The 57,671-nt window shown below is 45.5% G+C and carries 57 protein-coding genes (2 of these 57 only partly in view); 8 read left to right on the top strand and 49 right to left on the bottom strand.

Translation table 11 applies throughout. The features are described from left to right. From BK127_RS04035 to BK127_RS03900, 28 genes are all read right to left on the bottom strand, one after another. A protein-coding gene (locus tag BK127_RS04035) for a response regulator (RefSeq protein WP_076228710.1) crosses the window boundary here: on the bottom strand, nucleotides 1-1,237 show its 5' portion. The gene continues 326 nt to the left of window position 1, outside the view; the window shows 1,237 of its 1,563 coding nt (coding positions 1-1,237); it begins with the start codon at nucleotides 1,235-1,237; its stop codon lies off the left edge, out of view. 27 nt (nucleotides 1,238-1,264) lie between these two features. Continuing rightward, entirely contained in the window at nucleotides 1,265-3,004 is a 1,740-nt protein-coding gene (locus tag BK127_RS04030) for a sensor histidine kinase (protein WP_076228709.1), read from the bottom strand. Nucleotides 3,005-3,026: 22 nt separating this feature from the next. After that, complete coding sequence (locus tag BK127_RS04025) at nucleotides 3,027-3,860, bottom strand: carbohydrate ABC transporter permease (protein WP_076228708.1); 834 nt, start codon at nucleotides 3,858-3,860, stop codon at nucleotides 3,027-3,029. Next, nucleotides 3,850-4,743 carry a carbohydrate ABC transporter permease gene (locus tag BK127_RS04020; RefSeq protein WP_076228707.1) on the bottom strand — a complete coding sequence of 298 codons (894 nt, stop codon included), beginning with the start codon at nucleotides 4,741-4,743 and terminating at the stop codon, nucleotides 3,850-3,852. The genes BK127_RS04025 and BK127_RS04020 overlap by 11 nt, the downstream gene beginning before the upstream one ends. A 37-nt stretch (nucleotides 4,744-4,780) precedes the next feature. Next, nucleotides 4,781-6,100 (bottom strand): ABC transporter substrate-binding protein, encoded by a 1,320-nt coding sequence (locus tag BK127_RS04015; protein ID WP_076228706.1) that lies wholly within the window; start codon nucleotides 6,098-6,100, stop codon nucleotides 4,781-4,783. A gap of 190 nt (nucleotides 6,101-6,290) precedes the next feature. Further along, nucleotides 6,291-7,274: a Gfo/Idh/MocA family protein gene (locus BK127_RS04010; protein WP_076228705.1), complete on the bottom strand. Its 984-nt coding sequence runs from the start codon at nucleotides 7,272-7,274 to the stop codon at nucleotides 6,291-6,293. 223 nt (nucleotides 7,275-7,497) lie between these two features. After that, nucleotides 7,498-9,483, bottom strand: a complete 1,986-nt coding sequence (locus tag BK127_RS04005) for a non-ribosomal peptide synthetase (protein WP_076228704.1) — start codon at nucleotides 9,481-9,483, stop codon at nucleotides 7,498-7,500. Further along, nucleotides 9,480-10,376 carry a hypothetical protein gene (locus BK127_RS04000; RefSeq protein ID WP_076228703.1) on the bottom strand — a complete coding sequence of 299 codons (897 nt, stop codon included), beginning with the start codon at nucleotides 10,374-10,376 and terminating at the stop codon, nucleotides 9,480-9,482. The genes BK127_RS04005 and BK127_RS04000 overlap by 4 nt, the downstream gene beginning before the upstream one ends. Further along, entirely contained in the window at nucleotides 10,373-10,648 is a 276-nt protein-coding gene (locus BK127_RS03995; protein WP_083689040.1) for an acyl carrier protein, read from the bottom strand. Before BK127_RS03995 ends, BK127_RS04000 begins: the two co-directional genes overlap by 4 nt. Before the next feature lie 54 nt (nucleotides 10,649-10,702). Then, the gene (locus BK127_RS03990; RefSeq protein WP_076228702.1) at nucleotides 10,703-11,701 is read right to left on the bottom strand and encodes a phosphotransferase enzyme family protein; all 999 of its coding nucleotides are present in this window, start codon (nucleotides 11,699-11,701) and stop codon (nucleotides 10,703-10,705) included. Nucleotide 11,702: 1 nt separating this feature from the next. Further along, on the bottom strand, nucleotides 11,703-12,737 hold the full coding sequence (locus BK127_RS03985) for a hypothetical protein (RefSeq protein WP_076228701.1): 1,035 nt from the start codon (nucleotides 12,735-12,737) through the stop codon (nucleotides 11,703-11,705). A 12-nt stretch (nucleotides 12,738-12,749) separates the two neighbouring features. Further along, on the bottom strand, nucleotides 12,750-13,742 hold the full coding sequence (locus tag BK127_RS03980; RefSeq protein ID WP_179097377.1) for a hypothetical protein: 993 nt from the start codon (nucleotides 13,740-13,742) through the stop codon (nucleotides 12,750-12,752). A 47-nt stretch (nucleotides 13,743-13,789) separates the two neighbouring features. Further along, on the bottom strand, nucleotides 13,790-14,863 hold the full coding sequence (locus BK127_RS03975) for an LLM class flavin-dependent oxidoreductase (protein ID WP_076228699.1): 1,074 nt from the start codon (nucleotides 14,861-14,863) through the stop codon (nucleotides 13,790-13,792). Continuing rightward, a complete protein-coding gene (locus BK127_RS03970; protein ID WP_256711173.1) occupies nucleotides 14,860-15,084 on the bottom strand; it encodes a phosphopantetheine-binding protein in 225 nt (74 codons plus the stop codon). The genes BK127_RS03975 and BK127_RS03970 overlap by 4 nt, the downstream gene beginning before the upstream one ends. Nucleotides 15,085-15,141: 57 nt before the next feature. Further along, nucleotides 15,142-16,407 carry a UDP-glucose dehydrogenase family protein gene (locus BK127_RS03965; RefSeq protein ID WP_076228697.1) on the bottom strand — a complete coding sequence of 422 codons (1,266 nt, stop codon included), beginning with the start codon at nucleotides 16,405-16,407 and terminating at the stop codon, nucleotides 15,142-15,144. Beyond that, nucleotides 16,404-17,498 carry an NAD-dependent epimerase/dehydratase family protein gene (locus tag BK127_RS03960; protein WP_076228696.1) on the bottom strand — a complete coding sequence of 365 codons (1,095 nt, stop codon included), beginning with the start codon at nucleotides 17,496-17,498 and terminating at the stop codon, nucleotides 16,404-16,406. Before BK127_RS03960 ends, BK127_RS03965 begins: the two co-directional genes overlap by 4 nt. Then, the gene (gene rfbF / locus BK127_RS03955; protein ID WP_076228695.1) at nucleotides 17,498-18,307 is read right to left on the bottom strand and encodes a glucose-1-phosphate cytidylyltransferase; all 810 of its coding nucleotides are present in this window, start codon (nucleotides 18,305-18,307) and stop codon (nucleotides 17,498-17,500) included. The genes BK127_RS03960 and rfbF overlap by 1 nt, the downstream gene beginning before the upstream one ends. A 40-nt stretch (nucleotides 18,308-18,347) precedes the next feature. Further along, a complete protein-coding gene (locus BK127_RS03950) occupies nucleotides 18,348-19,148 on the bottom strand; it encodes an ABC transporter permease (protein WP_076228694.1) in 801 nt (266 codons plus the stop codon). Nucleotides 19,149-19,157: 9 nt separating this feature from the next. Next, complete coding sequence (locus BK127_RS03945; protein ID WP_179097375.1) at nucleotides 19,158-19,961, bottom strand: ABC transporter permease; 804 nt, start codon at nucleotides 19,959-19,961, stop codon at nucleotides 19,158-19,160. Continuing rightward, the gene (locus tag BK127_RS03940) at nucleotides 19,942-20,949 is read right to left on the bottom strand and encodes an ABC transporter ATP-binding protein (protein WP_076228692.1); all 1,008 of its coding nucleotides are present in this window, start codon (nucleotides 20,947-20,949) and stop codon (nucleotides 19,942-19,944) included. The genes BK127_RS03945 and BK127_RS03940 overlap by 20 nt, the downstream gene beginning before the upstream one ends. A 79-nt stretch (nucleotides 20,950-21,028) precedes the next feature. Beyond that, on the bottom strand, nucleotides 21,029-22,222 hold the full coding sequence (locus BK127_RS03935; protein ID WP_076228691.1) for a radical SAM/SPASM domain-containing protein: 1,194 nt from the start codon (nucleotides 22,220-22,222) through the stop codon (nucleotides 21,029-21,031). A gap of 23 nt (nucleotides 22,223-22,245) precedes the next feature. After that, nucleotides 22,246-23,352: a radical SAM protein gene (locus BK127_RS03930; protein WP_076228690.1), complete on the bottom strand. Its 1,107-nt coding sequence runs from the start codon at nucleotides 23,350-23,352 to the stop codon at nucleotides 22,246-22,248. Continuing rightward, nucleotides 23,342-24,502 carry a glycosyltransferase gene (locus BK127_RS03925; RefSeq protein ID WP_076228689.1) on the bottom strand — a complete coding sequence of 387 codons (1,161 nt, stop codon included), beginning with the start codon at nucleotides 24,500-24,502 and terminating at the stop codon, nucleotides 23,342-23,344. Before BK127_RS03925 ends, BK127_RS03930 begins: the two co-directional genes overlap by 11 nt. Before the next feature lie 11 nt (nucleotides 24,503-24,513). Continuing rightward, nucleotides 24,514-25,854 carry a hypothetical protein gene (locus tag BK127_RS03920; protein ID WP_076228688.1) on the bottom strand — a complete coding sequence of 447 codons (1,341 nt, stop codon included), beginning with the start codon at nucleotides 25,852-25,854 and terminating at the stop codon, nucleotides 24,514-24,516. Further along, entirely contained in the window at nucleotides 25,851-26,093 is a 243-nt protein-coding gene (locus tag BK127_RS03915) for an acyl carrier protein (protein WP_076228687.1), read from the bottom strand. The genes BK127_RS03920 and BK127_RS03915 overlap by 4 nt, the downstream gene beginning before the upstream one ends. Before the next feature lie 12 nt (nucleotides 26,094-26,105). Next, nucleotides 26,106-26,975, bottom strand: a complete 870-nt coding sequence (locus tag BK127_RS03910; RefSeq protein WP_076228686.1) for a class I SAM-dependent methyltransferase — start codon at nucleotides 26,973-26,975, stop codon at nucleotides 26,106-26,108. 342 nt (nucleotides 26,976-27,317) lie between these two features. Continuing rightward, nucleotides 27,318-29,042, bottom strand: coding sequence for a SulP family inorganic anion transporter (locus BK127_RS03905; RefSeq protein WP_076228685.1), 1,725 nt, complete (start codon nucleotides 29,040-29,042; stop codon nucleotides 27,318-27,320). 111 nt (nucleotides 29,043-29,153) lie between these two features. Then, nucleotides 29,154-29,486 (bottom strand): ArsR/SmtB family transcription factor, encoded by a 333-nt coding sequence (locus BK127_RS03900; protein WP_076228684.1) that lies wholly within the window; start codon nucleotides 29,484-29,486, stop codon nucleotides 29,154-29,156. A gap of 216 nt (nucleotides 29,487-29,702) precedes the next feature. Here BK127_RS03900 and BK127_RS03895 point away from each other — a divergent pair, with 216 nt between their 5' ends. Continuing rightward, nucleotides 29,703-30,269 carry a hypothetical protein gene (locus BK127_RS03895; protein ID WP_076228683.1) on the top strand — a complete coding sequence of 189 codons (567 nt, stop codon included), beginning with the start codon at nucleotides 29,703-29,705 and terminating at the stop codon, nucleotides 30,267-30,269. A 61-nt stretch (nucleotides 30,270-30,330) separates the two neighbouring features. Here BK127_RS03895 and BK127_RS03890 read toward each other — a convergent pair whose 3' ends face one another. The 12 genes from BK127_RS03890 to BK127_RS03835 form a co-directional block, all read right to left on the bottom strand. Then, nucleotides 30,331-31,242 carry a hypothetical protein gene (locus BK127_RS03890; RefSeq protein WP_083689036.1) on the bottom strand — a complete coding sequence of 304 codons (912 nt, stop codon included), beginning with the start codon at nucleotides 31,240-31,242 and terminating at the stop codon, nucleotides 30,331-30,333. An 80-nt stretch (nucleotides 31,243-31,322) separates the two neighbouring features. Continuing rightward, complete coding sequence (locus tag BK127_RS03885) at nucleotides 31,323-32,303, bottom strand: hypothetical protein (RefSeq protein WP_256711164.1); 981 nt, start codon at nucleotides 32,301-32,303, stop codon at nucleotides 31,323-31,325. Between the two features lie 15 nt (nucleotides 32,304-32,318). Then, the gene (locus tag BK127_RS03880; RefSeq protein WP_256711163.1) at nucleotides 32,319-33,173 is read right to left on the bottom strand and encodes a cell division protein FtsX; all 855 of its coding nucleotides are present in this window, start codon (nucleotides 33,171-33,173) and stop codon (nucleotides 32,319-32,321) included. A 1-nt stretch (nucleotide 33,174) separates the two neighbouring features. Continuing rightward, entirely contained in the window at nucleotides 33,175-33,831 is a 657-nt protein-coding gene (locus tag BK127_RS03875) for a cell division ATP-binding protein FtsE (RefSeq protein WP_076228681.1), read from the bottom strand. Further along, nucleotides 33,831-34,436 (bottom strand): hypothetical protein, encoded by a 606-nt coding sequence (locus BK127_RS03870; RefSeq protein ID WP_076228680.1) that lies wholly within the window; start codon nucleotides 34,434-34,436, stop codon nucleotides 33,831-33,833. The genes BK127_RS03875 and BK127_RS03870 overlap by 1 nt, the downstream gene beginning before the upstream one ends. Next, the gene (locus tag BK127_RS03865) at nucleotides 34,436-35,071 is read right to left on the bottom strand and encodes a phosphate starvation-inducible protein PhoH (RefSeq protein ID WP_076228679.1); all 636 of its coding nucleotides are present in this window, start codon (nucleotides 35,069-35,071) and stop codon (nucleotides 34,436-34,438) included. The genes BK127_RS03870 and BK127_RS03865 overlap by 1 nt, the downstream gene beginning before the upstream one ends. A gap of 36 nt (nucleotides 35,072-35,107) precedes the next feature. Next, nucleotides 35,108-36,022: an ABC transporter ATP-binding protein gene (locus tag BK127_RS03860; protein WP_083689035.1), complete on the bottom strand. Its 915-nt coding sequence runs from the start codon at nucleotides 36,020-36,022 to the stop codon at nucleotides 35,108-35,110. Nucleotides 36,023-36,040: 18 nt separating this feature from the next. Continuing rightward, complete coding sequence (locus tag BK127_RS03855) at nucleotides 36,041-37,771, bottom strand: dipeptide/oligopeptide/nickel ABC transporter permease/ATP-binding protein (protein WP_076228678.1); 1,731 nt, start codon at nucleotides 37,769-37,771, stop codon at nucleotides 36,041-36,043. Beyond that, the gene (locus tag BK127_RS03850; protein WP_076228677.1) at nucleotides 37,768-38,799 is read right to left on the bottom strand and encodes an ABC transporter permease; all 1,032 of its coding nucleotides are present in this window, start codon (nucleotides 38,797-38,799) and stop codon (nucleotides 37,768-37,770) included. The genes BK127_RS03855 and BK127_RS03850 overlap by 4 nt, the downstream gene beginning before the upstream one ends. Nucleotides 38,800-38,815: 16 nt before the next feature. Beyond that, nucleotides 38,816-40,483, bottom strand: a complete 1,668-nt coding sequence (locus BK127_RS03845) for an ABC transporter substrate-binding protein (protein WP_256711162.1) — start codon at nucleotides 40,481-40,483, stop codon at nucleotides 38,816-38,818. A gap of 23 nt (nucleotides 40,484-40,506) precedes the next feature. Beyond that, nucleotides 40,507-41,031 carry a hypothetical protein gene (locus BK127_RS03840; RefSeq protein ID WP_076228675.1) on the bottom strand — a complete coding sequence of 175 codons (525 nt, stop codon included), beginning with the start codon at nucleotides 41,029-41,031 and terminating at the stop codon, nucleotides 40,507-40,509. Nucleotides 41,032-41,242: 211 nt separating this feature from the next. Further along, on the bottom strand, nucleotides 41,243-42,133 hold the full coding sequence (locus BK127_RS03835; RefSeq protein WP_256711172.1) for a LysR family transcriptional regulator: 891 nt from the start codon (nucleotides 42,131-42,133) through the stop codon (nucleotides 41,243-41,245). Between the two features lie 183 nt (nucleotides 42,134-42,316). On the opposite strand from BK127_RS03835, the gene BK127_RS03830 reads away from it, so the two are divergent. The 4 genes from BK127_RS03830 to BK127_RS03815 all read left to right on the top strand — a co-directional run bounded on the left by BK127_RS03830 (nucleotide 42,317) and on the right by BK127_RS03815 (nucleotide 44,037). Continuing rightward, the gene (locus BK127_RS03830; protein WP_076228673.1) at nucleotides 42,317-42,652 is read left to right on the top strand and encodes a hypothetical protein; all 336 of its coding nucleotides are present in this window, start codon (nucleotides 42,317-42,319) and stop codon (nucleotides 42,650-42,652) included. Beyond that, nucleotides 42,639-43,106: a type II toxin-antitoxin system VapC family toxin gene (locus tag BK127_RS03825; protein WP_076228672.1), complete on the top strand. Its 468-nt coding sequence runs from the start codon at nucleotides 42,639-42,641 to the stop codon at nucleotides 43,104-43,106. The genes BK127_RS03830 and BK127_RS03825 overlap by 14 nt, the downstream gene beginning before the upstream one ends. Nucleotides 43,107-43,279: 173 nt before the next feature. Continuing rightward, nucleotides 43,280-43,741: a hypothetical protein gene (locus BK127_RS03820; RefSeq protein WP_076228671.1), complete on the top strand. Its 462-nt coding sequence runs from the start codon at nucleotides 43,280-43,282 to the stop codon at nucleotides 43,739-43,741. Next, entirely contained in the window at nucleotides 43,738-44,037 is a 300-nt protein-coding gene (locus tag BK127_RS03815) for a DUF2653 family protein (RefSeq protein WP_076228670.1), read from the top strand. Before BK127_RS03820 ends, BK127_RS03815 begins: the two co-directional genes overlap by 4 nt. 79 nt (nucleotides 44,038-44,116) lie before the next feature. On the opposite strand, the gene BK127_RS03810 is transcribed toward BK127_RS03815, so the two are convergent. From BK127_RS03810 to BK127_RS03785, 5 genes are all read right to left on the bottom strand, one after another. Continuing rightward, nucleotides 44,117-44,680 carry an NAD(P)/FAD-dependent oxidoreductase gene (locus BK127_RS03810; RefSeq protein WP_076228669.1) on the bottom strand — a complete coding sequence of 188 codons (564 nt, stop codon included), beginning with the start codon at nucleotides 44,678-44,680 and terminating at the stop codon, nucleotides 44,117-44,119. Between the two features lie 114 nt (nucleotides 44,681-44,794). Beyond that, nucleotides 44,795-46,429 (bottom strand): ABC transporter substrate-binding protein, encoded by a 1,635-nt coding sequence (locus tag BK127_RS03805; RefSeq protein ID WP_076228668.1) that lies wholly within the window; start codon nucleotides 46,427-46,429, stop codon nucleotides 44,795-44,797. 22 nt (nucleotides 46,430-46,451) lie between these two features. Continuing rightward, complete coding sequence (locus BK127_RS03800; RefSeq protein ID WP_076228667.1) at nucleotides 46,452-47,354, bottom strand: carbohydrate ABC transporter permease; 903 nt, start codon at nucleotides 47,352-47,354, stop codon at nucleotides 46,452-46,454. Nucleotides 47,355-47,369: 15 nt separating this feature from the next. Then, a complete protein-coding gene (locus BK127_RS03795) occupies nucleotides 47,370-48,254 on the bottom strand; it encodes an ABC transporter permease (RefSeq protein ID WP_076228666.1) in 885 nt (294 codons plus the stop codon). Nucleotides 48,255-49,068: 814 nt separating this feature from the next. After that, nucleotides 49,069-51,303, bottom strand: a complete 2,235-nt coding sequence (locus tag BK127_RS03785; RefSeq protein WP_076228664.1) for a helix-turn-helix domain-containing protein — start codon at nucleotides 51,301-51,303, stop codon at nucleotides 49,069-49,071. A gap of 172 nt (nucleotides 51,304-51,475) precedes the next feature. Here BK127_RS03785 and BK127_RS03780 point away from each other — a divergent pair, with 172 nt between their 5' ends. Continuing rightward, a complete protein-coding gene (locus BK127_RS03780; RefSeq protein WP_076228663.1) occupies nucleotides 51,476-52,381 on the top strand; it encodes a DMT family transporter in 906 nt (301 codons plus the stop codon). A gap of 102 nt (nucleotides 52,382-52,483) precedes the next feature. After that, nucleotides 52,484-52,972 (top strand): hypothetical protein, encoded by a 489-nt coding sequence (locus tag BK127_RS03775; protein WP_083689032.1) that lies wholly within the window; start codon nucleotides 52,484-52,486, stop codon nucleotides 52,970-52,972. 185 nt (nucleotides 52,973-53,157) lie between these two features. Here BK127_RS03775 and BK127_RS03770 read toward each other — a convergent pair whose 3' ends face one another. From BK127_RS03770 to BK127_RS03760, 3 genes are all read right to left on the bottom strand, one after another. Then, nucleotides 53,158-54,348 carry an MFS transporter gene (locus BK127_RS03770; protein ID WP_076228662.1) on the bottom strand — a complete coding sequence of 397 codons (1,191 nt, stop codon included), beginning with the start codon at nucleotides 54,346-54,348 and terminating at the stop codon, nucleotides 53,158-53,160. A gap of 20 nt (nucleotides 54,349-54,368) precedes the next feature. Further along, the gene (locus BK127_RS03765) at nucleotides 54,369-55,535 is read right to left on the bottom strand and encodes an iron-containing alcohol dehydrogenase (RefSeq protein WP_076228661.1); all 1,167 of its coding nucleotides are present in this window, start codon (nucleotides 55,533-55,535) and stop codon (nucleotides 54,369-54,371) included. Between the two features lie 149 nt (nucleotides 55,536-55,684). Beyond that, nucleotides 55,685-56,500, bottom strand: coding sequence for a metal-dependent hydrolase (locus BK127_RS03760; RefSeq protein WP_256711161.1), 816 nt, complete (start codon nucleotides 56,498-56,500; stop codon nucleotides 55,685-55,687). A gap of 185 nt (nucleotides 56,501-56,685) precedes the next feature. Here BK127_RS03760 and BK127_RS03755 point away from each other — a divergent pair, with 185 nt between their 5' ends. Beyond that, nucleotides 56,686-56,940, top strand: coding sequence for a spore coat protein CotJB (locus BK127_RS03755; RefSeq protein WP_076228660.1), 255 nt, complete (start codon nucleotides 56,686-56,688; stop codon nucleotides 56,938-56,940). A gap of 300 nt (nucleotides 56,941-57,240) precedes the next feature. Here the strand turns inward: BK127_RS03755 and BK127_RS03750 are convergent, their stop codons facing one another. Beyond that, nucleotides 57,241-57,671: the end of a hypothetical protein gene (locus BK127_RS03750; protein ID WP_076228659.1), read on the bottom strand. Its footprint extends 1,870 nt past the window's final position; 431 of the gene's 2,301 nt are visible here — the last part of the coding sequence; the start codon falls outside the window, past its right edge; it ends in the stop codon at nucleotides 57,241-57,243.

Here is a 57,671-nt window from a genome sequence, read left to right as displayed (position 1 = left end):
CGCCTTTCATATTCGGGAGTGGTTGACCATTTTGTACTTGCTCATAAGCAATCCGATACAGATGGAGCACATAGCTGCGAAAACCTTCAATCGATTCGATCTGCTCCAATGAATGATCACGATTCCACTCTGCATGGTTAGGCTGGATAGAAACACATGGCATTCGTTTCAGCTCCTGCTCGGCAATCCAAGCATATTGTCTGCATATCCCTCGAACTTCCCCCAACAGCCGGTTCCGTTCTTGCAAGAACACGTCGAATTCCCTGTCGATGCAGCTTTGTAAAGAGGCGAAGGAAGGCTCATGGAATCCTCTTGAGAGTTCATCCTCTGGCGGTGTATAGGTTCTACTCCGTACTTCTTTCCGGTCAGGAACCTCGTAATAATAATACATAGCCCGTGGTCCACCGTATAACCTCAATTGAATAGCTTCCAACGCCTGCTCATATAATCTGGGGAGATGCGCTACTTCTTCTTCGTTGCTGATGCCTATCGTCATGCTGATATGGCAATGCTCCAGCAGCACCGCTTGAACCTGCTTCCACCATTTCTCCAGCTCAAAAACGCGGTTGTCCGAGTTCATAATCAGCATATAGTCCCTGGGAGAAAGCCTATGTATCATCCCTGGTATTTTGTGAGCTTCTCTGTTCAACAATTGTTGAATGCGTTCTTGATGATGAGTAAGAACATCTCCAAGCACCGCATCCCCTTGCAAGTAACAAATCCGAAGCGGAATCCCAGGCTTCCACTTGATACTGTGAGTAAGCATCTCTAACATATTCGGTGTCTCTGTGAATGTGTTGTTTACAATATCACGAACAAGTCGATCACTCCAATATTCTTGGAACCAGTTGGCCTGACTTTTTTCTTTTTCAATCGTTTCGATAGCCTTCTTGACCAGATTGAGCAGTCGTTTTATATTGACAGGTTTCAACTCATAATCGATGACCCCATATTGAAGGGCTTCCTTGACATATTCAAATTCGGAATAACCACTCAAAATAATAAACTTGCAGGAAGACGATAAGTCTCTCACAGACTTAATCAATGCCAGACCGTCCATCCTCGGCATCCTAATATCCGTGATAATGATTTCAGGATTGTACTGCTTGAAGAGCTGCAGCGCGGTGACCCCATTATCCGCAATGTACACCTCATCCAATCCTAATGATTCCCAATTCATACCTTCCTGCAAACCCGTTCGAATTTGAATTTCATCATCGACAATGAGCATTTTCATAAAGCTTGTATCACCTCGATTATATGACTATACGTCTTCGTGTCTTAAAATTGCCGGAAGTACAATTACTACCTTCGTCCCTGTGCCAAGCTCACTGCTAAAAAGAATCCCAAATTCAGGTCCATACTTCAACTGAAGACGATTGTGTATATTTTTAAGCGCATAACCTGAATGTGACTCCTCACCGTCAAGCAGCCTGCGGATACGGTTCTCATCTGCCCCGATTCCATTATCCTCTACACAAATTCGGGTAAAAGCCGCCTCCTGTACAATCGAAATATGGATGAAGCCTTGCTCAATCCTATCCGCAAAGCCATGCTTGATTGAGTTCTCAACCAATGGCTGTAAAATAAAATGCGGGCACTCGTACTGAAGCAAATGCTCCTCCACTTGTACCTCGAACTCATAAATGTGATTGAACCGGAAATTGAGAATGATCATATAATTGCGCACATGCTCTACCTCTTGCTCAATCGTGGTGATTTGATGCTCCTGGGTTAACGAATATCTGAACATGTTGGAGAGCACCTCCAACTGATCGGCAACCGAATCCACCTGATGCCTGATAGCCACCCAACGAATGGATTCAAGCGTGTTATACAAAAAATGGGGATTAATTTGCATACTCAGCATTTGCAGCCGGGCTTCCTTTTCCTTTAATTGACTGTGATACACCTTATTGATCAGATCTTTAAGCTCCAAGCCCATGGCTCTAAAATGAAACACCAGCTGCCCGATTTCATCCTTTTGTTGAACATCGAGCTTAATTTCCAGATTGCCGCGCTTAACCTTATCCATTTCGCGCTTCAGCAGCTTTATGGGACGAATAATGCGGTTGTTTTGGATAACAGAGAAAATAATCCCAAATAGCAAACAGATCGACAATGCGACAACAATCAATATCCCGAGAAACTTCTGCGGTTCATTAATTTGCGAGTCTGGAACCACTTTGATCACATGCCAACCTGGATTTGGCAGCTTATAATAAAATACAGAAACCTTTTCCCCATTGATCGCGGAGCGAAAATTCCCCTCAATGCCAGACATAACCTGCTGAACATAGTGCAGCTGTCCGATATGGTTTCCGATCTCACCTTTGTTCTTGGAAGAGACGATTTGCCCATGGCTATCGATAATAACCATTCCGTCATTTTGCCAAGCATCATTCTCAGTGTAAGCCTGCTCCAGCGCTTGTTCGGGGATGGTTAATATTTCAACAGAAATAACAACAAATGAATTAAGATCATTAACGGCTCTAAACAAAGAGACGACATATTCATTTTCACTCGGATTTTGATAGGAATGCAGCTTATAAGTGCCGGTCCATACCGGAACTCCTTTTTGATGGATCGCTTGCTGGAGCAGCTCCTGGTTAACCTCATTCTCATAGTAACCGAACCGGTAAATCGGCTTCGTATTGTTTATAAGGAGAAAAGAGTGCAGGTAAGGCTGCACTCTAATTTCCTGCTGCAAAAAATAATTGAGTCCATTCGTACGCACTACGAATTCATACGGATAAGATTGCTCGTTCAAGTTCGATAGCTGCTGGACATCTTCATTGCCCAACAACTTATCAGATAAATATTCTGTATTGGAGACGATTTGATTCAAGCGAAACTCGGTTTGCTTAAAGGATTGAAAGACGGCCTCTCTCGACTTGGAACCGATAATATCGGACGAAATCGCGAGGATTAAGAAGGACGCTGCCATTAACGGAAGGATAACAAGCACAAACAAATATACAAAAAATTTGGTTTGGATAGACATGGTTTATATTCTCCAATTGGTATCACCCTTTTACTGCACCGCTCGTTAATCCTCTTACAAAATACTTTTGTGAACATAAAAATATGACAACGAGCGGAACCATGACAATACATATGGCCGCGGAAAGCGGTCCCCAATCTGTGCCCATCTGCGTTTGAAAAGCAATAATGCCAAGTGGTATGGTTCGAAATACCGAAGCTGACATGGAAACGGTTGTCCAGAGCAGCTCTCCCCATAACCCAAAATTCAAAATGGCCACCGTCAATAGTGTCGGAATCATGATGGGTACGATCACTTTTACAAAAACCAGCATATCGTTCGCCCCGTCAACCTTGGCTGCTTCCAGAAGCTCGTTCGGAATGGATTGAAAGAAATTACGCAATATAAACGTTGCCGTGGGCACTCCCCATCCAATAAACGGAAAAATAAGCGTATAAGCTTCATTTAACAGCCTAAGCTTACTCATCATGATATAGAACGGCATAATGATCGATTCGGATGGAAACATCGTTGGAATGAGAATGAACAGCATCAGGAGCTCCGCCTTGGGAATACGTAATCTCGCCAAAGCATATCCTGCCAATGAAGCAAATAACACGATGCCGATAATAGAAATCGATACGACATAGGTACTGTTTAATAAATAGCGCCCGATTCCGCCGTCAATGAGTGCCTTCGAATAATTAAACCACTCGATACGTTCCGGCAGTGCCCATATGTTCTGTAAAAACTGCTGTGTGGATTTAAAAGATGTCATCAATACAAAGAGCAGCGGGAATAACGTAAGCAGTGTTAATAGTAGAACGGTAACTCTGGGTATCCAGACGATGGCTGTGGTTTCTCTATTAATATTCATACGTCTCTCCCCCTAGTAACCGTCTCGCTATAAGTACAGTCAACAGCAATATTCCTGTAAACAAGGCTCCCATCGATGCTGCATAACCGAATTCATTGTAATTGAATGCGGTATCGACCATATACAAGGATACTGTCTTCGACATTGTCCCCGGACCGCCGTTCGTTAAAATTCTCACCGAGTCGTAAGTTCGGAAGGCTGTGATCAAGGACAGCACCACGCACAATTGGATAATCGGCTTAAGTAATGGCAGCACAATGAGTATGAATTGACGCATGTACCCGATACCATCCATCCTGCTTGCTTCAAATATGGACTTCGGTATAAGCTGCATGGCCGTGAAACAGAGCATCATCGTAATGCCCATATTCTTATACACATCTACAAGTACAATACTTGGCAGGACGGTTTCCGGTTCACCCAACCATACCCGCGTCAAATGCTCCAAGCCAATCGCTTCCAGTGCTTGATTCAATACACCTTCAGGACTATAAATAAAAGTAAACAAAATCGCAATAATCGTTGTCGGAACCATCGAGGGAGTGAACAGAGCAAATCGGTAAAACGCTCCCTCTTTATTCCCCAACGGGTAGATCAGGGCTGCCAGCATAATGCCGATAACGACAGAAAACAAGGTGATAAAAATGCCCAGGAACGTTGTATTATAAAAGCTAATAAGAGCAGTACGGTCAGCAAAAATATGAATGTAATTATCGAATCCAATCCAGTTTCTCGTTAGAAACCCATCCCACTCCTGGAAAGACAAAATCAAGTTCCATATGAAAGGAACATAGGAAACAAACAGGATCAGGAACAAGACAGGAGCCAAAAATACAAATCCAAGGACTGTACTGCCGAGTAAATTACCTTTACGGTTGTTCATCCATGTTTCTCTCCATTATCTAAACTTAGCTATGTTGTCACTTCTTTTTAAGTGCTTCCTGACGTAAGGCTTCCAGATCGCTAATAATTTCTTTGAAATCGGAGCCCTTCAGGAAAAGTTTAGGTAAAAGCTGGTTCCTGAAATATTCATCGATCTTGCTGTCCACATAGGTGAATCCCGGCGGATTGGTAATCGCATGCTTATACAAAGCACCAATCTGAGTAACTATCGGATTCGTATACTTAACATTCACGTTGGAAACCAGGAAGCCAGCATCCGCATGAATTTGCATATATTCCTGGCTGGTCAGTTTTTTGATAATTTCGACTGCTGCTTCTTTGTTGGCTGCGTTCGCCGGAATCATAAATCCGTCCGCACTGCCTGTGTAAGCCAGCTTGTTGCCCATGGTCGGAACCGGTAAAGCAACGACTTTAAATTTCGAATTCGTTGTTACCGTTGCCGCAAGTGAGGAGGCTTCGCCAATCATAGCTACTTTACCTTGGTAGAAAGCGGATTGCTCCTCGTCACGCTTAATCGTCAAAGCGCCCTTACCCGGGTACCAGTAATCGTTATCATTTAATTTTTTCAGGTTTTCAAGCATCTTGGTAAACATAGGGTCTGCGATTGGAATTTGCAGCTTTGATAATTCATCCAGCTTGTTCTGTGCTTCCCCAATGCTTTGTAAACCTTCCCGCGGTAAAATGATGGCTTGATCGTTAGCTGCACCGAACGGATATACGCCGGTCTTCTCCTTGATTTGCTTCAAGGTATCCAGGAATTGCTCCCAGTTCCAGTTGTCCGGAATTTTAACTCCAGCTTTATCTAGAAGATCCTGGTTGGCGTAGATGAGTGGGAATACACCACTGATCGGAACACCATAAGTTTGCGAACCATACTTGCCAGTGTCCAGCATGGAGGTAAATTGCTTTCTCCATTCGCCCCCGTTCGCATCCAAATACGGTGTTAAATCGGTTACCATCTTGGAGTCAATCATCGTCTTCAAATTGTTGGGCCAATACGCATAAATATCTGCCGGCTGTCCGGAAGCGATACCTGTCTTCACGACTTTTTCCAGGTTACCCCAATCCACCGGAATCGTTTGAATATCGTATTTGCCTTTGAAATCTGCTTTCAGCTTTTCAAGCATGGGGACAAAAGACGGAAATTCTTTAATGTCACCGTAAAGCACTACTTTTTTGGGAGCTCCACTCGTGGAGCCTTCGGGCGGCTTGGCCGCATCCGGTTTCTTTGCGGTGTCCGATGTACCCGTAGCGGAATTACCTGAATCTTTCGCACATCCAACTAATGCGGTCATGGACATGAGAAACACTGAAAAGACTAACAACCCTTTTTTCAAATCGAATACCCCCAGCTTATTGATATCGCCATTACCGATTCTTTATTATTGTAAGGGTTTTCTTTTTGAAGCAGTAGGTGACAAAACTTCGATAAGTTCGATAATTCTACGAATGGAGATTGGCATGAAAAGAGCCCTTAGCAATTACACCAGGGGCTTCTCCATAATAACCGATAACGACTCCAATCATTTATTCAGACGGATATTTCATTCCCCATCCACCGCGAAGCGCATCCATTGTTCTCATAATGCCTAACGATTCATCCAGCGGCATAATGTCGCTTTCAATTTTTCCTTCTCGAAGACAACGCATCGCTTCGGCTGCTTCATACATGTAACCTATCGGTGCAGCGCAATCCTCAAAGCGCTCTACCTGTTTTCCGTACACGGACAATTCCGCTGTTTTGGCATTCCAGAATGACGGCACTCGAATTTCGCCTTCCGTTCCGGAAATAATGGTTTCGTGCTTTGTTTTTATACGAAGTGCCGCCATCAGATTGGCCGTTTGTCTTCCCTCATAGCCAAATAAAGCTGAAAATTCTTCATCCACGCCAGTTGTCCCGATATGAGCCAGACTTTGAATGGTAGAAGGCTGCGTGCCATATATCATCGAGATAAAAGATACACAATAAATGCCGACATCCAATAAAGTCCCTCCAGCGAGCTTCGGGTTAAACAGTCTACTTTCCGGTATCCATTCAGCACGATTACCGAATCTTACATCAACCATACGTACGTCCCCGATTGCTCCGCTCGCCAGCCATTCCCTCACTTTATGAATCGTCGGTAAAAACCGCGTCCACATAGCCTCCATAAGGAATACCTGCTTCTCGCGGGCAACTTGGATCAGCTCCTCCAATTCGGCAGCATTCACTGTGAACGACTTCTCGCAAATTACGGCTTTACCACCCAATAGGCAAGCTAACACGTTCTCTCTGTGCTCAGAGTGCGGAGTTGCCACATAGATGATGTCCACATTCGGATCCTGAATAAGTGCTTCATAGCTGCCATAAGCATTCGGGATGCTGTGCTTCGCCGCGAACTCAGCTGCTCGTTCCTCGGAACGTGAACCCACAGCGACAATCTGCGCTTCGGGAAGATGCGCCAAATCTTTGGCAAATGCATTTGCGATACGGCCTGGACCAAGAATCCCCCATTTGATCTTTTGATTCATGGATAAACACCTCGTTTTATAAAATTAGTCATACTTCAACCTATTCTGTAAGCGGTCATGGTAGTCAATTATTTGAGTAGTTAGCTTAAAGATTAAATTAATTATAGTCCATATTAATTTTAAGCACAATATATCAATTTAATAAGCTGTTCAAATAAATACGATGAATGGACAAACCTAAATAAAGGATAACCACAAGGCTATCCTCCAAACGTACAAACTATCACTTTCCTATCATTTCAACTAATGCCTGCTTGTTGATCTTGCCACTCAGATTTACAGGGAATTGAGCAATCTCTATGAATTTGCTGGGAAGAATGCCTGGGAAAATGTACTGCATTAAATGTTCTCTGAGCTGTGTGGTGGTGACAGGCTCCGTTGTCGTATAGTAGGCGAATAATTTTCTGTTACTGCCACTATTACCTATACCCAGCACACAGGCATCATGAATAGAGGAATGCGTCATCAGGTGCTTGCGAATGGTTTCGGGGTGCACCAGAATACCGTTGATTTTAAGCTGATCATCGATTCTGCCGCCATAATCGACTCTTCCATCCTCCAGCCATCTTCCCATGTCTCCTGTTCGGTACAGAAGTTGACCGGATTCATACGGATTCACGATGAACCTCTCTTGAGTCAGCTTCTCGCGGTTCAGGTACCCTACAGCCAATCCGTCTCCTGTTATGCAAATTTCTCCCCATACGCCAACCGGGCAAAGCTGCAGCCCCCGATTCAACACATAGATCCTCGTATTGGCAATCGGCCTGCCCAAAGTCACTCTATCTTCCTCAACATCCGAGGCCAGAGCGTCCACTGTTGCCTCTGTCGGCCCGTAATGATTGTATAGCTTATAACCCCTTTGAATGATGCGGTCCTTAAGCTCCCGTTCCAAAATATCTCCACCTGTAATGACGACTCGAACGCTTTCCAGTTGATCATCGTCTGCAATCAGTGGCAGCAAGGTAGGCACGAGCGGTAAGATGTGCACCTGGTGCTTATCGATAAAATTGCGAAAAGCTGCCTTATGGAGCAGCAATTCGCTTCTTATAAGAATCACGGTTCCACCGTTAAGTAAAGGTCCGAATATCGATTCCACCGAAGCGTCAAAGGTCAGGTTGGCGGACTGAAGCGTTCGAGTATTACTCGCGATGTGGTATTTCGTACCTAACCAGCAGCAGAAGTTAACGACTCCCTGATGCCCTACCATGACTCCTTTGGGGGTGCCTGTCGTTCCTGAGGTGTAGATTACATAAGCCAGATCAGTGGCGAAGCCTTTCGCTAAAAGGTTGGGTTCATTACTATTTTCAATTTCATAAGACAACGGATCGTAAGGATTAAGCAGCTCGACACCGATAGAATTGGACAAGGATTGCGTCACAGCGATGCAGGCTCCACTATCTGCCAATATCATACGGGTAAGTGCTTCTGGTGACCGAACGTCAATAGGCAAATACGCTGCACCCGATTTCAATATCGCCAGCAGCCCAATGATCATCTCCAACGTACGATCTGCTGTAATGGCCACAATGCTGCCCCGTCCTGCCCCCCTACTTCGGAGCTTAATTGCCAATTGTGTCGATTTCCGATCCAGCTCCGCATAGCTGATGCTCTCTTTGTTGCATACCACCGCAATCTGTTCAGGATAAGCAGCCGCCTGCATCCCAAAACGACTGTGAATCGTTTGATCCTTCTCATAATCAGTTCGAGTTTGATTAAAAGCATAGAGCAGCTGTAAACGCTCTTCGGGCCCAACCATTTCTATATCCTTAATGGGTGTCTCTTCATCACGAAGCAGGGCTTCATAAACCTTTATCAAATGCCCCTTAAAACGATCAGCTGATATTTCGCTATGCAAATGCCAGTTCTGCTGCCTATCGATGTCCATGATGATCTCAAGCTCACTCTTCCAGGGAACCTCCAATTCTGAAACCGAGAAAGCTTCGGTGTTCCGTGCGAAAGTAATAGATACACCACTTGCTGCTTCATAGGGAGCTAGAAGTTCACGCAGCTTTTCTTTCCACTCCATGAACGTATCCTCTATACAAACCGGTATGTCTATACTTATGATAGTCTCTCCTGCAAACCCTGTGTTTTTACAGGTCCATACAGGCATGTCATGTGTTGTGTTGATGAACAGCTGAAGCTGATCGGGATCATGATATTTCATCAGCACAATACCCCAAGCCATATGTAAATAAGAGAATATCATCGCAATCCCCCTCCTTGTTGATAGACAGAGGTAAGCTTTCCCTTAAATTGAATCACTGCATCCGCTAAGACTTGATCTCCCTCGGCATGCTTAACGAGCCGCTCCTCCAGTCGACCCCAGACCTTGTCTACGGGAAGCAGCAAACCTTTCAATGCGAGATTGACTGTTGCTCGCCAGCCATCCATATAACTTGACACTGCCTGACGGATAGCAACCATCTCATCGTTAGGGCCGGGTGGAAGTGGGGTCACATCAAATATGCGGATCAAACCACTTAACCGATGCTGCATATGTCGGGTTCCTTTGAGAATTTCGCACTTGCGGATCGGAGGCAAATCCGAAGCGATCAGTTGGTTGGCGAAGGAACCGAGGTGAAAAGTATCCGACTGCAGCATCCGGCCCGTATACATCAGTGCCTGCTCCTCCGAAATCTCGCTGCACCTCGGCTCAAGAGCTTGATAAGGCAGTTTCATCACTTCATGCGCCTGTCGCAAAGCTTTGCCAGCCATCGCACCCTGGAAGGCGGGATGATCATCGTAAATTCGGTACTCACCATTGGGCAGCAGCTGCTGCACCCATATGTAATGTCCGGCATGCTCTTGACCGTAAAAAACCTTGGCATGTGGCAAATAAAATAAATCACAGGGAAGAAGTACCTGAAGGCCGCTCCGCAGCACGTCGTCGATCCAACCGCTATTGTACTGCCGTCGAATCCCATACAGCTCAAACAGCTGCCGCTCCGTCGCCAATACACGCGTCAAGTCAAAATCCACATCTACTTCCGACCATTCAGGCACAAAAGCCCATCGATCAATCATCGCTGCATAAGCATGCACCTGCGGATATAAAGCCAGCAGCTTATCGATATAGCAATCCACCCATTGCTGCTTCATGGCTCCAAAGAATCCACGTCTAGTTTGGCGCAGATCCGATCAACCATATTCCGCACAGTGGCAAAATTTTCGAATAATAGCTCTTCATCATCAAAAACAATCTCAAATCTCGTTTCAAATTCAATGACAAGGTTCATGGAATTAAATGAATCCATCCCGAGACTGGCCAGATCCTTATCCAAAGTCAGAGCTTCATCCGTTTGCAACACCTCCTGCACCTTGCTGCAGACGAAATCCATAACCGAGTCCTTGTTTACAATCGTTTGGCTCATTCTATGATCCCTCTCTTTTCCTATAGCAATTATATGCTCAATACTATTTTACATTTATATCCAGTTAGTATAATCAAGCTCAATACCACCAAACAGTTTACCCATGCTGAGATCTGTTCGATACCGATTTAATGTCCATCTTTGCATCGTATTGCGATTCATTCCCTCCCACTTGCGCAGAAACGTAGTATACAATAGCAGATGGCGCAGCAGCATCCAATCCGGTGCGCTTTGTACCAGTGCCTTGCTTACGGTTTGATGGTGAGAATAGCCCTCTAATACATGATGCATAAACAGTTTGGCAAACGACGCTTTATCTGCTGTAGAGCGATCACCATCGATAGCGTAATACATGGCGACAGCGATATCACTGGCATAATGATGATAGACCATCCCATCAAAGTCAAAAACGATCATCCTACCCTTATGAACATGAAAGTTGCGATGATGCAGATCATTATGGATCAATCCAAACTGGTCCGGGTGCTCAGGAAGCTGCTTAAGGCTTAACAGGCAGGGGTTCAAGGCTTTGCCAAGCAACGGATCAGCAGCAACCTTCAACAACGCAGCATGATATAATTCATCCTCATCCCATCGATGCCGTTTCCACTCCGGTCTAGACGGTTTATACTGTGAGGTAACCTGATGCAGCTTACCTAGCAGTTGACCCCACTGCTGGAACAACTCCGGTCCCCATACCTCCGGATTAGCGGGCTGCCCTTCAACCCATTCCATTGCGTATGCCCAATAACCATCCTTTGAATGATCACCGATTGACTCTACATAGCTGCCGTTTAACGAAACAATCGCCCTTGCCACGGATACGCCATGGTCCGCCGCAAAGTGAACAAAATCGATTTCCCCCAGAATTTCAGCTTCTGTCCGGTGCTGCCGGTCTATGATTTTGAGTACATACCGTTTTCCTCGATCAGCCCAAACGTATACGCTGCTCTCAAAGCTTTCCAATGGTATAAACCGGGTATTCGCCTCAGTGAACCTGCTGCCGGCATCAAGTATCACTTTCGCGTCGATTTGGTTGGTGGTAGTCCTCATATCAGTTCGCGTTCTCCAGATGGTCGAGCAGCTGTTCCAGAAAATCCTTCTCGTAGGCTTTAAGCTCTTCAATCCCATGAATCGCTCTGGCGATATTGCGTGGGTCCTGCACAATGCGCTGCTTGACACAAAGCTGGTGAACGATCATCGTTTTTCTTAATACCTGCTCCGCCATTGTGATGAACCTGTCATCGGTCATATAATAGTTGGCAAATAAATATTTCATTCTCTCTATCATCAGTTTTTTATGATTCACCAATGTTTGCAAAGCTTTCATGTGGATGATCGGTTTGTCGCTATCGCGTTCCAACTCCAGAAACTGGATCAGTAAATCATAGGCTCTTAAGCCGAACCAGAAATCGATTCGCTTGGGATTCCTTTCCGTTACCGGCTTGGATAACAGGTGCTCTTCCAACGATCTTATAATTAATTTGATGTCAAATTCGAATATGGGCGTGTTCAGAGCCTGATACGGAAACTGGATAATTTCCAGTGTTTGGCTGGCACGCTGAGTTACCGGACCCGCATGGGCAAGCGCTTCTTGAAAGAGCTCAAAGCTGAGTGTCCGGTTTGTGGTAAAGACAGGTGGATCGCCAAAAAATCCGGCAATTCGGAACAGTCTTTGCTCCCAATCATACCCATGTACCAATACATGATGGACAAGATGGTATTTAAGATAAGCATGCATGCCAGGAATATAAAATTCATCCAGCGCGATCGCCAAATACTGCTGCTTGTTCAGACATTCCACGAACAATTCGATACTGTCAGTGAACCATGACCGCAACTGATCGGTGTGTAATTTGGAGACATAAGTGTACGGCAGGCTGTGAAAATGAGAGGAAGTAGCAAGGTGAATGAAATTGCCCTTATCAAAATGCGGAACGCCGAATATATGGATATAATTGGTAACTATCCACGGCAGCGATTTGTCCTTGCGTGTCAGAATGATGGCTTGAGAAAATGCGTGAAACGAATGCACATCGATAATAGGAACCTCCAGTGGGAGGTTAACCACACGGTTATCTGTTATCATCGCGATCTCCTTTCATTGGACAGCTCTGTCCATAAAGTCCTCCAGCCATTTTTCATGTGTCTGAAGCAGCGACATATATCGTTCCTGGAGCCGCTGCAGCTTATGCGGCTGTATGGACAATCCGATTTTGTACAGCTGGTATAAACTTTTTTTCCATTCATTGCGGTTGTTATGAAGCTGTATCAGCATCCCTTCCAAATCTCCGACTCGGTCCCTATGCTTCCCGATAAATTGTTCGAAGTAATCCAATTGATGCATGATGCCACCGATTCGCAGGCAGTAATACATGTTTTTGCAAGTGTCCGTAAACTCCATAGGCTTCATGTCAATCAGTCGTGACCAATCAGCCACATAGGCTCTATAGGCCTCCAGCCCTTGATAACGTCCTTCAGGCAAATGATGTCTGTGATTAAAGCGCTTGATGCTCGCGATTGCCCTGTGATACCGTTCATCGGCATCCAAGGCAGGTTTTTGAAAAGGATCGACCTCAAACCAGGTGTATCCCCATACTCCAGCAAGCAGCTGCGACAGCGATAACGGACCTGTGTAGGATAACGTTTGTCCGGAACCATCCAGAAAGGAGGTATCCGCCACCTGTGCGACTTGATTGACTTCGTCGATTCCAAATAAAAGTAAAATATGATTACGCTCAACACCATCACGAAAAACAGCATGATAATCCAAATAAGGACTGCGCATAAAAATCAGGATTACCCGATTTTCCTGTAAAATCTCACGAAAGATGTCCAGCACCGCAACCCCGACCTCAAACGTAAATTGGGCACACAGCCCGTAGCAAGTGGCAAACTGGCGGAGGATCGTCTCCTGAGATGCAAGCCACATCGTGCTCAAATTCCCATTGTATTCGAGATTCATGCCGTCGCTTTGAAAATAAATGTCTGCCTCCGCTACCTCCATGTCCAATTCGGGACGTTCTCTGATCAACAAGTGACGCAATCCCGAAAACAAGCAGTGATGTCCGGACTGAATTGTAAAATCATTCACAATGCACATTGACATGCTGGCTTAACGACTCCTTCCACCCTTTACGCTCACTTAATGACATTGCCGACTGTTAGATGCTTGGATTGGATGGGAAGGACAACATGCGTACTGATCCGCTCCAGCTCCTGCGTGCTGATCAAGCCTGATAGTATAAAATAATTCACGCCAATCGTATGAAATCGGCTAATGGTGTGCCGTACCTCCTCGTAAGATCCGACAATGGAAAAGCCATTCGAAGTATTCAGCTGTGACAAACCTGGCCATAGCGTGGACGAAGGACTCCCTTCTGCTTGTGCATGTTTGGATTGCGAATAATAATTATGATATTTGGAAATACCGACCGAGTCACTGTTGTTGCGAAACAGACGGTTCATCCTTTTTTCAAACGGGCTGGCACTCTCCAGAAAATGATAGGCAGCCTCCCACGCTTCTTCCGTCGTTTCCCGCGCAATAATATCGATCATGATTCCACAATGGGGATTTGGATTCAGATTCGTACGAAGCTCAGGTAACCATTCACGAAAGCTTGTAAAATGCTGCTCAATCTCGTTGAGCTCATGCCCAAATACCAGATAACCATCAGCAAATTCAGCCGCAATAGCCATCGCTTCCTGCGAGCTGCCAGCCATGAACAGCCTGCCAGTCGGTACGTCCCGTTTAGGAAATAGCTCCGCATTTTGCACATCGAAGCAGTCTCCATGATAGTGAGTAATCCCGCCCTGCTGCAAACGGAGGTAAAGATCGATGAATTCTTTGGTTCGCTTATAACGTGAGGCGTGGTCACCGGCCCGGGTCATCTTTCCAAGCTCGACCTGCGAGCTGCCTGTTACAACATTCAAATCAATGCGTCCAGCTGAAATCAAGCTTAATGTGTTAAAAGCTTTGGCAGTCGTCGTTGGCAGGCAATAGCTCGTGTTCTGCGCAACGAGAATACGGATTTGCTCTGTTTCCTGCGTTAACACCGTAGCCATAATCCAGGGGTCCATATAAGAGTTGGCGTTAATCAGTAGCACCGATTGAAATCCGCCTGCTTCCGCAAACTGTGTCTGCTGTAGAATCGTCTCCAAATTACCTTCCGGCAGCATCCAGCAAAATTCCATATGCGTCACCCGCCGATTCATTTGATTTGTTGATATTTGCCGACCAGTTCCTGAATTCGGCGAAGCGTGGATACATTCTCAGTTAACAAATCATCATCATCAATTTCGATGCCAAATGCAATTTCCAGCTCGACCACCAATTCAACGACAAGGATCGAGTTCAGATTGTATTCGATCAAATCATCATCAGGTCCAATCGATTCCAGTACTTCACGCCCCTGCTTAAGCACCCGCTCCAATATATCCAGAAGCTCTGTATCGTGAGTTGTCCTTGGTATGGTTATGGTTAAACACCTCTCTTATAAATAATGCCGCCCATCGATGATCTTTTTGCCTTGATACAGGTTTTGCTTATCTTTAAAATCCCTCCATGCCGTAACAATAGTAAGTACCTCGCTGCGATTCACAACCTCCTCTACAGAGTCCGCATACATAATGGGTAATTCGTAGGCGTTGTGGAAATTTTCCATGGCCATTGGATCATAAGCTACAATCCGACTATAGCCGCGGTCCAGCAGCAGTCTAATAATATCTCTGGATACCGCACCTCGGACATCATCGCTTTCCGGTTTGAACGACAATCCAAGGATGCCAATCGTACCCTCAGGCTGGACGGACGCAGCAATTTGCTCGACAATATGCCTTTTAATATCCTCATTGACCTGCAGCACCGCTTTCAGCATCACAGCCTCATGTCCGTAATGGCCTGCATGTGCATATAAGGATAACGTGTCCTTGGGCAAACAATAACCGCCAAAACCGCAGCCAGGAAATACGTAGTCTGTCATTTTTGCGGGATGTCCCTGCCATCTCTTGTCTTCATGGAGCAGGTGAAACACCTGTGTGATATCTATATGGCCAACCCGGGCTGCGATCATCGACAATTCGTTAGCAAAGCTGATCATGGTAGCCAGCAGTGAATTAGAGGCATATTTGACAAATTCGGCGGTATGCGCGGATACACAATGGATGGGAACTCCAAAATTCGCATAAAGCTCACGTACCCGCTGTGCTCCTATAGGATCAACCTCTCCAATGATAATACGATCAGGTTGCACAAAATCATTCCATGCCGAGCCCTCACGCAGAAATTCCGGGTTATGAGCCAAACCTATATTTACCCCGATCCGGTAGCCCCGATTTTCCAAAAGCAATTGGACAACATCCGTTGTCGTGGACGCTGGAACAGTCGATTTGATCACGATAACAGGGTAAGGCTTGGGCTGCGATAGCTGCTCCAAGGCATCCAGATATGCACTGACAGCACGCTGCAGATCACCCAAATCGGTTTCGCCACTCAATGAACTGGGCGTTCCTACACATATAAAAATGGTATCGGCTTGAGCTACAGCCTCTGCCAGCGTATCGCATACGATAAATCGGTCTCCGCCGTAGCGCTCCAGCTGTTCCTGAAGGTGCGGCTCATGAAAAGAAATCCGCTTGCCCTTGTACAACTCCCGCTTACGCTCATCCGCATCATAAGCAAATACTTGCTGACCTGAACGATGAGCCAGCCCCAACCCCGTCGTAAGTCCAACAAATCCCAAGCCCATAACCGCAATCATGAATGAACCTCTTCTCTTTCTTGGGCCAGAAAGGACAAATACCGTCTTACTCCCTGCTCGACATCGATTCCAGGCTGAAAGCCAAGCAGTTGTCTCGCCTTGGATATATCGGGACATCTGCGTGACGGATTGCCGGTTAAATAATCCTTTTCCTCCGATGGCTGATAGCGGATTGCACCTGAGTAGCCCCACAGCTCCAACGCCTGTTCGCGAAAAATGCTTGCCAGCTGCAGCACCGTAATTTCCGGTCGATCCATCCCGATATTGAAGCAGTCGAATTGTTCGTAGGTCAATACCTTAATGTAACCGGCAATCGCATCAGCAATATAACAAAAGGTACGGGTAGGCGTCCCATCTGAATGGATCACCAAATCCTCATGTGACAGCACTGCCTGGGCGAAATCCGCAGGTACTCTTTTATCCCCAACCGCCATACCCGGTCCGAAGTTATTGAACGGTCTGACGATCCGTATTGGCATCTGGTACGTCTGATGATACACATAACACAACGTTTCACCCATACGCTTCGACTCGTCGTAGCAGGCACGCGGACCGAGTGAACTCACGTTGCCCAGATAGGTTTCCGCGGTTGGAATGCTTTCCTGCACAGGATCACCATACACCTCACTGCTGGAGAAAAATAACAATCCGTCCAGTGGCCGATGCCGGTAAAATTCCAACAGATTGTTCAATCCCAGCACATTCGCATGAATCGTTTCAATCGGAAACTGGCGATAATAGGTAGGAGATGCGATAGACGCCATATGAATGACATAGTCCGCCCGATGTGCTGCAGGTATCGAGTCCAGCTTATCAACGGCAATATCAAAGCTGTATACCTCGATATCGGCTTCATTACGAGAAAGCTCCTCCAGCCATGATGGTCTGCCCGAACGGAACGTATCCAGCAGGATAAGTGATCGATATTGGATTCCCTGTTGTTTCAAGTAGACGAAGTACTGCGTTAAATAAAAGCCGATAAATCCACCGCAGCCGGTGATCACAATCGTTTTCCCTGCAAATCGGCCCGCTTTCTCTGTTTGCCCAAATATATAAGCCAGATCCTCAAGCATAATATCGTTTCCGGTCATCAAAGGCACCGCTCCTTTTCAGCATTCTGATCTCCAGCTATACGACTGGTTTTCCAAGGCACATTACCGGAAGCCCACAAGCTTTCCAAATGCTGTTTATCTCTCATCGTGTCCATGCACTCCCAGAAGCCGGTATGCCGATAAGCCATCAATTGCCCATCTTCAGCCAAGCGAGTCAACACATCGCTCTCCAGCACTTCTTCATCGCTGCTCAAATAATCAAGCACACCCGGCTCAAATACAAAAAAACCGCCATTAATCCAGCTCTCTGTATCCAGCTTTTCCTTAAAGCGCACGACCTGATCTCCCTGCAGATCAACGGTACCAAATCGCGCTCGCGGCCGTACCAGTGTCAAGGTTGCCAGTCTGCCATGCGAACGGTGGAAATCCATCAGACGCGTCATATCCACATCACTCACGCCATCACCGTACGTCACCATAAAGGTCTCCTTGTTCAACTGATCCCTTAACCGATACAAGCGTCCACCCGTCATGCTGTGAAGTCCAGTATCCACGAGGTGAACAATCCAATCTCTTTCCGGTCGCTTGCTGACCTCAACGGCAGAGCTGGACATATGGATCGAAAAATCATTTTGCAAATACACATAATTCAAAAAATACTGCTTGATCACCTCAGCCTTGTAGCCTAGTGCGACGATAAATTCCTTGAATCCATAAGCTGCATACCCCTGCATGATGTGGCATAAAATCGGCAAACCCCCGATCTCTACCATCGGCTTGGGCTTAAGCACGGTTTCTTCCCCCAATCGGGTACCCAGGCCACCTGCGAATAATACGATTTTGGTCATTATGGGTCCACCCCGCTTCTTCTATCAGATAAATCGGACATTAACCGCTTGCACTGGTATAACTACGAATGGCCACGTTCCAGAGCTTACGGGAAATGAACAAAAACACAATCGGAGCCGCGATAAACCAAACCATATAGGAGATATCCAGCTTATCCATGGCATACAAGGGTGAAAAGTTGGTGATGATAAACACCGGAAACAGGAACATCCCCGCCTGTTGGATCGAACGTCCGTAGATGTTCATCGGTACATGATTCATATCCCAAATGGCCGTCGACATCTGATTAACCGCGTTGGTATTGACCGTCCAGAACGAAATCAGTGAGGGAATCAGGAAAATCGCGTATTTGAGCACCACACCCACGAATATAAAAGCGATAAACCCGAACACCTTAACAGGCGTTACCGGAATCCCCATTCGGCTCCAGCCGATCACGATCATCGCTATGCCGGCCACCACATTTGTAAACGAGTACCCGAAATCGATTCTTCGCAGCGTAGCAATGAATTGCAGCGAGACCGGCTTGGTGATCAGCATATCCAGCGTACCGTCGCGAATATGGTTGCTCAGCATCATAAAATTGGAATAAAAGAATAAGCAGTAGAACCCGGTCATCATCGTAAATGAGCCTACATACATCAGCAGCGCGTCCGGGGTGTACCCATTAATGACGACGCCTACCCGGAACGCAACCAGCACATAAATCAGCTTGATACACAAATAAGCAATCTCGATCGTATTGGCGAACAGGAAATTGATCCGATATTCCATCTGTGCAATAAAGCAATTTTTTACGAAAATCAGGTAGATGTACCCGTATTTTTTCAACATTTTCATGAGTCAGGTCTACCCTCCTACGGCAACATACTTTTTCATTCCAGTGTTCCACAGAATACTCGATAACAGTGCAAATACAGTGATCCACATGATCTGCATGACCAACCCTTGACCGATCTGCTCCATGGAAAGCTTGCCGCTCAGCAGTTGAATCGGAAAATACACCACATAATTGAATGGCAGCATCAGCAATATCTTTTGCATGCCCGGACTGTACACATCAAGCGGAAATAGTCCTCCGCTCGCAATCGTAGCCAGCAACCCGAAGGTTTTGAACGCTCCGTTGGATTCGATAAACCAGAACGCTATCGCACTCAGACTGTAATAAATAAAAAAATTCAGCAGCAGCGAAAAGGGTACCACGCAGAAGAACAGCAGTACCTGCTGACTGTGGACCGGGAACCCGAGCCACAAATTCAATACCCATACCACCACCATCGAAATCGATAAGATCGCCAGCATTTCAATCGATTTCTCGCCCAGAAAGCAGCAGATCCGATAAGCAAAATAGCCAATGGGCTTAATCAAATATTTGTTCAAGCCGCCATCCTTGATATCCCGCGCAATTTCGAACTGAAAGCCAGTCCCGATCAGCTTGGTCATCAATATCGCAAGAATAGAGTAAGCAATCAACTGATTGTAGGAATAACCGAACACCATCGATTGATTAGAGCTTGCGAACACCGCTTTCCAAAAGAAAAATTGAATAATAATCGGGAATATGCAACTGAACAGGCTCAGGAAAAAGTTTGTGCGGTATTCCAGAACCTTTTGAACACCGAGCGAAAAGCTCTTAAGATATTTGCTCGGCATGAGCATGCTGTTCACCGCCTCTTTGATACAGGATCGCAATACCGTCTTCAATCGGAATGTCCTCAATAGTAAAATCGACAACAGGCAGATGATCGAGCACCCAGCGTGACAATCGCTTAATATCGTGCTTTTCGAACTCGATTGTGACGAGCAGGTCCTTGACCTCCTTCACATTACCGACCTGCTGAAGCGTTTGGGCATCAACGGGATGGGACAGCACCAGCTTCATAATTTTTTTGTGCCCGAGAATATTGTTCACTTCGTTCAGGCTGCCATCAAAAATCACTTTACCGTGGTTAATAATAATCGTTCGTTTGCACAAATCCTCAATATCATTCATGTAATGGCTGGTCAGTAAAATGGTTGTTTTCTGGTCCTGATTGTAATATTTGAAAAACTCCCTGATCTTGCGCTGCGACAAAATATCGAGACCTATCGTCGGTTCATCAAGAAACAGCACCTTTGGTTTGTGAATCAGAGCAGCTATCAGTTCCATCTTCATGCGTTCACCGAGTGACAATCTGCGTACCTGCACCTTTAACAAATGCTGAACATCGAGCAGCTCCGAAAGCTCGCCCAATGTGTCGTTGTATTGCTTGTCATCCACTTCATAAATGCATTTGTTCAAATAAAGAGATTCGTTGGCTGGCAAATCCCACCACAGCTGGTTTTTCTGACCCATAACAATCGAAAACTGCCGTTTAAAATCATTTTTGCGCTCCCAAGGCGTATACCCAAGTACAGTTGCATTACCACCGCCCGGATACAAAATACCAGAAAGCATTTTCAGTGTAGTTGTCTTGCCCGCTCCATTAGGTCCGAGAAAACCGACAACCTCGCCTTCTTCGATTCCGAACGAAATATTGGAAACGGCATCCTTGATCAGCTTTTCTCTCCGAAACAGGTTGCTGAACGAGCTTTTCAAGCCCAATTCCTTATTGTAATAGCTGAATGATTTGGACAGCCCGTTCACTTCAATAATCATCATCAGGTCTCCTTTAGCTTGGTGAGTACTCCCCGTAGGAAGAGATTTTTAAATTAATCTCATTAATTATTATCAACATAAATTAAATATGCTTTAACGAGGAGACTCCATGTAAATACAATACATTGCATTTGGAGCAAGCTGGTGTAAGTCCCCCACTATTGATCGTTTCACGTATTTTGTCGTAGGCCTCCGAATTCCATATTTCCGTCAAGCTTTGTTCATGCAAATTGCCTACGGAAAACTCGGAGAAAAACTTGCAGGCGGAGATGTTGCCGTTCGGGGTTACATCAATTCTCGTAGCCAGTGCCAGGCAGTCTGTTGCACAGCGGCTTGTCATCTCGTCCCCAGTGACGAAGGCTTTGATTTCATCAAATTCCAATCCTGGCTGATAACGCAGCCGTGTTTCCCACACACGTTCATTCATTTTGTTCAACTGCTCCATCAAGGGGTCCAGATGCTTGGTATCGATTTTATACTTGAAGGCGTGCCAGCTGTTGCGCTGATGCTCATCCAGAGGACGAAGCCAGTCAAAGTGATCGCTAAAATAATTGTCCATTTTCACTGAGGTTTCATTCGAGATATACCACGGGAAAGTAAGCAGCACGAGGTCAATCCCTTTGGCTTCAAAGCTTTCCATCAGATCATACAAATAATAAATATTAGCGTTATTAATAACACTATGAACGGAAATTCGCCCATTGAATAACCCCTTTTCCCGCATCTCCAGCAGCAAATCTATCGTTTCCATCGTTTTCTTGAACGAGCCCTTGCCACGGATCAAATCATGATCAGCTTCAAAGCCCTCCAATGCAATGAGCAGCTCCAAATTCTCGGATATCTCATTGATCGAATCGATAAATTTCTCGGTCAACAGTCCGTTGGTACAAATCGTCGTTTCTCGTGCATCTTCTTTCAGCAGATCGAGGATTTCGGCAAATCGATGATGGAACATGGGCTCACCGCCCCACAAATACAGTCTCGATTGTAATGCCTTGGTATCATCGAGCAGCTGCTTGATGATTTTGATATCGATATCCAGGTTCTGCTCTGCGGTATCCATATGGTGATGATAGCCTGATTCGTTCCATTGATAGCAATGCTTGCAGCGTAAATTGCAACGATTGGTCAGCTTGATCGCCACAAACTCGGGCAGCACTGTTTTGTATTTGGGATTATGAGCCTTCTCACGGATTGGAACTGCGATATTACGGATCGTGCGTTTGAGAATTTCAAAAGACTTTTGATCCATCTTCGTTCTCGTTTTTGGCTGCATCGTCCATCCCTCCAGATAATGAATTAATGGCTCGGTTTTTCGTTGTAATACAGACAGCAGCCCGGGCATATGGAAAAAAGCTGCTTTTTCAAATATTCGCGGTATTCCTTATATTTGGGACCATTCCAAATATCCAATAAACCTTGTTCATTAACGTTGCCGAGCGTCAGATCATAAAAATTATGGCAGGAGGTTACGCCGCCTCTGGCATTGATTTCCGTGCTGATCCAGGGAAATACGCAGCGTTTTTTCATATTGGTAACCTGCTCCCATTTGGCATTAAAATAATGGCGAATATTGTCTTCGCTTATGACCTTGGGGTAAGCATTGAAATAACGGCCGCTGTCCTTGCAAAACTTCTCGATCAGCTTGAGCTGTCTGGCCAAATCCTTGGCATCAATACTGCTGAAGTGCGCAGGACTGCTGATAAAACCTCTGGCAATAGGTGCTGAAGGGACATCGAACTGCTCTTTAAGCACCGTGGCGTAATGCTCATAGCGCTCCTGCGTGACGTACTGCTGAAGCTCTACACTGATGCAGTCAATCATTGACATATCAAGGCTTTGGAAATAAAAACGTTCCAGGTGCTGATGATTAATCGGTGTTACCGCTGTGCTGATCCCGATTTTTGGATAGATCGAGCCTTTGCTTTCACGCACCTCGTACAGCTTACGGATACCCTTCATCGCTTTCTGGAATACGCCCTCTCCCCGCTGTGCATCATTAATTTCCTCCGGACCATCCAGTGAGACCCATACCCGTTCAGGTGCATGTTCAACCAGCATTTCCGCGTGACGCTCCAGCAGGGTGCCATTCGTCGGAAAATGCACGCTGCTATGATGGTACTTAATCGATTCCAAGACTTCGTCGATCCATGGGTAAATTAACGGCTCACCGCCGTATAGCTCATAATAGGGTCTAGCCGGACTGCAATCCTCAATAATTTTTTTGACTACTGCCAGATCCAGCTTCTTCAATTCCGGTTTTTCTTTATAAGCGCCATTATCTCCCCACTCAAAGCACATTTTACATCTCAGGTTGCAGGACTCGAGCAGTTGGAGGAACACCCATTTGGGAATACCGCGATCCAGACCCGGCTGCTGCTGTATCGTTTCGGTTTTAATCAACATGAACGATCCTCCCTTGTTTGTGTAAGTCGTGTGCTTCGATAAGCACCTCCGTATAGCTCGGTGTAATCGACCTTTGCTGAATTAGGTTAAGGTGAAGCTCATGCAAAATCTCCTCGGAGAAGCCGCTTTGCTTCCAATCCTCGTACGAGATACCGAAGCCTTTAAGCGCCCATAGCTCGGCATTGCGCTTTTCATGGGAACCGAACGGTTCCAGCATTATAACGGGAGTTGCCGAAGCTAGAGAGTCCATCAGAGTCCCTGCCCCGGGCTTACTAATGATTGCTTTGGCTTGACGAATAACGTCATAGAGACCATGATGTGATTCCAGATTTGCATACTTGGGTTCTTCCATCGGCTTAATCTCGGCGAATAACGGCAGATCGTGCTCTCCTTTGGGGCCCTTACGCCAAGCTGTCCACGAAGGGGCATTCATGAAATAACGGTCACCCGACCTCGGATCCAACGTCTCCTCCTGCTCGTAAGCAACAATATCGAGCTTGAAGCCAAGCTCCCGAAGCTCGGGAATCTTACCCTGATACGTTCCCATTCCCCAGCCGCCTCCGTGAATCACATAACGGTGATGACGGTCACTTAAGGGGATAACAGCGTCTTCTCCCACAGGAATGAAGCAGGCGATGATGCCGCTCGATGCCTGGTAGAGCCATACGTCGTTGTAGGGCTCATTATATAGCGGGTTAAACTTCTTCAAGCCTTTCCACGATGGAGATAAATCGGAATCCACATAGAGCAAATCGACCTGCAAAACGTGCTTACTCTCGTCCTTACTCCCCTCCTTCAGCTTGGCCCGGTACAGGTCCAGAATGTAGACCCAATGTCCGGATAATGCAATAAAATCACGCCTCCCCTCCTTAGCCCATGCTTCCAATAGTTGATCAACCTGCTCAAAATCGATACTGTCGCGAATATCCTTCGGAATCTTTGTTGCCACCAACGCTAATGCGAAGTTATCATGGTAGGCCTTTTTGCTGTCCAGTATTTTATCCTGCTTATCCTGCTGTACAAAGCTTTCAAACACCAATACCTCCGTTGCGATCTGCTTCTGCCTTAATTGATAGCTGACGATTAATCCCGGGTTATAAAAGCCGAGACCAAAACCGGAGCAAAGAATGGTTACGAGCGTTTGCTTCAAAACCTCATCCCCTAACTGGATACTATGATGGCTAGCGATGACAGCAGTGAACGCAGCCTACTGACTAGTTGCTCCCCTTCCGCCAAATCACTCGTCACAATCGATACATACATGCGCGCCTTATAACGTCCATCTTGTTGTTGATTCACTTTAAAAGTATTCGCACTTAACGGAATGATGCCATGACGGCGTCCGTCTTTGTACAATAGCCCCTCGTACTCCATTGCATGCAGCACATCTCCAAAAGAAATCGGGTTCGAACCCACCATCGATACATAGGTCAAATAACCTTCAAGCGAATGCGCACCCAGATAGTTATCAAGCTGATGCTTGATAAGACTCATCGATTTTCTCGCATTGATTTCGACTAGAGGAACTATGCTGCCATCCTGAAGAACCATCGAATCGACGCAAACATGTCCAAAGTAACCACTCTTATACAGTTGGACGGCAACGGCCTGCATCAGCTCCCAATAACCGTCCCGCTCCAGCTGCCGCATCAATTGAGGCGCTGCTGTTACCGAGCCTTGATAGGCAAAATCGGCATTCATCACCTGCTGCACCGAAATCAAATGAAATCCACCATCCGGCAGGATTTCAAATTGGCACGAGAAGTCTACTTCCTTATTCAGCAGAGGCTCCACAATAAACAGGGTTTCCTTATCGGTCTTTTCCTGCTTGGAAATGTAGGCACTCACCCGATTCAGCATGCTTTCTGTAGAAATCAGCAGATTCCCTTTACCGGATACACCAAAGGTATCTTTAATCAGGAACGCACCTGCATCCAGCAGTTTTTTGCCAATACGATCCAGCTCAACATGGCTCCTTACAAATTGACTTACGTTCTGAATACCGAGCTTGTCTTTCAGCTCTGTTGAATAAGCTTTGGAATTCACATGCTTCACAATTTCAAGCGAGGGTGCATGAACCGTCCAGCCCTGCTGTTCAGCCAGTACATCCATGCCATTCAAAATCGCAAAGGGCTCCAATTTAGCATTCTTCGGCAGTTGTTGATTGAGTAGAAGATTTGGCAATGTCGCCATCAAGCGTTCGAATATATTCATTTCACTGGATGCTGCATGATCGGATATGTCCAGATCCACTTTATTGCAGGTAAAATGGAAGCCGATTTCTTGCAAATAATGACGGTGCGCTTCATCCATCGCATAGCGGGTCAACAGCACATCCTGATCCTGGCAAAATACAAACAAGAGCTCATCCATAGCGTTCACCAGGTTACGTGTCTGTAGATCAGGGATGGACGGTAGTCTGGTTAATCTTTCATCCCGCCAGCAGGTCTCGGCATCGAAGGTTCCACATTGAATACGGGGTATGCGTTCTGCTCCTGTCATGCGCTTTGGGATTCAATAAAATAGCAGAACGTGTCAATCGAGTTCAAATGGACCATATCAAATTCATCAAAATCAATTTCAATATTGAATTCATCCTCTACCCGCAATATGAAATTAATCAGCTGCAGTGAATCCAGTCCTCCATCATTCAGCACATCCGAGCTTCCCTGCAGATTTTGAAGCAGCTCCGGCTCATTTTTGATTTCACTGATAATCCCGATAATTTTTTCCTGAAGCATGAACTTCACTCCTTATTTGTTTGATTTATGAATAATGGCCGAATCGCTGGTTTTGACAATAACGGCCAGAATGTCTGTTTGGGCATACTTCCGGTTATAGTTCGTCATATGCAGCTGTCTGGCATCCGTAACAGATGTCAGCTTAAGCTGGGAGGGCAAAGCTTTAATAATATGCTTGATCAAAGCAGCTTTCGTGAACCGCCAAATGACTCCATCAATCGATGAATTCACCATATAACCTTCGGTCATCGACTTGCCGGATTCGGCTTCTTCCAAAATAACCGGATCAACAACCCAGATCTCACCATGATCCCGCAGCAGTCGGGCACACTCGGCAAAAGCCTTTTTATGATGACGAATATGATGAAAGCAGCGGGCAAATATAATCACATCAAAGCTTTTATCGTCCATGGGAACCTCATAAATCCCACTAAGCAGGTAAGAATCATACCTACCCTTGCGGACTCCATATTCCAGATAATGCGGGTTAATGTCCAAATTGACGATTTGCTTTGATTGCTGCTTGCCTACATGCTTGTTTAGAAGTCCGGTCCCGCAGCCAACCTGCAGAACACTTCCCTTAAGCGGTGGTAAGAAACCATACACAGAGGTAGGTTTGGGAAAGTTCAACACAAACATCGACCATTCGTACAAACGTGGATGCTTTTCGATCAGTCGTACAAGCTTGCTGACATAGAACGGATTTTTAAGCTTGCTTTTAGTAAAATCACGTTTATTCCATACATAATAGATGGGGTACAATACAATGAAATAGATCCAATATACGGCTTCCAACAACCTGATTAATATCGGATGATCGGGTGTATGTATATGATGCTTGATACCATGATCGATCCCCCTATGATTCAATTCACTCTGCATGTTCACACCCCCATAAAATTGATATTAATGGTAAATGATGGTTATTAAATTGTAGTTCAAGCTTAACAGAGGCGGCAGATAACCATCAATTGGACTTTTTTGTAAAAAAGCTTTTTATGCATTAGTACATTTTTGAAAAACTTGGACTTTTCTTGATATGTCTAAAGTCAAGGCGGCCAATAGCCCCGTTCAGCGGAATTCCATTCCTAACCTCAGGTGGAAATAGTAAATAGACCTAATCTTCGCTTGAACGAAAATTAGATCTAAGAATAACATTAACTTATGATGAAGCTTGCTTGTATTTAAAAAAAATCTGTTACGATGACAAGACCCATGAGATTCTTATTCAGCCTTTTGGGCAGGACTTGATAACGCCACACATTCCCGAAATGCAAAATGTTTGCAGCCCACGCACTTGTTGTAATCGAGCTTTTTCAGAGCATAATTTATTGCTTCCCCCGTATGCTCGAAGAAATGGTCATGCCCAATTTCCACATCAAGACCTGTCTTTTTCATGAAAGCTCTTGGTTGATGTTGAATACCAGAAATGAGCACAATCCCGCCTGCGTGGGTAACATACTTCACAATATGGGCCAGGTTCGCCGCTCCAGTCGAGTCCATGAAGGGTACCTTGGCCATACGAAGCAGCAGCATTCGGTGAGGTTCTTGGAGGGAATCCATAATCGAATGCTCAAACGTGCTCGCTACACCAAAAAATAAAGGACCGTCAATCGAATATATACTCAGCTGTGGGCAATCATGACCTTCACTCACCATATAGGATTTTACTTTTTCATGCTTCAGTGACGGATCTGGAAGCACCTTGGCTACTCCCAGCATATCGCTCATCCGTTTGACAAACAGTAGCACTGCCATAATTAATCCAATTTCAACTGCCGTTGTTAAATCTGTAAATACCGTAAGCAGGAACGTGATAACGAGCACAACAGAGTCACTCGTTTTGGTTTTGAGTATTTCTGCAAAATGTTTACGTTCACTCATATTCCAGGCCACAACCATCAGGATCGGTGCCATGCTGGCTAGAGGGATGGCCGAGGATAACGGAGCAAATAAGATCAGGATCAATAATACAACAATACCATGTACAACACCGGACATAGGCGATACAGCACCATTTTTAATATTCGTTGCTGTGCGCGCAATCGCGCCTGTTGCCGGTATCCCTCCAAATAAAGGAGTCACCATATTCGCGATTCCTTGACCGATCAGCTCCTTGTTGCTGTTGTGTCGGCTGCCTGTCATTCCATCTGCGACAACAGCGGACAACAAGGATTCAATCCCGCCAAGCATCGCAATGACAAAAGCGGACGGGAGCAGCCCGATGATTTTATCGATGGATAGCTGAGGTAACTGCAGGCTAGGCAGTGTGCTCGGAATGTTCCCATAGGTTGATCCGATTGTTGCCACTTCACCTCTGAATAATAAGGCCGCTACGGTAGCCGAAACAATTAACCCCACTAATGAACCCGGTATTCTGGCACTCAATTTGGGCATAATAAGAATAACCCCTAAGCTAATAAGGGCTGTTATCATAGTCCACACATTCGCCGTAGATACATGCAGCACCATTTCCTTCATATTCGAAACAAAATCCTCATGACGCTCTAAGTTTGTCAGCCCCAGAAAATTACTGATCTGACCCGAAAAGATAATAACGGCGATACCCGAGGTAAATCCGATCGTGACGGGTCGCGGAATGTACTTGATCAACACCCCAAGCTTCAATATCCCCATCAAGACCAGAAGGAAGCCTCCCATCATACCGGCTATCAGTAAATCTTCATACCCATACTGCATCACAATAGCAAATAAAATCGGAATAAACGCACCTGTGGGACCACCAATCTGGAATTTGGAACCACCAAGCAGTGAGATAAGAATACCCGCCACAATTGTCGTGTAAATGCCAAACTGCGGCTTTACCCCGGAGGCAATAGCAAAAGCCATCCCAAGAGGGATGGCAACAACGGCGACTATTAATCCTGATATGAGGTCTCGACGCAGCATTTGATAATTATAGCCTTCAAATCTCCCATACCCCTTCATAACAACCCTTCTTCTCATATATTTGATTATTTGAATATATAGCAATAATAAGACTAATAAACAAAAAAATCAATACCTCAATCTGAAGAACCTTACACCTGTGTAAAGAGCCTATTGTTCTGAAGCACGCATGCTTTCCAGAAGAGAGATGGTGCCCACCAGATGGTTATCAAATATTTGTTTGGTAACCTGCAGCAAGTCTTTCACCAAGGGATCACGTAGGCTGTATACCACCGTTGTCCCCTCTTTACTGCCATAGACAACATTTTTATTTCTTAATACCGAAAGCTGCTGCGAAACCGCTGAGCCTTCACTGCCAATAATGGCTTGTATCTCATTGACATTCTTATCACCCTCGCAAAGAACTTCAAGGATGCGAATTCTCATGGGATGGGCCAACGCTTTGTAAAAATCAGCCTTAAATTGCTGGAGCTCAAGATTCATAGTGATTTCTCCTCATAGATTCAAATATATAAATATTATCATATCATAAAACGATTCCTGTACAACTTTCCTCCACTCTAATCGACATTTTTTTCTGCAGGAACAATAGCTTGCTTTTTTTATGCAAAATCCTTATATTCAAATAACAAGATATTTAGTATTAACTAGATAACATATTGAGCAGGTATACTTAAATACAAATGAGGAATTAATCATATGACCACTAGACAGATTGTTATTGATCAAGGCCTTGATTTTTTACAAAGGGTTGGAACTGAACAGATATGCAAGGTATGTATCATGAATGGAGGCTCATGCTGCAGTGGGTGTGTTCATCTGGCTGATGGAAGGGGCTGTACCCTTAGAAATACAAGCTGCACGGCATGGTTATGCGGATTTCTTGGGTTCTTGCTTTATGAAACGGGGCTCTATCAGGAATGGACTGAGTTCTGGAGACAGGTCCCTGGTCGTAATTATCGAATGGATAACACACCCGATATATTCCCTATATCCAAAGCCTTGCCCAAACGAAACCTTCAATTTCTGAGTCACGAGCTTGCGGAGGATTTAAATGCCTTGTCCCTGCTGCATCCGCAAAAACGCTATATTCTTGACTTGAGGGAACAAATCGATAATTGCCTCGACGAGCTATTTTATTGGAAAAGTCCTGAGAAACAGACCGCTATTAAAAACAAATTACGATTGTTATCAAAGGATTTTTCCCGGTTTAATCAAGCTTTAGCCAGCTACCGCAAAGACACTGAGTCCAGTGTGAATTCATGAAAAAAAAGCCCACTGCGCTTCCGTTTATCGCAGTGGGCCTCCTTGTATGAACATGCTTTAGCTATACCGTTTTCCGTTTTCTCTTAGCAAATAGCCAGACTGCAAGCAGCACGATCAGCGCCCCAATGGCTGCGGGAAAGTAGGGAAACCCTGGCGATACGGCCGTTTGGGCTGTATCCGATTCACTGCTGTGTCCAGCATGGTTGTGTGTTGATGACTGACTGTCATTCCCCTTAGCCCCCTGGTTGGCAGACTGTTGCTCGAACGTGACCAACTGCAGCTGCTCAGTACCATCCTCTTTGGTCAACCAGGAAGAAATGATGTTTTTGCCTTTCCAAACGGTTGGATCTACCGAGGCCTGAATGATTTTAGGATGAGCTCCCAATACAAAGGACTTGCCGTTTATCTGCAGGATGAATGCTTTGACTGTTTTACCGTCTTTATCCTTCATATCCTTTGTTGTCACGTCTTCTACTTTCCCAGAAGGTCCTGGAGTAAACCCTGCCATCTCGTACAACGTATGACCGTTAACCTTTTGCTCCAGGTACGGCTTCATCATCACGACCAACGCTTCCCGAGTCAGTTCTTCGTCATTTCGACCTAACTTGGCTTGCCCTTGAAAAAAAGCCTGATCTACCTCTTTATAGGTCGCGTTTCCTTGCACAGATGTTACAATTCCCTTATCCAATGCTGCTTTAACAATCTCATCGGTTGGCGTATTCGCCGGTTTTATTTGCAGGAAGGTTCCAGCCCACAGGGCGAGCTCCTTGCGCGTCAACTTATCACCCGGTTTGAATAGCGAGGCTCCGTGCTCATAAGGAATAACACCCAATCCACTCAATATAACAATCTGCTCCTTCACAGCAGAGTACTGAATGTCCTCGTAAATGGTTTGATCATTAACCACATGTGCAGAAGCAGCTGATGGAAGCAGGATCATCAACATGGTAATCAGCAGCAGCATACGGTACATATAAGCTACCTCCTTAAAATCATAATTCAATCATTAGCAGCGCTAATTATATACATCAATGAATATATCAGAAATATGCATCATCGAGCTTCACTTGTTATGATAAGAGCTCCGCCGGACTGCCGCAAATCCACTGGCCCCTTCATTCCGGGTAACTGCTCCAATAGATCATGACGAATACGAAATCCCGATAGCTCTATCATTAAAGTATCCGGCATTAAAAAACCGTTAAAAAAACCAGCTTCAAATTGTAATTGCGCGTAACCATTGCCGCCACTCAGCACCTGACCGATGAGAATGACGTGAATATCCTTTTTTTTATACACCACATAAACATGATCGGAACGAAAAAAATACTCCACATCGCTCTGCGCATTTAGCCAGCTTTCATCCAATTTATAACTAGCAGTCTCGGCAGCTGCTGTCGCCCAGGTTTGTACCTGCTGCTCCGTTAGCTCCGTATCGTGCTTCAGTGCCTGAATCAGATGCTTTTCTACCTCGGATTGCCAGTCGATATCCAAATAATTAGCTACCTGATCAATGGGCAGCTGTGCATTTTGTGACAAGAACAGATTACGCATCTGCATGTTATCTTCGATTATAGTTAACAGCCGCTGATGACCCTCAAGTGCCACCTTGGTCGATTGGAGCTGCATATAATCCTTGTAGAGCAAATCCAACTGCTGCATATAGGCTTGAAGGTGATTTTCAAACAGCCAATGGCTTCCCATCGCATCAACAAGACTTTCTGACTGCAGCAGTAAATTCATCCAGGTGTCCAGCCCCACTTCATTGTAAAATTGCAGTTGGGAAACCGCGAGCTGCTGTTTGTCTTTGTAGTCATTTTCCAGCTTGTTGACACGAGGCGTTAACGACTCGATCTCTGCCTTGGTAGCAAGAATTTCAGTTTTCAGTTTTTCCGTCGTTTGCTCATCCTGTACCGTCACCAAAAAATCGGCAAAAGCCCCGGTCAAATGAGCATATACCGTTACGCTCGTTGTGAGTATGAGCATACTTCCAAGTAATAACCCGAGCATGGATCGGCTTCCCGTTCGTTTCACGATTGTCCAACCCCCCTAAGCATCCTTGATCAGCTTCATCGTAGATACATAGCTAGCCGCCAAACCAACCAAGGTGCCTACTGCCAGGAGAACAGCCATCAAGCTATATACCTGGGAAACTGGAAAATGAAAAATATACGGATAGTAGCGTTCGAGTGGAAACAGCATGTACGCATACCCCATATAAATGGTTGCTGAAGCAATCAGACTCCCGATTAAACCGATCAAACCGCCCTCTAGCAAAAACTGACCTCTGACATGTGTCGGCTTGGCTCCCAGCAGCAGCTTGACGCGAATTTCCTTCTGTCGCTGGTAAAGCGCCAGATTAATCGCCATATATACGGTTACGAATGCAATCGCCGTACATACAGTAAGCAGGATCACCCCGTAACGCTTCCCTTGTTCTGACCATTTCACAACAGTTTCCGCCAGCTGCTGGGGATAGACCACCTCAGCTATTCCCTTCATTGTGCGCAGCTCTTTGACGATCTGCTCGATACTGTTGTTATCGCTAAGTTTGATCGTAACCGCATCCGGTATGGCACTATCCTTAAAAGCATTTAGCAAATATTCCTTACCTTGAAAAAAAACACGGAGCCGCTCCAGTAGCTGCTCCTTCTTTTCGATATCTACTGATTTTACAAAGCTTTTGCTTTCCAGAATACGTGCAACTTCCCGCGTATCGATAGCAGGATCCACATAGACCTTGATGTTCACCTGAGCTTGCACATAAGACATAATGTCAGTTATGCCTATACGAACGAGCAGCAAGCCACCCAATATGAGCATCGCGGCAAAGATCAGAGCCGCAGCCGTAGCTGCAGCTCCCGCATTGCGCTGCATACCTTCTCGCGCATCTCGCATATACATGTTAAGTGCGTGCATACTCCCTTACCTTTCCATTGTCCATCCTCAAGGTTCTCGATAGAAACTGCGTAATCAGGTGCTCCGAGTGCGTAACGACCAGCATCGAAATTCCTTCCTCTTCATGCAGCTCCTTTAACAGCTTCAGCATCTGCTCCGCTGTTTCTGAATCCAGATTCCCGGTCGGTTCATCCGCCAGCAAGAGGCTGGGCCGGTTAAGCAGCGCTCTGACAATCGCCACCCGCTGCTGCTCGCCACCAGAAAGCTGCTCTGGGAATAGCTGCTCCATTCCTTTCAAGCCCACCCTCTCCAGTAAACGCATAGCCTCGGGTTCAATCAGCTTGCTTGCCTTACCCTGCACTTCACCCGCTAGCACCACATTCTCGAATACTGTCTTTCTCTCAAGCAGCTCAAACGATTGGAAAATAACGCCGATCTTGCGCCGTAGTACATATTTGGGCATCTGCTCAATCGGAGTTCCTCCCACAAGGATCTGTCCGCTGTAATCTCCGATATCCCGGTACAACAGCTTGAGCAACGTGCTTTTACCGGAGCCCGATCGTCCCTGCAGGAATACAAATTCTCCTTCCCGGATATGCAGATTCACATCATCCAAAATGGTGCGATTGCCATATTGTTTGGTCAGATTGTCGATGCGAATCATTAGAAAGTGCCTTCCGCAATCCAAGGCATAAAGCCATCCAGAAATCTTTCGGTAGCTGGCATAAAATAGGATCCATAATGGTATTCAGGGTCCAAGGTGGTTACGATCCACGTGCCAGCTGTGCTCACCTTGTCCACGTATAGAATAGCTCCATGATCCTCGGTTGATATTAACACTTCCGAGCCTTCAGGCGGCCAGAACACGCCGTGATAATGCCAGGTTGCATCTCCAAGTGATATATACTTAAATAAATCGTGCTCCGGCTTCGCTAGTACAAGCCCGCTCTTCGCTGCCTTATCCAGCCACCACCAGAAATTGGTCGGCCTGAATTCCCAATTCTGTGCCGGAATCCATTCCTTCGGTTGTTGTCCGAGTGCGATGACCGTTCCCCCACTCTCGGCAAATTCCCAGATCTTCTTCTGCGCTTTCACCAGCAGTCCCAAATGCAGCTGTGAAGGAACAAGCAGCACATCGATCCCATCCAGAGACGCTTGTTCAAACTCAGGTAAATAAATGATTTCATGAATGTACCGACGATACTTGGGCTCATTCAGGCTGCGATATTGGTGGGCATTTCCCCCGTACAGGGCCGCGACTTTTCTCATTAGCCTGCATTCCTCTCTTGTATCTGTTTGTATTCGCTGCGAATCCAGTCGATCAACTGTGGAGTAATACGTCCGGCTGTATTCGGATGATTGCTGTAGCTAAGCAGGTCACTGCCAGCATGAACCACGATCGTGCCCTTGGTGCTGAGTCGGTCGATATACATAATCGGCTCCGCTCCTCCCAGAAACAGCAGTACTTCCGCCTCAGGCGGCAATGGATGATGACCCCTTGCAAAAAAACCGGCTACACCCTTGTTGTAAGTCAGATCATCGGGCTCAACGCCTTCAAATATAGGATGCGGATTGGCAAAAGTAATCGCGTAGTCATTAAAGCTGCGAATCGTTTTGGGAATGAAGGAGGAGCCTCCTGGAAGCCATGGACGAAACAAATGCCCACCGAATAAAATCACTTTACCCTGCGCCAGAAAATCAGCGATACGGGCTTTTTCCTTGTTCAAATACTCCTGATCAATCAGCCCGTTAATGATCATACATTTGTAGGGAGTAAGATCAATAGACGGCAATTCATATACGTCCTGAAAAGTAAAATCATTTTGATAACGCGAATCCTTGACTCTTTGCTCGGCAAAGCTGCTGCAAGCGTTTAATACAAGAAAATCCTGGGTCAATTCCACGCAGATTACCTCTTCCTCGCTAAATTATAGGCAAATCTAGATTTTGTTCAGCTGCTGTAAGGCTCCAATCAACCTCTGTGTATAAGGATGCTGTGGTCTTTCAATGACATCCTGCGGTGTACCGGATTCGACGATTTCACCCTTATCCAAAACAAGCAGGCGGTCACAGAAGTTATGGGTTAATGCAATATCATGCGTAATAAATAAGTACGAAATTTGATGGCGCTCTCGAAGCTGGTTCATCAGCTGCAGTAAGTCAAGACGCAGCGAAGAATCCAGCATGGAGGTGGGTTCATCAGCCACGATCAAACGAGGCTGACATATAAAAGCTCTGGCCAGCCCCACCCGCTGCCGCTCGCCTCCAGACAGTTCATGGGGATAACGATTCATGAATCGCTCGGGAGGCGTTAATGATACCTCGGCAAGCGCAGCGCGAACAAGCTGTCGCCGTTTTTCAGGCTCATTCTTATACAGCTTCTGTATAACTAATGGTTCTACGATCAATTGCTCAATCGTCATCCGTGGCGATAAGGACTCATAGGGGTCCTGAAAAATCATTTGTATCGAATTCGTTACCGTTCTGCGTTCTTTGTGCTTCAAGGCCAGCACATCGTATCCCTGGTACAGCATCTTGCCGCTGTCTGCATGCTCCAAACCGGCAATAATCCGTCCGATCGTGCTTTTGCCAGCGCCGCTTGAGCCAACCAACCCAACTGTCTCATTCTCGCCTACCGTAAAATGAATCCCATTCAACACATTTGCGGTATAGGAGAAGGCGCTTCGATCACGATACGATTTGTGCAGGCTTTGTATCTCCAGCAAGCCTGTATGCTGGATGGCTCCATGTTTAATGATTTGCTGACGATGGGGATTCCGAGATAAAGCTTGCAGGGAATCCCTATCCTCTGATTCCTTTGATTTTGATAAATCGGATAATTCCTTAACGGCCATGATTCCTGCCTCCTATCCTCAAGAGTGCTCATATACCGGTTGAATGTTCGCAGGCTGCGGTTCATTGATCTTTAACCTCGGTATCGAGTCCATCAACCGGCGGGTATATGGGTGTGTTGAGGCTATCGCCAAATCGGCAGAAGCTACCTGATCGACAATTTCACCCTGCTTCATAATCACGATCCGGTCAGCTAATCCCAAGATAACAGGAAGATCATGGGAAATAAAAACCATCGATAAGCCTAGACGCTTTTGCAGTCCCTTCAACAACTTCATGATTTCAATCTGAACCATGATATCCAAACCTGTAGTAGGTTCATCGGCAATAACAAGCGTGGGCTCATTAATAAGCGCCATGGCGATAACGACTCTTTGGCGCATGCCTCCGCTCAGCTCATGCGGATAAGCGGATCCCCACTTGGCAGCTAATCCAACCTGCTCCAGCATTTGGTTTACCCGCTGCTGCAGTTCAACCTTACCCAGCTTGTGCTTGGCAGTAATGGCTTCGATCAATTGCTGACGGACCGACAGCACGGGATTGAGCGCGTTCATAGCGGCTTGAGGGATAAGTGCAACCTTCATTCCGCGCAGCTTTTGCATCTCCATGGGAGACAATCGGGTCAAATCCTGACCGCACAAATGGATCGAGCCTTCACGCAAGACAGCAGGCGGCTTCAGCAATTGAATAATCGAAGCAGCTACCGTCGTCTTCCCGCTTCCGGATTCACCGACAATCCCCACGACCTCACCTTGGTTTACCGAAAAGCTTACAGAGCTTATCGCATTCACAAGCTCCGATCCTTTTAAATAACCGACTGTCAAATTGTTGACCTCTAGAACTTGTCCTCTGCTTGTCATTTCACTAGTTGAAGGTACACCAGCGGCAGCTTGCAGCTTGACTCGCTTGACTGTCATTGCAGACAAATAAGTGCGCAGACGCGGGCTGACTCTTTCCTCCAGCCAATAACCGATAAAGGAAAAGGATAAAACCGTGATCACGATGCATAGACCCGGAGGAAGAATCCACCAGAGCCAGGCATCTGTCAAAAAGGCACTACGCGAATTCGCATAAAACAATATACTGCCCCAGCTTTTGGAAAGCGGATCTCCCAGACCCAGGAAGCTTAGCGCGGATTCCATTAAAATAGCGGAATTCACTGCTCTCACAAACTGTGGAATCAACAACGGAACGATACCGGGCAATATATGCCGGCGAAGCAGATAAAAATCGCCTGCTCCCATCGACTTGGCGGCCATGACGGGACCACGTGTACGTAATGAAAGAATTTGCGAACGAATTTCGCGCGCTTTACTGGCCCACAGAACTAACGTAATAACAATAACCTGCGTGATTATACTTGGACCCAGATACACGCCGATTACAATCATGAGCGGGAGGAAGGGTAGGGTGAGACTCACATCGACGATTCTCATGAATAAGGAATCTGGCCAGCCTCCCCAGTAGCCCGCTAGCAGCCCAATAATGGTTCCGATGAACGTAGCCATAATAGCCGATGCGATTCCGATAAATAAGGATACACGCGCACCCTCCACCAATTCCGCCAAAATGTCTTGACCCATATCGTTAGCACCCAGCCAATGTGCATAATCTGGGGCTTGCAGCGGTAGAGCAGTCTGCTCGTTGGAGTCATACGGAACAGCAAAGGGTCCGACAATGGCCATCACTAACATCATGGACAGCAGCAGGACTCCGGCAATTCCGATCTTTTGCGCCATCGTCCGCATCATGCTGTGCCCTCCATCGGTTTACGTGTTCGTGCCCGTGGATCAACGAGCGGATAAGTCAAATCCGCAAGCATATTTGCTGCAATGACTCCGACTGTTATCAATAGAAATACGCCTTGCATCATCGGAAAATCTCGTGCCACAACACTTTCATACAACAAACGACCTATACCCGGATAAGAAAATACAGTCTCCACCACAACAGCTCCGCTCACCAGAATACCAAGGCTCATCGTGATATGCGTGTAAACGGGAAGCAGTGCATTGCGGAGAGCATGTCGATAAATCACACCTCGCTTGCTGACTCCTTTGGCTTCAGCCATCAAGATATAATCCTGACCTAACGTTTCAAGCATCGAAGAGCGCGTCAGCAGGAAGTTCGTACCGACTGATGCTATCGTTATGGTTGCGACCGGAAGGATCATCCGGCGAATAACCTCAACCACATAGTGGAAATCATTGGCGCTGGTCAGCGGCACCGCACCATATGAGGGCAGCCAGCCCAAATTAACTGCGAATATAGCAATCAATATCATTCCGATCCAGAACCCGGGCATCGCATTGACAGCCAGCATGCTGGTCAGGAGAAGCAAATCTCTGCGTCTCCCCCTGTTCCACGCTGCATAAGCACCAAATATGATCCCGATAATCGGACTTAGTATTAGAGCAGGAACGACTAACAGAAAGGTCCAAGGTAATCGTTCCCGCAGTACAGTCGTCACAGGCTTGCCGAACTTGGTCGAGCTTCCCAGCTTCATTGTCACTGCGCCTGCCATGAAATTTCCATACTGCTCCAGGACGGAGGCATCCAGCCCGAGCTCGCGGTTCATCCGCAATCGCTGCTCAGGCGTCAATGTGTTCACCTCTTGCCCCATAAAATAAATCAGAGGATCACCCGGGGCCAAACGCGGCAAGCCAAAGTTAATAGTCAAGGCAATCACCAGCACCAAAACATACTGCAGGAATTTCCGGCCGAACCAGCGATAGAAGGAGCTGCTATCTGCTTTTCCTGGTAAGGTCTGTGTGGACATCGAAATCTCTCCGTTCTTATTTCGCTCCCGTTGCTAATTTTCGAGCTTTCTCTGGCAGGAAAGAAAATTTATGAATAATGCCGAAACCAAGGGTTTCTACCCAAGAATCATATTTATCCGAACGGTAGGCAAAGCTTTGATCTGGATAGTACATTGCAATGCTGGTCGGCTGACGATTGAACAGTTCCTGCAGCTCGAAGGATATCTTTTTGCGCTTTTCTACATCCGCTTCAGCCATCCATCTGGCTGTTATGGAATCCATCTCTGGATAAGCAAGACCCTTTGTCCACAAGTACCCTGAACGATGAGACATAATGAATTGATCCGGATCAGCTACACCATGCGGTCCGATGCTGCTAATGTACATATCGAATTTTTTGGATTGTGACAAGGTACCTATAGTTCCCGAATCCAATACCTCGACCGTAGTCTTGATTCCCGCTTTAGCAAACTGCTGTTTTAATAATTCAGCCGAACGAATCCATGTTGGCTCCGTTGAAGCTACATTGACTTTGAAATCAAGTAGTTTTCCATCAGCACTCTCTCTTACACCATCACCATCACGATCAATATAATTGAGTTTATCCAGAATCGACTTCGCCTTTTCTAAATCGAAAGGCGTGCTCAGATTCGGATTGGTCCAAGGAGAATCCGGGTGCGGATAGCCTTTGAGTCCTGGCTTACCTTGACCCAGCAATACGGTATCCGTAATTGTTTTACGGTCAACAGCCAAAGAAATCGCTTGTCTAAGCTCTGGTTGATTAAACGGTTCTTTCTCATAGTTAATACGAATCTCGGCCAACGACAGCTCTGATGTTTTCATAACCTTCATATTAGGTGCCTTCTTGAACGATTCAAGTAATTCTGGCGGAACACTTCTTGCGGCAATGTCAATTTCACCGGAACGCAATGCATTGAACATCGAGGTCGGGTCTTTAATAATCGGCATAACCAAAGTATTTACCAAAGGCTTGCCATTAAAGAAATCCGGGTTCGCTTCGAATTTATAATATTGATCGGGCTTGTACTCAACCAGTTTGTAAGGTCCTGTTCCAATCGGTAGTTCTGTGAACTTACGTGCATTCTCGACCTTTTCCCAAATATGCTTAGGAATAATTGGCAGGTCTGCAAGTGTGATCTTCGCCAAGGTTGGGCAAGGATACGCGCAAGTCATACGTACCGTGTTTGCATCTTCCAATTCGATCTTTTCCACTCGAGGTACTTCGCTCACATGATGCGTATATCGGTTAGAGGGGCCATCCCTGAAATATTCAAATGTAAATTTAACATCCTCGGCTGTGAACGGCACGCCATCATGCCATTTAACTCCTGAACGAACCTTCACAACCCAAGTAAGTGGGTCAAGCTGCTTAGCCGATTCGGCCAGCCATGGTTGTGGGTCGTCTACATAAGGAGAAGGGGCAAATAGCTTATCGAGCACAAGCTCTGTTAAATAGTCATAATTACTAGATCCGGTATAGAAGTTCAGCGGTCCTGCATCACCCGGTAGACCGATCTTTAATTCTTGAACCGTCTTTTCTGTTGATGCTGTCGCATTACTTGGTTGTGCTGCGCCTGAGTCAACAGCAGCTGGTGTACTCGACGAATTCGTGCAGCCTGCCAGCATAATGGCCGTACCAATCATGCATGTCAGTAGTCGTCTGGATAACTTGCGTGTAATCAACTGGATAACCCCCATTTAATGGTTTATGAAATTCGTTTGACAGTCAGCAGCTCGTCCTGTGATAGTTCCAGGGCACGATTACAAAGTGACAGCTTCATTTCGGTGAAGGTTTCTGTATCCTGCTCCGTCATTGTGCCTTCACGCCCTTTTTTCAAATAATCATAAAAGGCAAGTGGTAAAAAGCCATCACGAAGCGACACCTCGACGGATTTGCCATCTGTGCTGGAAATCACGTACGCATAACCTTGAGCACGGTGCGGGTCATGTTGGGCTTGCGGGTAATTGACATCAACCGTATAGGCACCACGAGTTACTGCCCGTGTCACAAATTCGAAGGCATCGCGAAATCCAGGTCCACCATGCCCTGACAGGATTGAAATTTCTTTACGCTGCGGTGCATCCTCGCCATACAATTCCTTGAAAGCTGCCTGCAAGCTTCTAAATCCAACGGCTACCGCCATGAGCGCTATGTTACCGTGGTATTTTCTTACTTCCGGGAAACCAATTTCCAATAATTCCTTGCCGTCTTTTATGTAGATTGTGGACATAAATGAGCCTCCTGAATAATGATTATTTGTATGCTGCAAACCGATAGTAACTCAAATGATAATGAATATCAATATCAATTATAAGGTCGACTGGCCCCATTACCCGATAATAACGCTGTTTATCAGCATTTGTTGGCTATCATTTAATTTTCTGATTCATAACCAAACAATTCTTATAGAACGAATTTGGAACAATAAAAAACGCTCTTCTCTAAAGAGCGCTCTGTGTCGCATGAAAGTATCGTTCCACATCCTTGCAAAAAGCGATTTCTGCTGGGGTCAGCTTGGCCTGCTTACGCACTACAAAACCATTTGTCCTCTTTAGATTCAAGGAAACTACCGTCCTGACCTCAAGCTCACCGTTTTTCTTATCGCCCGCAACTGTCGTATAGGGAAGAAAAGCTAAGCCCAACTGAGATTTCACAGCTCTCTTGATCATTTCAAAATTACTCATTTGTAGAAAACGCACCTTAACCTGATGCTTCTCCATTTGCTCGGCAATGTATTGCTGCAAGTATGGGCTTTGCGGGAGCAGTATCGTTTGATTTTGCAAATCCCTGCAGTAAATAACCTTTCTAAGGGCCCACGGATGACCTGCTGGAAGAATGAGCAAAAAATCATCCTCAAAAAGCACCGAGATGTCGTATTGACTATGTATATATTCATCCTTTGCATAGATCGGCATGAACGCAATGTTCGTTCTTCCCTCACGAAGACAACGTACCAAATCCTCATAGCAATGTGTATAGACTTCAAGTAATTGCTTTGGAAAAGCAACATGAAAATGCTTCAAAATGTCCGTAAAAAAATACCCGGCAATATAATTGCTTACATAAACAGACAGAATCGATTCCTGTTGGGAAACATTTTTGATCTTGATCGATGCTTCATCAACCAGCTCGGTCATGAGCTTCGCATAATTAAGTAAAATCTCGCCCTGCTTGGTCAGCTGTACAGTTTTACCTGATCGGTGGAACAATGTCGTTTTGAACATTTCCTCCAACTGCTGGATATGGTTGCTGATCGTTGGCTGGGAGCAATACAGACGTTTGGCTGTTTCCGTAAAAGAACTGCAATCAGCGAGAACAATGAAAGTTTCGATTTTTTCTAATATTTTCAGATTTATACACCTCGATGTGGTAAAAAAACTGCAAAACTACTTCTTACTGATAAAGATTATCATTATCACATAATAGAGTCAATACATATCCAGATCATTATCCGATATACCCCAAAAAAGAAAAGTTCATTCGAAGCTTATACAGAATAAGGAGGTGCTTACTTGATGGATAATGCCAAACAAAAGCTGCATAGCCGTCTGGAACAATGGAAAACAGCCGCCACTCAACTCATATCCGGCTCCGAGGACAAACAAGAAGCCACCATTCTCGATCTTGATCCTGTTCTGTTGGACAAGTGTCATGATGAGGCAGAGCAGCAGCAAACAACGGTAAGTGCCGTTATTAATCATATTTTGCAGCAGCATTGGGCGCAGGCACAATCTGTTCCCCTACAGATCATATCCATTCAGCAGCTGGAGCGTAATCCCCTGCTCTATCTGGATCAATTAACAAGCCGCGAATTTAATCGTTATGGAGGTGAGGCGTATGTCGAGGAGTGAAGAAATAGATTACCGGCAGGCTGTTTTTTTGGATCAGACCGCACTAACTTCCCTCATGGATGAACAACAAACCCACTATAGTCGGGCAAGAGCGCTTTTTCTTGACCTTGATGACTTGGAACGTCCTCTCATTACAACCAATTATGTGATATTTGATACCCATCAGTGGCTGCGAAATCGCTGCAGCTTTGATCATGCACAATTTTTTATCGATATTGTCGATCAATGTGTAGCCAAAGGTGTCCTCAAAGTGATACCCGGTAGCCCTGAACTTGAGCAAGAATCCAAGCAGCTCATTGGAAGCTGTCCCGAGCTTCGCCTGTCCTTAAGTGAGGCATTAACGGCTGTTGTTATGCTGTCTTATCAGGTAAAACGTATTTTCACATTTAATCCGAACCATGCTTTTCTCCCGAAGCTGGATACCGATATCAAAGTGATGCCGAGCGGAGTGTAGATGGTGTGCAGCAGCAAATTAACTTATAAATGAACCGGAGTTCCGCTAATCGGAACTGCGGTTTTTTACTATTTCTTCTATTATATGTGTAATCTAGTTAGTCATGAATAATCAGGGAAAGGATGCGGAAATATAGGTTTAGTTACAAACAGTTCATTCGAAGGAGGATTGGAATGAAGAAATGTTTAGGCTGTCTGACCCTTTTTTTATGTTTCCATATGTCAACCGTTTCAGCCAGTGAAATCAAAAGTCCTTCCATTCAGATTCAGGAGTCTGATCAACAGCAAATCCAACCCTTATCAAGGGGTAGAGGCAGTTATCGTTCACCCTCTGGATCATTTTCAGGAGGTAATAGAGCTACCCCAGGAAATGGGTATACGACTGGACCAAGGTCCCCTTCCTCCAATGTAACGCGCAATCCAAGAAATCAACCGGGTCAACAAGCGAATCCAACAAGTCGCTGGGGTGGTTTCTTAGGCGGTCTTGCAACTGGAGCAATCATTGGACATTTATTGAATCCTTTCGGTTTTGGTGGTGGAGGAGGCGGTTTTTCGCTCATTGGAATTCTTTTTTGGGGCGTTATTATCTACTTCGGCTATAGATGGTTTAAAAAAATCAGGGAGAAAAACAGATGAAAATTATTTTCAATGAACAGGATCTCATCGATTCTACCTGTGTATTTGGCGCCAGTACCTACAATGAGGTTATCGAGGATATTCAAGTCGAATTACATCACGAGGAAGGAAAAGGAATTACAGCAACACTGCATGCAACCAAAAGTCAAAAGTCCTATCAGCTTTCAGAGCAGGATATTATAGATGCCGCGGCCATTTACTTGGAAACGTATCATCATTTTGACCCTAATCAACTAGTGATTCAGTTATATTATGAGGAGGAAACCGGATTCTCAGCAGAGATCGAAAACCATTAAAAAAGAATGCTGGCGAAAACATTCGGCAGCATCCTTAAATATTGCTATTATTATTTGAAACCTACGTAATACAAGTTTATCAGGATTTAATCATATCGTGATCAACATAACGCTCACCGTTGATTTCACTAATGACATTAATCGCTACCTTCGCGCCATCACCAGCAGTAATGATGGTATGCACACTCACGCCTGCTGCTGTTCCCGCTGCCCAGATACCTTCAACTGAAGTTTTGCCTTCTGGTGTAGTTGCATATATCGTTTTGATGCGAGGTTCAGTTGCCGGTTTTGTTTCGATCCCGATTTGCTGCGCAAGGTCGGTAAGTACACCCGTTGCCAGAATGAGATGCTTGCCCTCATAGTGCGCGCCTTCGGTCTCGACTTGAAAGCCGTCTGATGCTTTGGCGATTTTAATGGCTTTACCAGTAATAAATTCGGCTCCGAACTTGGCAGCCTGCTTTTTCCCTAATTCAATCAGGTCCGGTCCAGCTATTTCCAAAACACCATAGTGATTTTCAACCCAGGCACGTTTGGTAATACTTTGATCATTGTCAATAACCAATGTTTTCTTCCCTGCTTTAGCCGCGAATAACGCCGCACTCGACCCTGCCGGACCTGCTCCAATTACAATAATATCGTACATACTGAACTTCTCCCTTCAATTGTTATTCCTATTATTTCCACAGTTGCCTCTATAGCTTGTCGGTAATTTCTATGCTACACAAAGCTTCATTTAAAGTCAAAACTCGTTTGATCTTTATTTCTTATAAACGCTGTCATAGGCTTTTTGGTAAATTTTCATATATTGCGGCAGATTCAGACCATCAAGCCCTTTCACATAGGCATCCCAGTCATTATTGAGATTTTTGCGGCCAATAATAAACTCGACCATCGACGTTTTGACATAGGCATTGATCGTTGTCCTCAGCTGATTCGCTGCATCGGCATCCTGAGGGTCCATGAAGATGCTTATCGGATACATCTCTTTCGGTTGGTACTTCTCATACTTTTGCGTTGCCAAATACAGCCGATATTCATAACCGCCATTTCCGAGTGGATCCTGAGGCACGGCAAACGATTCCCGATAATCACGCGTCCGCAGCGACGAACCCATCTGGCTCCAGTGCTCATTTTGCTGTTGAATCGAATCAAATTCCGGTGCCGTTATATATTTGGCCGGACGTCCGCGAACATCCTTCTCCTCTGGCTTGGCTTTGGACCACCATTTTCCTTCCGGTCCAAATATCGATAACAAAGCAGCTTCTTCCGTATACATATAATCGGCGAGCTTCATGGCTGCTATCGCTTTTTCCTTCGACGCTTTGTTTGTAATGGCAAACGTCCCGTTACCAACCCCTGCAAAATACCCGCTCAGCTGCACACCATCCGGCCCTTTGAGTGGCGGAACCGCATCATAATCCTTATGCCGTGTTTTACCGGGAGCCGTATCGACGACCATCCCGATATGCCCCGCCGTATATGAGCCAAGGATCGCCGTATCGGGATTATTGCCCAGCTGCTTCAAGCCATCCTGATTTTGTGTAAATGAGGCTTGATCGATCAGACCCTCCTTGTATAGACGGTTCATATATTCCAGGCCTTTTTTCCATTCTGGCTTATTGGGTGCAAAATCCACCTTGCCATCCTTCATTGTGAAATAATCTGCTGAATTGTTATAAATAAATGCCGACATCAGAAATCCGTCAATATTGCCATGCCATGTAGCCGGATCACCTGCGCCGCTAAGCGGAATTTCGTCTGCTTTGCCATTGCCGTTAGGGTCCTTCTCTTTGAAAGCCTTCAATACTTGATAATATTCCTCAGTCGTGGTTGGCATGCTTAAACCGAGCTTTTCCAGCCACTTGGTATTGATCCACATCTTTTGTGCATACCAGCAATGATAACATTCGTTAATCTGCGGAATCGAGTATATTTTACCGTCCGGCGCCGTAATCCCCTTTTGTAAATAAGGGATGTCCTTGAACGCTTTTTTTACGTTGGGCGCATATTGATCGATCAGGTCGTTCAGAGGAATAAACACACCCTGCTGCCCATACTTCAGCTGCTCAGCCTGCGTTAAATTTCCATCCAAAAACAGCTCCGGATAATCACCGCTTGCCAGCAGCAGCTGTTTTTTGTCATTCAGACCGGCATTGGGAACAACCTCCCATTTGAACTTGATATTCAGTTTGTTCTCAACATATTTGCTGAATGTATTCGTCTCCAAATTTTCCACATCTGCCCGCTGTCCACTGAACACAGACAAAGTTATCGGGGCATTGCCATCCTTAGGCACCGCTTCCTTATCCCCTTCTGGATTGCCGCTGCAAGCCGTAACCAGCAGCATCAAGCTTAGAGCCCATGCACAGCCTGCCATGATTGTTTTGTTCATAACAACGCTCCCTCATATCAATTTATCCCTTAAGGGACCCGATCATAATACCTTTGACAAAATGCTTTTGAATAAAAGGATACAAAATCAGCACAGGCAAGCTGGATATAACGATCAGGGAAAACTTTAGCAAATCCTTTAGACCTTCTCTAACAGCCATTTGATTGGCATCGATCATCATCGAAGAAGCGTCAATGTTGTTAAGAATCAAAATATTGCGCAATATGATTTGCAGCGGAAACAGATTGGAGGATTTGAGGAAAATTAGCGCGTCAAAATAAGCATTCCAATGGCCCACTGCATACATCAGCACCAATACAGCGATAATCGGCTTCGATAAGGGAAGCACAACCTTCAACAAAAATTGTAGATCACTGCACCCGTCAAGCTCTGCAGCCTCATACAATTCCTCCGGTATCGTCGTTTGAAAAAAAGTTCTGGCAATAATCACCTGCCACACCGCCATTGCCTGCGGCAGCAGCATCGCCCATGGCGTATTGAGAATCCCTACACTTTTCACCGTCATATAGTAGGGAATCAGCCCACCGTTAAACAGCATCGTAATGACCAGCAGCACCATGATCACATTCCGGCCCTTAAAATCCTTTCTTGCTAATGGATACGCGAGCATTACCGTTAAAATAATGTTAATACAGACGCCGGCGATCGTATACAAGGCGGAATTGCGGTAGCCGATCATAATTTGTGGATTTTTGAACGCAGCCTCATAGCCTGCCAGACTAAAATCAACCGGAAACAGCCACACTCTTCCCGAGACTACCGCCTGCGGAGAACTGAAGGAGGAGCTTACAATGTATACAAGCGGGTACAGTACACTTACAAGCACAGCCCCCAGGAATACATAAATACAAACCAGAAAAAGCTTATCCACATGGGATTCACGAATTGCATTCGATTTGGACATGGTCTCAGGCCTCCTCTACCATAGACTGGTTTCGGAACTTTTTCGGGCGATGAAGTTCACAAACAGCAGCAGAATCAGGTTAATTACTGAATTGAACAAGCCAATTGCTGCAGAGAAGCTAAAGTTGGCGCCGATCAAGCCGATTTTGTAAACATAAGTAGATATCACTTCGGACGTACCGGTATTCAGCGGATTTTGCAGCAGAAATACTTTTTCAAATCCGACATTCATTAATTGACCCACGTTTAAAATTAGTAAAATGACCGCTGCGGGCATTATTCCAGGAATATCGATGTTGAATATTTTTTGCAGGCGCGATGCCCCGTCCACCTTAGCCGCCTCATACAATTGCGGATTGATCCCTGCCAGTGCAGCCATGTAAATGATTGCACCATAGCCGGTATGCTGCCAAACATCTGACCACACATAAATGTGCCTGAACAACTCCGGCAGCCCGAGAATATTCACGGACTCCATATCAAACGCTTTCAAAACACTTCCAGCAAAACCGACTCGTGGAGATAAAAAGATAATAATCATGGAAACCATTACCACTGTAGAAATAAAATAAGGCGCATAGGTGACCATTTGAACCGTTTTTTTGAACAGACCCTGCCGCAGCTCATTCAGTGCCAGTGCCAATATAATCGGAGCCGGAAACCCCACTAGCAAGGCATAGAGATTTAAAAACAATGTATTTTGGATCAGAACCGGAAAATTCGGTGATTGAAAAAACTGCTCGAAGTGCTTCAACCCCACCCACGGGCTCCCCAACATTCCCTTGACTACGTTGTAATCCTTGAAAGCAATTTGGGCGCCAAACATTGGGATGTACTTGAAGATGATCAGGTACAGCAGCGGAAGAATGACGATTAGATACAGTTGCCAGTGTCTTTTAATGGAAAGCTCCCCCTCCCAAACCCTCCCCTAAGGGAGGGCCCCAAAGGGCTTGGCCCTCTGGACTCCCTTGGTGGTATGCGATACTGTGTGCGGATTAGCCCGCTCCGTCCCTTACAGGACGCGCTTTACTTTTGGTGTGATGCTGGTGGCGAGACTGTGTGCGGATTAGCCCGCTCCGTCCCTTACAGGACGCGCTTTACTTTTAGTGTGATGCTGGTGGTGAGGCTGTGTGCGGTTTGGCCCGCTCCGTCCCTTACAGGACGCGCTTTACTTTTGTGTGATGCTGGTGGCGAGACTGTGCGTTTTCGGGGACGCATGGTCCCTCTGGGACTCGCTGTATTGTTGTTGGTTCTACAGCGTTGGCACGGCATTTTACTTTTGTGTGATGCTAGTGATGAGACTGTGTGTTTTCGGGGACGCATGGTCCCTTTGGGACTCGCTGGTGGGGTTGGCCTCCTTTGCTTGATTTTAAATTTTACAAAAGTTGGGATCGTAATGCTTATTCTCAATTTAGAGGTCCGTTGGTTATAGATCAACAATCCATTTTCCTGTGGGCAAACTGTTTTCTTTTGCAAGGACAACGGCTGCTGCAAGCGATTTTCGCAGACCATACTTAATTCGTATCACTTGATTTATGCGTAGCTGGAGATATGCATTATGTAGTCTTCTTAATAATGAACGACGGTTATTTACGTCAGGTTTTATATCATGAGACAACAAGTAGCTGTGGACGAGGTTCTTGTTAACGAATGGTTTGCTGTATTGAGAAGCGCGGAAGTAAAAGCTGTTCCTGCAAGAAATAATTTGAAAAAGATCATTTATAAGCACTTTTCACCTTGCGATAATCTCCGGGTGATACACCCGAATGTTTTTTAAACACTCGGCGAAATGAGATCGAGTTGGCATACCCTACCTTTTCGGAAATATCCTGAATAGGCCAGTCGGTCTCACACAGCCATTGCTGCGCTTGTCGCATACGAATTTGGGTCAGAAAATCGATAAATTTTTCCCCGAACTCTTCTTTAAATACATAGCTGATATATTTGCCATTCATGCGAAACTGCTGTCCTAGATGGTCAAGCGACAGCTCCGGGTTCATAAAGTTCTGCTCAATATATTGTTTAAGCTCCCTAAGTAAATCATGAAGCTGAGCACGGTTATGGAATGCCTCCACACGCTGAAACCAACTATTCAGAACTTCGGTAAACAGCTCTTGGATTTCCTCCAACGTTTCGAACTGAACCATTGCCTGTTCTAGTCTCTCCAGCTCTCCTTCCTCCAACCAGTTGCCGGTCTTCGGCATTTTGCTCAGTTCCTTTTTTAAAGAGCAGATCAAATCATTCAACACGATCAGAATAAATTCCCTGGAAAGCATATCTTTTTTCATTTCGAAAAAAATGGTTTCCAGACACTGCTGCCATTTTTCTTGATATATACCGAAGCTTTCAATCATTTTAAGCAAAAGCTGAACATATTTGAGTCGATCCTCCTGGGAGTGAAGCTCCAAATCCTTTTGTAGAATAATTCGATTATGACCAAGCACGGCCTTATATTGCAACGATCTCAACGCTGCTTTGTAGGAATGCGCAATATCAACGGGCTGCTCTGCTATCGTACCCAATGCCATCGTGACCGTGTATTTGAGGTTAGCTTTTAACCAAGTCTGAACTTGCTCACAGGCAGCAAAAATCAGATCGTTCGTAGCTTCCTCCTCATTCGGCCTGCTTACAATGGCACTGAGCTGGTGATCTGACGTCCATTCAATCCAAACCGGTATCCTATGGCTATCCATCACCTCCTTGAAAGCGCTTGCCATTACGAATTTAATCAAATATTGATCGTGTTCGCTATAAGCCTGAATAAAATCAGTGCTCCGATCAATCTCTGCGACAATAACGAGCTGTTGCTCAAACGTATCGCTCATCTGGAGTCTGCGCATTTGAGTGCTCCATTCAGGCAGCTGAATTTTCGGTGCGCCTCTCAGCAATTCGTGGAAAAACAATTTTTTACGCACTCGCAGCTCATCCTCATACTGCTGGGCTATCCGATTGGATTGCTCCATCAAACTTCCCAAAGCGGTGCCAATCACCTTAAATTCATCTATCTTATCTCCACCTATAATCGGTTTCATCGGATGCGAATAGGCATGAATACGGGAGAGCAGCTCGTCGATCGGCTTATAGTTTTTACGTGTGACATATAAAATCGAAATCATGCCGAGTGTAAAAGCTATGATTCCCAGAACGATCCAGAATCCCGAAACTGTAGAGGCCACACTGATCAGCGTCCCCGCCATCAAGCCGCTGCGTATGACCCAGCCAGTGTATGTAGAGGCTTCGGCCGAGATCATCTGGTTGTCCTCTATTTGTGAATCCAGACTGTGACCGTCATCGAACAGCAGCTCCCCATTCCGGTCGAACAAACTTACAAACCGAAATGAGTTATGATACAGCTCCAATACCTTTTTCTGAAGCTGGGCCGTACTCACATTGACGACAAGCACACCCTTTTCTACATTAGATGGGGAATGGCGAACCAGACTGACAACAGATTTGGTATCCATCCTTACAAACTCTCGAAATTTACGCAAATTTGACCATTGATTCGGATAGGCATCCCGTTTCATTTGATCAACAAAAGCAGCGTCCGTAAAGCTTTCTCTGCCATTCAGAATATTGCCGTTATACACAAACTGGTCATGGTAACGCACCAGATAGATCGAATCAATCAACGGATTCATCTGCTTCAAATTTTTGATCTTGTCGGCAATTTTGTAGTTCAACAGCACGTCGCCAGAATCCGTTTCTTCAAAAAACTGCTTGAACAGCTCATTATTCAACAGTTCATTAATAACCAAATAATCAATGGATTGCAATGTAGCGTCAATATAGTACAATACCTGCCGGGTAAATACCTGGTTAGCCATAGACAGGTCCTTCTTATTTTGCTCTGCCAGTGTCTGGAAAAATACGAAAAATAAAAAGCAGACAACAATCATAAACATCGGAATATACGACCATAACATCCGCTGGTACCACACTTTTTTCATTCGCAACCCCACCTTTGGGTACATTTGGTAATTCAATTATAAGACGAATGAATCGAACATTTAATGGTCAATAAGAACCTATTGTTGCACAATACAAATAACTTGCAATTCCTCACGGTTTGCATTTACACTAATGTCACTTATACGCGGCAAGAAAAGGAGTTCCACAATCATGAACTGGCGATCACCCTATATGTTATTAATTTTGGCGACCTGTCTGTGGGGCGGGAATTTTGTTGTTGGAAAAGTACTTGTGGCGGATATCCCACCCATTCTATTAGCCACATTGCGCTGGTGTATTGCGTTAATCGTAATAACACCCATATATGCCAAGGAAGCCTGGAAGCATCGCGCCCTATTTCTGGAAAAATGGAAAATGCTCACGTTCCTATCGCTAACCGGAGTTGCAGGCTTTAATACGCTTGTATATATTGCTGTGCAATATACGAGCTCAATCAACGCGGCGGTTATGAATGCGGCTACACCTATTTTGATTATTATGGTTTCGTGGGTGATGTTGAAAGAGCCAATCAGCTTGAAAACCATACCGGGCATAGGTCTATCCATGTTGGGTGTGCTGTGGATGATCACCCGCGGCAGCTGGGATGTACTTGTCAGTCTTTCCTTTAATAAAGGTGATCTATGGATGCTTGCGGCGATTTTATGCTGGGCGTTATACTCCGTCGGAATGCGGCGATCTGCCAAACAGGTTCCGGCTCAAGCGTTATTTGTATATACAATTATCATTTCTGTCGCACTGCTAATTCCTCTTTCTGTTGTTGAGGTCTTGCTCGTTAAGCCTGTACTGCATATTTCACTTGGTATCGGCTCAGGTATCGTCTATATTGGGGTATTCGCTTCCTTAGTCGCATTCTCGGCGTGGAATCAATCGATTGCGCTCATCGGACCAGCCCGCTGTGCCGGATTCCTCAATCTCATTCCCTTATTCAGTACCATCTTTGCTACAGCCTTTACCGGAGAAAGTATTCACATCTACCATTTTGTAGGAGCTGCACTGATCCTCACAGGCATTTATACTGCTAATCGTAGGCAGAAGCTCAAGCAGTCCGCTCCGTGATCGCTCTCTACTTCTAAGGCTTATCTAGACTTTTATCAAATTCATAATTATACTAAATTTAAACCAAATGGTGCATTTATCCACGTCAAGGGGTTGAACGAAATGATGATATCTAGTGCTTGGGAAAGCTTGATTTATGCGGAGTCAGAGCAGGAGCAGGCTGATTATCAGCAAATGGTGCACAACGGAGGCTATTCCGCTTTTCATCAATTATTGGAGGGGATCAAGCACAAGCTGAAGTTTATGCAGGATGCGGAGATTGAACAGGTTATAGGCTGGCTTGATAAAGGGCAGCGTTTATTTCCCGAGCCCGGCGTATTCAGTCCTTCCTGGCTTCACATCTGGGATGAGTTGAGACAGATCGTAACCATTAAATCCGATATTATGGCCAGGATTCCACTAACCGACCGAGCAGGTGAATGGCAAATTCTGATCGATAATCCGCTCTCTATTCAGGAAATTGTTTGCCATCCCGCCTTAAGCTTTGATGAGGCTGCCTATTTGTACAGCTATTTCCGACCAGGACTAGAGAAAAATGAGTACATCCGGCTGCAAAAAATTATTTCCCTGATCACCGATGTTGGCGATTGAAAGCGCTAACTATATGATATATTTGCTTAATCTGTTGATTCTTGGAGTGAACTGGAACTAAAATGTCGAAGCTCGTACTGTTTTATCGAGTTGTGCGCTTACCCGGGAAATAATCAATAATTGCACAAAAATAACCCCCGATTTCCTGAAATGGAATCGGGGGTTGTGTGTATTTCATAGCTTACTTAACCAAGCTCATGTTCAGCCTGCGATTTCTTCCAGATCCAAGTCAAAGCCGCAGCTACAAAGCCAAGGATGCCTGCAAAATAAAATCCACTATTCAGACCACCAAATTCATTGAGCCATCCAGCCATAAAGGGCCCGGCAAACATTCCGGTTGCGTAAACAGCTTGATAAAATCCCATCGCTGTTGCACGCTTCCCCGGCTGGATATGCTGAATAACGAGCCCCAGCAATAAAGGGAAATGAAGACCCTGAAAAAAACCGTTAAATATTTGTGTAATGAGCAGCATAGAAAAATTGTTAACCAAAGGCATCACCACAGTGCATAAAGCACTGCATACAAATGCAACCGCTACTACCTGCCAAGACCCAAATCTGGGTGCGAGTACTCTCCCCGATAAGAAGGAGGTCATCGCGTGTGGTATCATAAAAGCAAATACGAGCAAGGTTAAATCAAACTTATTGGCTCCAAGAGCAATGGCAAGCGAAGGTGTAAAGCCAAACATCGTAATAAATAGAACACTATGTGCCAATATCGACAGCATAGAAACCTTTAATAAAAGGGGCTCCTTCATCACCTGAAGCAAGCCGCTCAGCCGAATCGGCTGCAGCGCAATACTTTGCTTCGGTTCACGAATGGCTACGCTCACCAGCAAGCCGACTATACCGATAAAGCTGCCTGCCCAGAAGGTAGCGCTCCATCCCCATTCCTCAACCAAATAACCGCTGATACTCATCCCCAGCAGCTGCCCAGCTGCCGTCAACAAGCTGATTAGCCCCATAGCTCTCGTCATATGCTCTTGCCTGAAATAACTTGCATATAGTACGGTAAACGCCGCCCAGGTGGAAGCACCGATCCCGGACATGATCCTTCCGGCAAGTGCCCAGCCCATATGCTCACCCCAAGCAAAACAAAGGCAGCTTAGCGAGGTCGCCAGCATCCCGAGCATCATAAAAGGCTTTCGCGCCTTCAACCGGTCAGAAGCAATCCCGAGTGGCAAGCGAAGCACAATTTGCACAAGACCATAGCTTCCCAATACCAATCCGGCAAAACTGTAGGATGCGCCCAAGTGCTCTAAATAAGGTGACAGAATCGGGACGTACGTGTACAGTGATGCCCAGAAGGATACCGTAACCACAATAAAAATAATATGCTGCGCCCTGGAAGGCGTCGTGCTGTTCAAAGTGCTCATGCTGGTTCTCCTAGTAGCAATTACAAACTCAATTCCAAAATTTCATGAACTGCATCCGCGTCCAGGCTTTTGAACGAACCAACCGAACCGAAACGAACGGTTTCTTTGGACATCCGGTCAAGCTCTTTTCCGTTAATTTTCAAGTCGCCAAGAGTTGCAGGTGCACCAATTCTTGTGAAGTAATCGCGTGTCGCTTGAATACCTGCGAGTGCAATTTCCTCATCGGTCTTGCCTGCCGGATCAACCTGCCACACACGTACGGCAAATTGAACGAAACGATCAAGACGTGCGTTAAATACATATTTCATCCAGTTAGGGAATACGATTGACAAGCCCTCTGCATGCGCAATATCATAAATAGCACTGATTTCATGCTCGATCATGTGTGTCGACCAATCGTTTTGCATACCGACACTGATCATACCACCGTTCAGTGCATAGGTTCCGCAGAGCATCAGGTTCGCCCGTGCCTCATAGTTGTCAGGCTGTTTCAGTGCAATTTCTCCATTCTCGATAACGGTTTGCAGAATGGACTCACACAACCGCTCCTGAAGTGGCGTATTGGTTGTTGGAGAAAAATATTGCTCGAAGACATGAGACATCGTGTCGACAATCCCATTGACCGTTTGGTTGGCAGGCACTGAATACGTCAAGGTCGGGTCCAGGATGCTGAATTTCGGATAAGCATGAATACTTCCGAAAGATTTTTTAAGATTTTCTTCCCAGTTAGTAATAACGGAATTACCGTTCATTTCCGAGCCTGTTGCTGAAAGAGTTAAAATGGTTCCGAGTGGCAAAGCTGATGTGATTTGAGCTTTGTGCATCAGAAAATCCCATACATCCCCTTCATAAGGAACACCCACAGCAACCGCTTTGGCTGCATCAAGAACACTTCCGCCGCCTACGGCTAATATAAAGTCAAGTGAATGCTCGCGGCACAGCGCAATGCCTTTGCGGACTGTTGATACACGAGGATTTGGCTCTACCCCGGATAGTTCATGCACGACGGCTCCGATTTGCTGCAACTGCTGCTGAACCTGATCATATAACCCATTGGCTTTGATACTACCGCCGCCATATACCAATAGTACTCTTTTTCCATATTCGGCCAACTGCTCGCCAAGCTTGTTTACAGTACCAGCTCCAAATATAATACGAGTTGGATTCTGAAATTGAAAGGAATTCATTAGTACGCCTCCGCTTCTATGTATGCATCCTGTGCATCCGTATATTCTTTATTGGTTCCAAATCATTATATCCTTAAGATCTTCATTTTAAAATAACTGACCGTAGCTTTATCAACTTACCTGAGGGTAACTATAGCAATTAACATTTCCTACATGCCACCGAATTGAAACCATAACGCGTCCCAGATCGCTCTTACCTGGCTGCCCAAGGGAGTTACAAAGGCATTCCATAGCAGGACCAGCGTGAGCGTGATACACACATTTTCCACCAGAAAGCCGCTGAACTTGCCTGTACTCATCATCGGAATCCTGAGCTTCCACTTGAATGGAGGAATCGGCTGTATACCATGCTTCGTTAACATATCACAGAGCAAATGCAGCGTATAAGAAACTGCACCTGCTATCCACAATGGAATGGCCAACTGAACAGAGGCTGCATAGAGCAAACCGCCCCAGATTAAAATTCCATAAATCGAGTGTGTCAAGCCGCGGTGCGGAAGCACAGAGCAAACCATAAGCAGCGCTCCGACTGAAGCCAGCCACGGACCGCCATCAGCGCCCAGATACAGCAGCAAACCACCAAGAGCAGCCATCAGCAATTGACGAAACAAGCGATGGTTGGCCAAACAAATCGCGATTAACAAGATCCCGATCCCATAACTGTATGGAAGAAAAAAGGATTGCAGGTAAGCATATACGGTCCACCCTACCCCGATAGCTGCGAGCAGCCACTTCAATTTCAAGATCAAGGAATTGGGAACCGTCTTTTGCAACAATAGGCTGTTGGGTTCATCAATATCAGGAAGCAGTGAACTGATCAATGCAACGGCAAAGCCCGGCAGTGTAACCCCCTGCCCAATTAGCTGCATAACGGACATAGTTACTCCTGTGCTTACAATCAGATGGGTACGTCCCGTCATAACATTCGTACGCTTCCTTTCAATAACATGATGTGCATAATGCATGTAGCTCTTGCTATTATAACACGTTTCCACCTTTTATGCGAACACATGTTCATATAATTCCATGCGACAATAGTTGAGCTAATAAATCAAATTGGTGTTAATAATTCTCAGGCTGTTTTAAATGGTTGCATAAGGTTTATATATTTCTTAGAAGAACATTACAATATAAAAGAGGAGCTAATCCTATGAAAACGTCATCTAAAGCAAACAGCAGCGAATTATTAGAGCAATTGGAAGCAGTCGATTTTGCCTTAGTCGACATGATTTTATATTTGGACTCACATCCCCAGGATGCAAATGCATTAACCCAGCATGATGAATTGTGTGAACAACGCAAAGAAATACGCAACCAATTGGCAATTGCGAATGGTGCTGTTTATAAATATGAACCCACCCGTAAATTGGAATGGCCGTGGGGCCAATCTCCCTGGACATGGTAATTATCGTCCAAACCATAGAAATACGGTCACTAATTAACATAGCTAAATAGCGACATCCCTCTCCCATAATAGACATCATTAAGCAACCATTACCACAAGCTTCACGTTAGCTTTATTCATTGTTTGGTTTATGTCGTTAACTTCTACCCTATTTGCATTGTATAAGTATACCCTGAGCTCATTGGCTACGTCGCCATTGCTCAGGGTATTCATGCTGCTATTCACCAAAGCTCCATAACCATAAAAAAACCGGCCCTTGAAGCAGATATCTGCATCAAGAGCCGCTGAGTTAAGTCTATGTTATTGTTTAAAGGTAGCAATCAACCGTTTGGCGACTCCAGTTGGAGTAGTGATGTCCTCATAAATGTGAAGAGTCAACGGATAATCGAGCTGCTCAGACTTGATATCGGTAAAGGTGATCGTCTGCGTTCCGTTGATTAATTTACCTGTACCCTGCAGCTGCTGAGTCGTACTTCCCAAGACTCGATCCCTGCCGTCTACAAGCTCGAATTCCATTTGAGCGAATGTATTATCGACAATAACCTCTGCAGCCTTTTGGATATCAAGACTCAGTTTAAGCTTATACGTATAAGCATTGGAGCTGAACACGGATGACAAGTTCCACTCTTCAATATTTACTGTGTACGGGTAGAATGATAGCTTCTTACTCACTGCAGTGGGATCATCCTCACCTGCTTGATTGACTGCCACCTTGTAATCGGCGATAGGCA

Source organism: Paenibacillus sp. FSL H7-0331, from assembly GCF_001956045.1.
This window is presented reverse-complemented; position numbering and strand designations above follow the sequence as displayed.

Excerpts from the sequence above, each read along its gene's own strand:
- BK127_RS04030 (WP_076228709.1), bottom strand. The coding sequence starts at position 3,004 with ATGTCTATCCAAACCAAATTTTTTGTATATTTGTTTGTGCTTGTTATC.
- BK127_RS04025 (WP_076228708.1), bottom strand. The coding sequence starts at position 3,860 with ATGAATATTAATAGAGAAACCACAGCCATCGTCTGGATACCCAGAGTT.
- BK127_RS04020 (WP_076228707.1), bottom strand. The coding sequence starts at position 4,743 with ATGAACAACCGTAAAGGTAATTTACTCGGCAGTACAGTCCTTGGATTT.
- BK127_RS04010 (WP_076228705.1), bottom strand. The coding sequence starts at position 7,274 with ATGAATCAAAAGATCAAATGGGGGATTCTTGGTCCAGGCCGTATCGCA.
- BK127_RS04005 (WP_076228704.1), bottom strand. The coding sequence starts at position 9,483 with ATGATATTCTCTTATTTACATATGGCTTGGGGTATTGTGCTGATGAAA.
- BK127_RS04000 (WP_076228703.1), bottom strand. The coding sequence starts at position 10,376 with ATGAAGCAGCAATGGGTGGATTGCTATATCGATAAGCTGCTGGCTTTA.
- BK127_RS03995 (WP_083689040.1), bottom strand. The coding sequence starts at position 10,648 with ATGAGCCAAACGATTGTAAACAAGGACTCGGTTATGGATTTCGTCTGC.
- BK127_RS03990 (WP_076228702.1), bottom strand. The coding sequence starts at position 11,701 with ATGAGGACTACCACCAACCAAATCGACGCGAAAGTGATACTTGATGCC.
- BK127_RS03985 (WP_076228701.1), bottom strand. The coding sequence starts at position 12,737 with ATGATAACAGATAACCGTGTGGTTAACCTCCCACTGGAGGTTCCTATT.
- BK127_RS03975 (WP_076228699.1), bottom strand. The coding sequence starts at position 14,863 with ATGAATCGGCGGGTGACGCATATGGAATTTTGCTGGATGCTGCCGGAA.
- BK127_RS03965 (WP_076228697.1), bottom strand. The coding sequence starts at position 16,407 with ATGATTGCGGTTATGGGCTTGGGATTTGTTGGACTTACGACGGGGTTG.
- BK127_RS03960 (WP_076228696.1), bottom strand. The coding sequence starts at position 17,498 with ATGACCGGAAACGATATTATGCTTGAGGATCTGGCTTATATATTTGGG.
- rfbF (WP_076228695.1), bottom strand. The coding sequence starts at position 18,307 with ATGACCAAAATCGTATTATTCGCAGGTGGCCTGGGTACCCGATTGGGG.
- BK127_RS03950 (WP_076228694.1), bottom strand. The coding sequence starts at position 19,148 with ATGAAAATGTTGAAAAAATACGGGTACATCTACCTGATTTTCGTAAAA.
- BK127_RS03945 (WP_179097375.1), bottom strand. The coding sequence starts at position 19,961 with ATGCCGAGCAAATATCTTAAGAGCTTTTCGCTCGGTGTTCAAAAGGTT.
- BK127_RS03940 (WP_076228692.1), bottom strand. The coding sequence starts at position 20,949 with ATGATGATTATTGAAGTGAACGGGCTGTCCAAATCATTCAGCTATTAC.
- BK127_RS03935 (WP_076228691.1), bottom strand. The coding sequence starts at position 22,222 with ATGCAGCCAAAAACGAGAACGAAGATGGATCAAAAGTCTTTTGAAATT.
- BK127_RS03930 (WP_076228690.1), bottom strand. The coding sequence starts at position 23,352 with ATGTTGATTAAAACCGAAACGATACAGCAGCAGCCGGGTCTGGATCGC.
- BK127_RS03920 (WP_076228688.1), bottom strand. The coding sequence starts at position 25,854 with ATGACAGGAGCAGAACGCATACCCCGTATTCAATGTGGAACCTTCGAT.
- BK127_RS03915 (WP_076228687.1), bottom strand. The coding sequence starts at position 26,093 with ATGCTTCAGGAAAAAATTATCGGGATTATCAGTGAAATCAAAAATGAG.
- BK127_RS03910 (WP_076228686.1), bottom strand. The coding sequence starts at position 26,975 with ATGCAGAGTGAATTGAATCATAGGGGGATCGATCATGGTATCAAGCAT.
- BK127_RS03905 (WP_076228685.1), bottom strand. The coding sequence starts at position 29,042 with ATGAAGGGGTATGGGAGATTTGAAGGCTATAATTATCAAATGCTGCGT.
- BK127_RS03900 (WP_076228684.1), bottom strand. The coding sequence starts at position 29,486 with ATGAATCTTGAGCTCCAGCAATTTAAGGCTGATTTTTACAAAGCGTTG.
- BK127_RS03895 (WP_076228683.1), top strand. The coding sequence starts at position 29,703 with ATGACCACTAGACAGATTGTTATTGATCAAGGCCTTGATTTTTTACAA.
- BK127_RS03890 (WP_083689036.1), bottom strand. The coding sequence starts at position 31,242 with ATGTACCGTATGCTGCTGCTGATTACCATGTTGATGATCCTGCTTCCA.
- BK127_RS03880 (WP_256711163.1), bottom strand. The coding sequence starts at position 33,173 with ATGTATATGCGAGATGCGCGAGAAGGTATGCAGCGCAATGCGGGAGCT.
- BK127_RS03875 (WP_076228681.1), bottom strand. The coding sequence starts at position 33,831 with ATGATTCGCATCGACAATCTGACCAAACAATATGGCAATCGCACCATT.
- BK127_RS03870 (WP_076228680.1), bottom strand. The coding sequence starts at position 34,436 with ATGAGAAAAGTCGCGGCCCTGTACGGGGGAAATGCCCACCAATATCGC.
- BK127_RS03860 (WP_083689035.1), bottom strand. The coding sequence starts at position 36,022 with ATGGCCGTTAAGGAATTATCCGATTTATCAAAATCAAAGGAATCAGAG.
- BK127_RS03855 (WP_076228678.1), bottom strand. The coding sequence starts at position 37,771 with ATGATGCGGACGATGGCGCAAAAGATCGGAATTGCCGGAGTCCTGCTG.
- BK127_RS03850 (WP_076228677.1), bottom strand. The coding sequence starts at position 38,799 with ATGTCCACACAGACCTTACCAGGAAAAGCAGATAGCAGCTCCTTCTAT.
- BK127_RS03840 (WP_076228675.1), bottom strand. The coding sequence starts at position 41,031 with ATGTCCACAATCTACATAAAAGACGGCAAGGAATTATTGGAAATTGGT.
- BK127_RS03830 (WP_076228673.1), top strand. The coding sequence starts at position 42,317 with ATGGATAATGCCAAACAAAAGCTGCATAGCCGTCTGGAACAATGGAAA.
- BK127_RS03825 (WP_076228672.1), top strand. The coding sequence starts at position 42,639 with ATGTCGAGGAGTGAAGAAATAGATTACCGGCAGGCTGTTTTTTTGGAT.
- BK127_RS03820 (WP_076228671.1), top strand. The coding sequence starts at position 43,280 with ATGAAGAAATGTTTAGGCTGTCTGACCCTTTTTTTATGTTTCCATATG.
- BK127_RS03815 (WP_076228670.1), top strand. The coding sequence starts at position 43,738 with ATGAAAATTATTTTCAATGAACAGGATCTCATCGATTCTACCTGTGTA.
- BK127_RS03810 (WP_076228669.1), bottom strand. The coding sequence starts at position 44,680 with ATGTACGATATTATTGTAATTGGAGCAGGTCCGGCAGGGTCGAGTGCG.
- BK127_RS03805 (WP_076228668.1), bottom strand. The coding sequence starts at position 46,429 with ATGAACAAAACAATCATGGCAGGCTGTGCATGGGCTCTAAGCTTGATG.
- BK127_RS03800 (WP_076228667.1), bottom strand. The coding sequence starts at position 47,354 with ATGTCCAAATCGAATGCAATTCGTGAATCCCATGTGGATAAGCTTTTT.
- BK127_RS03785 (WP_076228664.1), bottom strand. The coding sequence starts at position 51,303 with ATGAAAAAAGTGTGGTACCAGCGGATGTTATGGTCGTATATTCCGATG.
- BK127_RS03780 (WP_076228663.1), top strand. The coding sequence starts at position 51,476 with ATGAACTGGCGATCACCCTATATGTTATTAATTTTGGCGACCTGTCTG.
- BK127_RS03775 (WP_083689032.1), top strand. The coding sequence starts at position 52,484 with ATGATGATATCTAGTGCTTGGGAAAGCTTGATTTATGCGGAGTCAGAG.
- BK127_RS03770 (WP_076228662.1), bottom strand. The coding sequence starts at position 54,348 with ATGAGCACTTTGAACAGCACGACGCCTTCCAGGGCGCAGCATATTATT.
- BK127_RS03765 (WP_076228661.1), bottom strand. The coding sequence starts at position 55,535 with ATGAATTCCTTTCAATTTCAGAATCCAACTCGTATTATATTTGGAGCT.
- BK127_RS03760 (WP_256711161.1), bottom strand. The coding sequence starts at position 56,500 with ATGCATTATGCACATCATGTTATTGAAAGGAAGCGTACGAATGTTATG.
- BK127_RS03755 (WP_076228660.1), top strand. The coding sequence starts at position 56,686 with ATGAAAACGTCATCTAAAGCAAACAGCAGCGAATTATTAGAGCAATTG.